This window comes from Paenibacillus sedimenti (assembly GCF_014534655.1).
GTDB lineage: Bacteria > Bacillota > Bacilli > Paenibacillales > NBRC-103111 > Paenibacillus_E > Paenibacillus_E sedimenti.
The window spans coordinates 1095758-1137317 of the sequence record NZ_JACVVD010000001.1 but is presented as its reverse complement, the minus strand read 5'-3'; the positions used below and the strand labels follow the sequence as shown (position 1 = coordinate 1137317).

General features: G+C 47.4%; 46 protein-coding genes and 1 rRNA gene (1 of these 47 only partly in view). 5 read left to right on the top strand and 42 right to left on the bottom strand.

Annotated features, from left to right (window positions below; translation table 11 throughout):
- The 5 genes from ICC18_RS04565 to ICC18_RS04545 all read right to left on the bottom strand — a co-directional run.
- Positions 1-314: ribosomal RNA gene (locus tag ICC18_RS04565) — 16S ribosomal RNA — on the bottom strand; the annotation flags it as partial.
- Positions 315-899: 585 nt separating this feature from the next.
- A complete protein-coding gene (locus tag ICC18_RS04560) occupies positions 900-1070 on the bottom strand; it encodes a hypothetical protein (RefSeq protein WP_188173162.1) in 171 nt (56 codons plus the stop codon).
- A gap of 68 nt (positions 1071-1138) precedes the next feature.
- Positions 1139-1621 (bottom strand): hypothetical protein, encoded by a 483-nt coding sequence (locus ICC18_RS04555; protein ID WP_188173161.1) that lies wholly within the window; start codon positions 1619-1621, stop codon positions 1139-1141.
- A gap of 19 nt (positions 1622-1640) precedes the next feature.
- Positions 1641-2294, bottom strand: coding sequence for a trimeric intracellular cation channel family protein (locus tag ICC18_RS04550; RefSeq protein ID WP_188173160.1), 654 nt, complete (start codon positions 2292-2294; stop codon positions 1641-1643).
- 18 nt (positions 2295-2312) lie between these two features.
- Positions 2313-3386, bottom strand: coding sequence for a Gfo/Idh/MocA family protein (locus ICC18_RS04545; RefSeq protein ID WP_188173159.1), 1074 nt, complete (start codon positions 3384-3386; stop codon positions 2313-2315).
- A 195-nt stretch (positions 3387-3581) separates the two neighbouring features.
- Between ICC18_RS04545 and ICC18_RS04540 the strand changes: the two genes are divergently transcribed.
- Together ICC18_RS04540 and ICC18_RS04535 are read left to right on the top strand one after the other, a co-directional pair.
- Entirely contained in the window at positions 3582-3839 is a 258-nt protein-coding gene (locus ICC18_RS04540; RefSeq protein ID WP_188173158.1) for a hypothetical protein, read from the top strand.
- A 209-nt stretch (positions 3840-4048) separates the two neighbouring features.
- Positions 4049-4270, top strand: a complete 222-nt coding sequence (locus ICC18_RS04535; RefSeq protein WP_188173157.1) for a hypothetical protein — start codon at positions 4049-4051, stop codon at positions 4268-4270.
- On the opposite strand, the gene kapB is transcribed toward ICC18_RS04535, so the two are convergent.
- From kapB to ICC18_RS04520, 3 genes are read right to left on the bottom strand one after another with little or no spacing between them, the layout of a single operon-like run.
- Positions 4267-4662: a kinase-associated lipoprotein KapB gene (gene kapB / locus ICC18_RS04530; protein ID WP_188173156.1), complete on the bottom strand. Its 396-nt coding sequence runs from the start codon at positions 4660-4662 to the stop codon at positions 4267-4269. The two genes, ICC18_RS04535 and kapB, sit on opposite strands and share 4 nt — an antisense overlap.
- A gap of 26 nt (positions 4663-4688) precedes the next feature.
- On the bottom strand, positions 4689-5009 hold the full coding sequence (locus tag ICC18_RS04525) for a thioredoxin family protein (RefSeq protein ID WP_188173155.1): 321 nt from the start codon (positions 5007-5009) through the stop codon (positions 4689-4691).
- A gap of 1 nt (position 5010) precedes the next feature.
- Positions 5011-5532, bottom strand: coding sequence for a hypothetical protein (locus ICC18_RS04520; RefSeq protein ID WP_188173154.1), 522 nt, complete (start codon positions 5530-5532; stop codon positions 5011-5013).
- 78 nt (positions 5533-5610) lie between these two features.
- On the opposite strand from ICC18_RS04520, the gene ICC18_RS04515 reads away from it, so the two are divergent.
- Positions 5611-5823 carry a hypothetical protein gene (locus tag ICC18_RS04515; RefSeq protein WP_188173153.1) on the top strand — a complete coding sequence of 71 codons (213 nt, stop codon included), beginning with the start codon at positions 5611-5613 and terminating at the stop codon, positions 5821-5823.
- Between the two features lie 106 nt (positions 5824-5929).
- Here the strand turns inward: ICC18_RS04515 and ICC18_RS04510 are convergent, their stop codons facing one another.
- The 25 genes from ICC18_RS04510 to ICC18_RS04390 all read right to left on the bottom strand — a co-directional run bounded on the left by ICC18_RS04510 (position 5930) and on the right by ICC18_RS04390 (position 33679).
- On the bottom strand, positions 5930-7543 hold the full coding sequence (locus ICC18_RS04510; RefSeq protein ID WP_188173152.1) for an ABC-F family ATP-binding cassette domain-containing protein: 1614 nt from the start codon (positions 7541-7543) through the stop codon (positions 5930-5932).
- 38 nt (positions 7544-7581) lie between these two features.
- On the bottom strand, positions 7582-9534 hold the full coding sequence (locus ICC18_RS04505; RefSeq protein ID WP_188173151.1) for an ABC-F family ATP-binding cassette domain-containing protein: 1953 nt from the start codon (positions 9532-9534) through the stop codon (positions 7582-7584).
- Entirely contained in the window at positions 9531-10574 is a 1044-nt protein-coding gene (locus ICC18_RS04500) for a M42 family metallopeptidase (RefSeq protein WP_223192344.1), read from the bottom strand. The genes ICC18_RS04505 and ICC18_RS04500 overlap by 4 nt, the downstream gene beginning before the upstream one ends.
- 122 nt (positions 10575-10696) lie before the next feature.
- Positions 10697-10987 (bottom strand): Dabb family protein, encoded by a 291-nt coding sequence (locus ICC18_RS04495; RefSeq protein WP_188173149.1) that lies wholly within the window; start codon positions 10985-10987, stop codon positions 10697-10699.
- Between the two features lie 13 nt (positions 10988-11000).
- Positions 11001-12557 (bottom strand): ABC-F family ATP-binding cassette domain-containing protein, encoded by a 1557-nt coding sequence (locus tag ICC18_RS04490; protein ID WP_188173148.1) that lies wholly within the window; start codon positions 12555-12557, stop codon positions 11001-11003.
- Positions 12558-12642: 85 nt separating this feature from the next.
- The gene (locus tag ICC18_RS04485; RefSeq protein ID WP_223192275.1) at positions 12643-14154 is read right to left on the bottom strand and encodes a DUF6382 domain-containing protein; all 1512 of its coding nucleotides are present in this window, start codon (positions 14152-14154) and stop codon (positions 12643-12645) included.
- Between the two features lie 13 nt (positions 14155-14167).
- Positions 14168-14677, bottom strand: a complete 510-nt coding sequence (locus ICC18_RS04480; protein WP_223192274.1) for an A24 family peptidase — start codon at positions 14675-14677, stop codon at positions 14168-14170.
- Positions 14678-14722: 45 nt separating this feature from the next.
- Positions 14723-15388 (bottom strand): TadE/TadG family type IV pilus assembly protein, encoded by a 666-nt coding sequence (locus ICC18_RS04475; protein ID WP_188173145.1) that lies wholly within the window; start codon positions 15386-15388, stop codon positions 14723-14725.
- 18 nt (positions 15389-15406) lie between these two features.
- Complete coding sequence (locus tag ICC18_RS04470) at positions 15407-17683, bottom strand: TadE/TadG family type IV pilus assembly protein (RefSeq protein ID WP_188173144.1); 2277 nt, start codon at positions 17681-17683, stop codon at positions 15407-15409.
- Between the two features lie 14 nt (positions 17684-17697).
- A complete protein-coding gene (locus ICC18_RS04465) occupies positions 17698-18654 on the bottom strand; it encodes a TadE family protein (RefSeq protein ID WP_188173143.1) in 957 nt (318 codons plus the stop codon).
- A 49-nt stretch (positions 18655-18703) separates the two neighbouring features.
- On the bottom strand, positions 18704-18931 hold the full coding sequence (locus tag ICC18_RS04460) for a Flp1 family type IVb pilin (RefSeq protein ID WP_188173142.1): 228 nt from the start codon (positions 18929-18931) through the stop codon (positions 18704-18706).
- Positions 18932-18966: 35 nt separating this feature from the next.
- Positions 18967-19839 carry a type II secretion system F family protein gene (locus ICC18_RS04455; protein WP_188173141.1) on the bottom strand — a complete coding sequence of 291 codons (873 nt, stop codon included), beginning with the start codon at positions 19837-19839 and terminating at the stop codon, positions 18967-18969.
- Between the two features lies 1 nt (position 19840).
- Positions 19841-20722, bottom strand: a complete 882-nt coding sequence (locus ICC18_RS04450; protein ID WP_188173140.1) for a type II secretion system F family protein — start codon at positions 20720-20722, stop codon at positions 19841-19843.
- Positions 20719-21981, bottom strand: a complete 1263-nt coding sequence (locus ICC18_RS04445) for a TadA family conjugal transfer-associated ATPase (RefSeq protein ID WP_188173139.1) — start codon at positions 21979-21981, stop codon at positions 20719-20721. The genes ICC18_RS04450 and ICC18_RS04445 overlap by 4 nt, the downstream gene beginning before the upstream one ends.
- On the bottom strand, positions 21978-23099 hold the full coding sequence (locus ICC18_RS04440; RefSeq protein ID WP_188173138.1) for a P-loop NTPase family protein: 1122 nt from the start codon (positions 23097-23099) through the stop codon (positions 21978-21980). The genes ICC18_RS04445 and ICC18_RS04440 overlap by 4 nt, the downstream gene beginning before the upstream one ends.
- A 266-nt stretch (positions 23100-23365) precedes the next feature.
- Entirely contained in the window at positions 23366-23878 is a 513-nt protein-coding gene (locus tag ICC18_RS04435; protein WP_188173137.1) for an acyl-CoA thioesterase, read from the bottom strand.
- Positions 23879-23950: 72 nt separating this feature from the next.
- Positions 23951-25582, bottom strand: a complete 1632-nt coding sequence (locus ICC18_RS04430) for a serine/threonine-protein kinase (RefSeq protein WP_188173136.1) — start codon at positions 25580-25582, stop codon at positions 23951-23953.
- Between the two features lie 86 nt (positions 25583-25668).
- Positions 25669-26706 carry an SAM-dependent methyltransferase gene (locus tag ICC18_RS04425; protein WP_188173135.1) on the bottom strand — a complete coding sequence of 346 codons (1038 nt, stop codon included), beginning with the start codon at positions 26704-26706 and terminating at the stop codon, positions 25669-25671.
- A gap of 46 nt (positions 26707-26752) precedes the next feature.
- Positions 26753-27526: an ABC transporter ATP-binding protein gene (locus tag ICC18_RS04420; RefSeq protein ID WP_188173134.1), complete on the bottom strand. Its 774-nt coding sequence runs from the start codon at positions 27524-27526 to the stop codon at positions 26753-26755.
- A 24-nt stretch (positions 27527-27550) separates the two neighbouring features.
- Positions 27551-27901: a cyclic-phosphate processing receiver domain-containing protein gene (locus ICC18_RS04415; RefSeq protein WP_188173133.1), complete on the bottom strand. Its 351-nt coding sequence runs from the start codon at positions 27899-27901 to the stop codon at positions 27551-27553.
- A complete protein-coding gene (locus ICC18_RS04410; protein WP_188173132.1) occupies positions 27898-28740 on the bottom strand; it encodes a deoxyribonuclease IV in 843 nt (280 codons plus the stop codon). Before ICC18_RS04410 ends, ICC18_RS04415 begins: the two co-directional genes overlap by 4 nt.
- A gap of 15 nt (positions 28741-28755) precedes the next feature.
- Positions 28756-29565: a bifunctional DNA-formamidopyrimidine glycosylase/DNA-(apurinic or apyrimidinic site) lyase gene (gene mutM / locus ICC18_RS04405; RefSeq protein WP_188173131.1), complete on the bottom strand. Its 810-nt coding sequence runs from the start codon at positions 29563-29565 to the stop codon at positions 28756-28758.
- An 88-nt stretch (positions 29566-29653) separates the two neighbouring features.
- Complete coding sequence (locus ICC18_RS04400; RefSeq protein ID WP_188173130.1) at positions 29654-31117, bottom strand: ribonuclease H-like domain-containing protein; 1464 nt, start codon at positions 31115-31117, stop codon at positions 29654-29656.
- A complete protein-coding gene (locus tag ICC18_RS04395; protein WP_188173129.1) occupies positions 31114-33402 on the bottom strand; it encodes a DEAD/DEAH box helicase in 2289 nt (762 codons plus the stop codon). Before ICC18_RS04395 ends, ICC18_RS04400 begins: the two co-directional genes overlap by 4 nt.
- A gap of 58 nt (positions 33403-33460) precedes the next feature.
- Complete coding sequence (locus ICC18_RS04390; protein ID WP_188173128.1) at positions 33461-33679, bottom strand: hypothetical protein; 219 nt, start codon at positions 33677-33679, stop codon at positions 33461-33463.
- A 151-nt stretch (positions 33680-33830) separates the two neighbouring features.
- On the opposite strand from ICC18_RS04390, the gene ICC18_RS04385 reads away from it, so the two are divergent.
- A complete protein-coding gene (locus ICC18_RS04385; protein ID WP_188173231.1) occupies positions 33831-34436 on the top strand; it encodes a nitroreductase family protein in 606 nt (201 codons plus the stop codon).
- Between the two features lie 53 nt (positions 34437-34489).
- Here the strand turns inward: ICC18_RS04385 and ICC18_RS04380 are convergent, their stop codons facing one another.
- The 5 genes from ICC18_RS04380 to ICC18_RS04360 all read right to left on the bottom strand — a co-directional run bounded on the left by ICC18_RS04380 (position 34490) and on the right by ICC18_RS04360 (position 38490).
- A complete protein-coding gene (locus tag ICC18_RS04380; protein WP_188173127.1) occupies positions 34490-35482 on the bottom strand; it encodes a metal-dependent hydrolase in 993 nt (330 codons plus the stop codon).
- Between the two features lie 29 nt (positions 35483-35511).
- Positions 35512-36483: a lysophospholipid acyltransferase family protein gene (locus ICC18_RS04375; protein WP_188173126.1), complete on the bottom strand. Its 972-nt coding sequence runs from the start codon at positions 36481-36483 to the stop codon at positions 35512-35514.
- 29 nt (positions 36484-36512) lie between these two features.
- On the bottom strand, positions 36513-37283 hold the full coding sequence (locus tag ICC18_RS04370) for a GNAT family N-acetyltransferase (protein WP_188173125.1): 771 nt from the start codon (positions 37281-37283) through the stop codon (positions 36513-36515).
- Positions 37284-37445: 162 nt separating this feature from the next.
- Entirely contained in the window at positions 37446-38138 is a 693-nt protein-coding gene (locus tag ICC18_RS04365; protein ID WP_188173124.1) for an LrgB family protein, read from the bottom strand.
- On the bottom strand, positions 38128-38490 hold the full coding sequence (locus ICC18_RS04360; RefSeq protein ID WP_188173123.1) for a CidA/LrgA family protein: 363 nt from the start codon (positions 38488-38490) through the stop codon (positions 38128-38130). The genes ICC18_RS04365 and ICC18_RS04360 overlap by 11 nt, the downstream gene beginning before the upstream one ends.
- A gap of 279 nt (positions 38491-38769) precedes the next feature.
- Here ICC18_RS04360 and tlp point away from each other — a divergent pair, with 279 nt between their 5' ends.
- Positions 38770-38988, top strand: a complete 219-nt coding sequence (gene tlp, locus ICC18_RS04355; RefSeq protein WP_188173122.1) for a small acid-soluble spore protein Tlp — start codon at positions 38770-38772, stop codon at positions 38986-38988.
- A gap of 89 nt (positions 38989-39077) precedes the next feature.
- On the opposite strand, the gene ICC18_RS04350 is transcribed toward tlp, so the two are convergent.
- The 4 genes from ICC18_RS04350 to recG form a co-directional block, all read right to left on the bottom strand.
- On the bottom strand, positions 39078-39365 hold the full coding sequence (locus ICC18_RS04350) for a stage VI sporulation protein F (RefSeq protein ID WP_188173121.1): 288 nt from the start codon (positions 39363-39365) through the stop codon (positions 39078-39080).
- Positions 39366-39461: 96 nt separating this feature from the next.
- Positions 39462-39728: a DUF1294 domain-containing protein gene (locus ICC18_RS04345; RefSeq protein ID WP_188173120.1), complete on the bottom strand. Its 267-nt coding sequence runs from the start codon at positions 39726-39728 to the stop codon at positions 39462-39464.
- 82 nt (positions 39729-39810) lie between these two features.
- Positions 39811-40623, bottom strand: coding sequence for a hypothetical protein (locus ICC18_RS04340; protein ID WP_188173119.1), 813 nt, complete (start codon positions 40621-40623; stop codon positions 39811-39813).
- 228 nt (positions 40624-40851) lie between these two features.
- On the bottom strand, positions 40852-41560 hold the end of the coding sequence (gene recG, locus ICC18_RS04335; RefSeq protein WP_188173118.1) for an ATP-dependent DNA helicase RecG. Its footprint extends 1340 nt past the window's final position; only the last 709 of its 2049 coding nucleotides appear in the window; the start codon falls outside the window, past its right edge; it ends in the stop codon at positions 40852-40854.

Below are 41560 nucleotides of genomic sequence, written 5' to 3'. Positions count from 1 at the left end.
GTCCCAGTGTGGCCGTTCACCCTCTCAGGTCGGCTACGCATCGTCGCCTTGGTGAGCCGTTACCTCACCAACTAGCTAATGCGCCGCAGGCCCATCTGTAAGCCACAGGTTGCCCCGTGTTTCATGATTCTCTCATGCGAGAAAACCAGCTATCCGGTCTTAGCTATCGTTTCCGATAGTTATCCCGATCTTACAGGCAGGTTGCCTACGTGTTACTCACCCGTCCGCCGCTATCCCCGAAGGGACCGCTCGACTTGCATGTATTAGGCACGCCGCCAGCGTTCGTCCTGAGCCAGGATCAAACTCTCCAAAAAGGTAAAGGTGAGACTTTGATCTACGATCAAAGATCCCTATAAAGCCTTATTTGAAAGCTGAATAGCTCAATTTCAAAGCTGACCACATTGAAATGTGAATCATCTCGAATCGACTACTCGATTGGCATAAATAACTTCCGCTTAAACGCGGTCGTACATCCATGAATCTTCATCGATCAAGTTATTTCTACGAGATTTTGCAATCTCTTAATTGCGGTCGATTTCTCGACCGTGCTTCTTCACTCGTTGTTCAGTTTTCAAAGAACAATGTTTGCTCGTTTCCGAGACAGGAATAATAATGTACCACATTTTCGTTCTCAATATCAAGTGGTATTTTTCACCATCAATCTCGAAGTTTCTTCTTACTGTTCGTTTCCGAAACAGGAATGATAATGTACCACATTCTCATTCTCAACATCAAGTGGTATCTTTAACCATATCGATCTCACTGTTTCTTTTTCACTGCTCGTATCCGAGGCAGGAACGATAATATAGCATGATCTTATGCTCAACATCAACTTGTATCTCTTCCCAAATGGAATTAGAAAAAGCCTTCATCCGCACGGATGAAGAGCTAAGGTCATACTATTTGTTTTCTTCTTCTTCGGGAAGATCATATTTATTAATATGTGCGGTGATTGCTTCAACAGCTTCATCAACGTCAGTAGTTGCCGGCACTTTTTTCACTATGTCTTCCGTAACATCGTGGAAGTTAAGTCGGTCAGCGTCCTCAGCGGAAAATCGGTTTGTCATCATGAATCCTCCCTCTATTTAAGTTCGTTGCTATCATGTGCTAGGGGGAGGAAACCTATTCATCAACGAAATTAATCTTCTTTATTACGGGATTTGTCCAACTCATCAAGCAGCTTACGGATCGATTCCGGATTGACAGCGCCATTTTCCCGAAACATACGCAATTTCTGCATAATATCAGCTGCAATCGCTTCATCTTTAAAATGCTCATCTTCATGAGCCGGATCAAACCAAATATAGAAGCCCTCTGGCCCATTTCGTAAAAACGGTTTGTTCCAGTTCGCCGGGTACTCGAAAGCCTGCTCACCGAACACAAGGCCAAGCACATCATCGCTATCGATTGGCAGCAAATGGTGAAAAGTTTCCGGTTCCCCTGTATTCGTAAAGTCCCGATGCATATAGGCATAATGGAGGTAGTGCTCGCCAGTTTCCTGGTCTTTGGCTACTTCGTACATCTCCAATTCCGTCTGTCGCAACTCCTTGACGGATATGATTCGAGACTCCAGTGTCTCAGAAGCAATTTTTTGCTGCTGTTGTAAGGATTCTTCCAGCAACTGTAATCCCCCTCTCGTGTTACATATCGGCTCTACGCTTCGAGTTCTCCGCCAACGCATGATTGGAAACTACATTCCTCAAAGAGCGTTTAGGGAGCTTCCATTTATTCACAACGGACAACATTCTTAACACGATAATAAGGACAAAAAGAACCGCCAACTGCCACGTTCCCTGTGCCCAGCCCAGACCAACCAACGCTCCGGCAAGCATACCCCAGACCGCATAAATTTCATCTTTGAGTACAAGAGGCTTGCGCCCTGCCAAAACATCCCGTATCATGCCTCCGCCAATGCCCGTCAGAACAGCGGCCACGATAATTGCGCTTAGCGGGTGGCCCATATTGGTCGCATACAGCGCCCCTTGAATCGAGAACGCAGCCAATCCGATCGCATCAAAAAAGGCTTCCCACGTTTTCCATAACCGGATATAGCGAACGGGCAAGAAAAACACAAGCGTCATGGCAAACAACGCGATTTGGAAGTTCATACCTTGCTCCCAGAGCAGGACGATTGGCTTACCGATTAGCAAATTACGAATAACGCCACCGCCGAAAGCAGTAACAAGACCTAATACATAGACCCCTAGAATATCATATTCCTCTTCCATGGCAACAATAGCTCCACTCACCGCGAAAGCGATCGTTCCGATAATACTAAACAACTCCCAGTTCACTTGCTGCAGCCCCTGTCTCTATATGTCCCAGTTCAGTTGCACTTCTCGTCCAGTTTGCGATGAACGGTAAATCGCGTCCAAGATCAAATTGTTTGTATACCCCGTCATGACCGAAGTAATCGGCTGCGCCCCATCGCGAATGCAAGACAGGAAATGATTTGCCATGCGGATACGCGGCCCTTCGTCTCGATCAGGAATGCTTAACTCGACGTCAGCTTCGCGATCAAATAATTCGGCGAGCAGTTTGCCCTTCGTACCGCGGATGGAAGCTCCCCCCTCGGAGCCGAGAAGCTGAACAAAAGGTTGATTATCGGTATCTACTAACGCTGCCCAGCTTACATCAAGCGATAATGTAGCACCGTTATCCAGCTTAATCAGCGCCGTCGCTAAATCTTCTACATCATAATGACCGTTCCAGTTCGGGGTTCCCCAGGAGCCAATCCCTTTTTTCCTTGGACCGAACTCGGCATATGTTGCTCCATAGACGGATACCGGCTTAGGGTTGCCCATCAAATAAAGCGACAAGTCCAGCATATGAACGCCCAGATCAATAAGCGGGCCACCGCCGGATTTATCCATTTGCGTAAACCAAGTACCCCATCCGGGAATGCCTTTACGCCTTACCCAACCTGCTTTGGCATGATAAATATGCCCGAGAGCGCCTTTTTCTACCTGCTGTTTAACCTGCATCGATAGGGATTCCCAGCGCAGTTGGTGCGGAATCATCAGTACTTTGCCTGCTCTACGCTCGGCTTCCACAATTTGCTTCGCCGATTCCAAGTTTATCGCCATTGGCTTTTCGAGCATAACGTGCTTTCCGGCTTCGAGAGCTTGCACGGCGATAGGCGCATGCCATTCATTTGATACCGCTATGACTACTGCATCTATGGAATCGTCCGCTAGCAGCTTTTCCGTACTCGCGTAAACTTTTTCAATGTTATACTCTTTGGCCCTTGCTTCTGCTAAAGGCAAATAAACATCCGTTACCGCCGCGATTTGCGCTTCCGGAACTTTTTTTAACACTTCCATATGTACATTTCCAATGTTACCGGAACCAATAATTCCAATCCGAACCGGATTATGTGCCGTCATCTAAAATACCCCCACAGCCTGTTAATATTCAATCCTTACTTATTATAAGTCTGGGGTTCCTTCCCCGCAACAGGGAATCGATGATGTTATCTCGGGATCTAGTTAAAATAAGCGATTGTTCCATGTTCCTTGTCCAAACCGCTTCTTTGCTAGTTACATATATTAAATTATCTTAGCTCAAGGAGGTGAACGTCAGTGGAACGCACACTGAAATCGACTAAGAAGGTATCACATACGAATGTAGAATCAATTCGTCGATTAGCCAGAAGACATGTGGGTCGCATCGTCGTCGTCAGAACCGTAGTCGGCACATTCACAGGTTGTTTGCTCAGCGCACATCGTACTTTTCTTAGACTAAGAGTTTTCAACCCTGTAATAGGCCGCTTTGTCATTCTTCGTATCCCTTATGCTCTTATTATTGCAATCGTTCTGTTTCGTTGCAGAAGATCCTAGTCAACAAGGACCATGGAATCAGCCCCTTTGAGGGCTGTTCCTTACATAACCCTCATCGTCCGTTCTTGCAGAATGCGGACAAAATCAATGGAATACATTGATAACACTTATACTTTTTTAATAGCCACCCACAAACATATCTAACATTTGAAATGTATCCTAAAAGCAAGAATCATAAGCGAGTCTATATATTCGAAGGAGGGATGAACATGCAAGCAATATCCATCAAATTCATTAATAAAACGATTCCCGTGCTAAATTATACACATAAGCATTCCCAGATGGATCTGCTGATGAGAAAACTGAAGGAACTTGAGCTTCATTTTGAATTTCGCAAGAAATTAAAAATGATCTCATTAATTGAGATCATTGGCGATGTAGCGATTTTTAAATATAACGACGGCACTAAGCTGTACCTTGAGGTTTCTTAATTTTTGACAGGAAAATATTCTTGTCCAAGAAGTTCAAGCTCCTGCAGAGAGCGTCGGGCCCATGCTTCCATGTCCGACAGCTTACTAATTTGCGCCAAGAGCGCTCTCTTCAGAGATTCTTGATAATCAGGCACAACTCCGGCAAAAGGACGGATGGTCGATATAGGCATTAGTGCAATCTCCTGAAAGGAAAGGGCACGGCGTTGATGAAAGAAGGCAACTGAAGGATCCATCGGATTATGCAAATCCCCTTGCGTCGGGTGCTCTTTCACAGCCAAAATACGGACGGCCGCTTTCATTGAATTGGCAACTTCCACCACTTCCCCATAATAAACCCCAGTTTTATACTCGGCTATAACGTAATCTCCTGCTTGAAATGATCCATTGCTCATTGTATCGAACCTCCGATTTGCAAATATTAGTTTTGTATTAGCGTCAGCAATTGGCGGTAAAGTTCATCCACTGATTGCATCCGGTAAATGAATTGCATGTCTTTCTCGCGCTCTATGATGACTATACACGGTACACTCGTAATTTGCCACGCACGGGCAAGGTTCGGCATGAAATTAATATTACTCTTGAATAGCGGTAAAGTTGGCTGCATCGTTAGAATGATGTCCAGCATGCGCTCGGTCACCTTACATGTTCCACAAAACGGCGTGTACAAAAATACCGCAAATGATTCGGAGTTTTCCAGGTTTAATCTGTCCAGAAGTTCTTGCTTCGACAGCTCCTGCATATTAGCCTCCCCGCTCATCTAACCACGTTAAGCTATCAACCGCGCAATCAATCAACTTCGGAAAATCATCAATATGGCTTTCGTCGATTTTGCGGCCAAACGACAATGTAATTTGATTGTTATAGCAGCTTGGAGACTTCGCGTCAAAAGTAAAAGAAAGCTGTTGTGTTATTTGCGGACGATGATTCCAAATCATTCGCAGCTGCTTCTCGATGACTGGACATTCCAATTCCGGTTGATTGACCTTGGTGAATAGCATTACTTCCAGCGTACAGCCAGGCGAGGCGGCTGGATTTTCCAAAATCTCCGCGGCCAGATCACTCAGATGCACATGCAGGTTTATTTCTGCTTTGCTGGGCCGATACGTTTTTTTGGTGAACTCAATGGCATACGTCCGTGACATCGATGATAGATCGATCAGATCCGCACGCCGGGTAACCAGAATTTCTCCAGCCAGATCCAGGTCATACACAGCACCTTCGAGCACGACCTTCACATTCTCATATATGGTCGGATCAAACACAGGCACACCTTCTTTCATCTTTCCTTTGATTCGATTATACTAAAAGCATATCACGTAAAAAGAAGGTGTTACAATACGATGTCAGACAAGCCTCAAGATCATCTCCCGGAGCAAGAAGGTCCGAAAAAAGTAAGCTTAGCTGATGCGATTAAGCAGAAACTCGCTCAAAAGAAAGCGGACCAAGCCGCTCAAAAAGCGAACCCTAAACACGGTGGACCGGGAAATCAAACGGCTAGAAGCCAAATGACAAAAAAAGTAAACAACCAACGCCGTCGTACCGGCGGCAGTTAGAAAAAGACGAAAAGAGCACCCTGATGAACTTGAGATCAGGGCGCTTTTTTCGTTCATGCTTGCAACTTAGGTACGAACACCCCTAGGCAATTTCGCGCTTGAAAGCTTACGCGTAAAGCGTTTCGCGCTGTTTTTTCACATCATCGCTATCCAGGTACTCGTCGTAAGTAATCATCTTGTCGATGAGACCGTTTGGCGTAATCTCCATTACGCGGTTAGCGATCGTTTGAATGAACTGATGGTCATGGGAGACGAACAGAATTGTACCGTCAAAATCGACCAGACCGTTGTTCAGCGCGGTAATGGACTCCAAGTCCAAGTGGTTAGTCGGCTCATCGAGGATAAGCACGTTGGATCCGCTTAGCATCATTTTAGAGAACATACAGCGTACTTTTTCGCCTCCGGAAAGGACATTTGCTTTTTTCAGAGCCTCTTCACCGGAGAACAGCATACGGCCTAAGAAGCCGCGCAGGAAGGATTCATCCTGATCTTTGGAATACTGACGCAGCCAATCGACCAAGTTCATATCCACGTTGAAGTATTCTTGGCTATCTTTCGGGAAATATGCCTGTGAAGTCGTCACACCCCAAGTGTAGCTGCCTGAGTCCGCTTCCAGCTCGCCCATAATGATTTTGAACAGCGTCGTTTTTGCGATACCGTCTGGGCCGACAAAAGCGACTTTATCTCCTTTATTGATGGTGAAAGTGAGGTTGTTCAGGACTTTCACGCCATCGATTGTTTTTGATAGACCTTCAACAGCGAGCAGTTGCTTACCGGCTTCTCGCTCGGATTTAAAGTTGATGAACGGATATTTGCGGCTCGATGGCTTAATGTCTTCAAGGGTAAGCTTTTCGAGCTGCTTTTTACGGGAAGTCGCTTGTTTCGACTTGGATGCATTCGCGCTGAATCGTGCGATGAACGCTTCCAGCTCTTTACGTTTCTCTTCGGTCTTTTTGTTCGCATCCCGGGCAAGACGAAGCGCCAGTTGACTGGACTCATACCAGAAGTCATAGTTACCGACGTACATTTGGATTTTACCAAAATCGATGTCAGCGATATGCGTACATACTTGGTTCAAGAAGTAGCGATCATGGGATACTACGATAACCGTGCCTTCAAAACGTGCCAAAAAGTTTTCCAACCAACGGATCGATTCCAAGTTCAAATGGTTGGTAGGCTCATCGAGGAGCAGGATATTCGGATTACCGAACAACGCTTGTGCCAGCAATACGCGAACCTTTTCGTTACCGTCTAGATCTTTCATTTTCGTATCATGCAAAGAAGTGGGAATACCAAGACCGATCAAGAGTTCAGCCGCATCGGATTCTGCTTGCCAACCGTCCAAGTCCTGGAACTCGCCTTCCAGTTCAGCCGCTCTCATGCCGTCTTCTTCAGAGAAGTCTGCTTTCGCATAGATCGCATCCTTCTCTTCCATAATTTTATACAAGCGGGCGTGGCCCATGACGACTGTTTTCAGTACTTCAACTTCGTCAAACTCATAATGATTTTGTTTCAAAACCGCCATTCTTTCGCCGGGGGTAATGCTGACTTCGCCTGTGTTCGGCTCGATTTCGCCGGAAAGGATTTTTAGAAAAGTAGATTTCCCTGCGCCGTTCGCGCCGATCAAACCGTAGCAGTTGCCCGGCGTAAATTTAATATTGACGTCTTCGAAAAGCGCTCTTTTGCCGTAACGAAGCGTCACGTTGTTTACATTAATCATTGAGAATACATACCTGCCTTTATATTAGTTTGATTCTATCATAACTTATTTCGTTCTATTTCTTCTACAAGTTCTGATAAATAAGTCCAACGCTCCATCGCTGTTTCCAGCTCGGCAGTCGTCTTCTGCTCTTCTTCGTACAAATCCCGAACGCGGTCAAAATCGCTCCCGGCCGCTTCGATCTGCTGCTTCAAACTCGCTGCTTTATCTTCAAGCGTTGCAATGGTGTTCTCAATTTCGTCCCATTCTTTTTGTTCTTTAAAGGTAAGTTTTTTTGGGCGAGTGCTGCTGCCTGTGGCGGTTGTTGCCGGGCTCGCCGTTTGATCGCTGCCGGATTTGGCAGTCGCAGCATGCTTCATGCTTTCCTTGCGCGCTTGCTCCGCCTCTTCCTCCTGGCGCTTCTCCTCCAAATAATCGGAGTAGTTCCCTATGAACGGTTCAATCCGTCCATTACCTTCAAAGGCAAACAAATGCGTACACGTCCGGTCCAAAAAGTACCGGTCATGCGAAACCGTGATGACTGCGCCTGGGAAATGCTCCAAATAGTCTTCCAGGATCGTTAACGTCTGGATGTCCAAATCGTTCGTCGGCTCGTCAAGAAGGAGCACGTTAGGCTCACCCATAAGTGTGCGCAGCAGGTAAAGTCTGCGCTTCTCACCGCCGGACAGCTTGCCGATCGGCGTCCACTGTAGCGTTGGTGAGAAGAGGAATCGCTCCAGCATCTGCGCAGCCGAGATCGACTCGCCATCGGAAGTGCGGATGACCTCCGCCGCTTCCTTGACGTACTCGATGACGCGCATCTTTTCATCCATCTCGACGTTCTCTTGCGTATAGTAGGCCAGTTTGACGGTCTTGCCGGTCTCGATTGTGCCGCTGTCGGGCTGTATGCGCCCGGCGAGCATGTTTAGCAGCGTCGATTTGCCGCTGCCGTTCGGACCGATGATTCCGAGACGATCGTTCGGCATCACGATATAACTGAAGCCGCTAATGAGCGGCTTCCCGCTCGTGAAGGCTTTGGTGACGGATTCCAACTCCATCACCTTCTTGCCAAGGCGGCTGCCGGCCAGCGCCATGTCGAGCTTATCAGCGGGACCGTCGACCTTGCGGTCCCGCAGCTCCTCGGCGCGCTGCACGCGCGCCTTCTGTTTCGTCGTGCGCGCCTTCGCGCCGCGACGGAGCCAAGCGAGCTCGCGGCGCAGCAGGTTCTGCCGCTTGTCTTCGCTGGCGGCTTCGGATTCCATCCGCTCCGCCTTCTTCTCGAGGTACGCCTCGTAGTTACCCTCGTAGCTATAGATCTTGCCCCGGTCCAGCTCCAGAATGCGGTTCGTCACCCGCTCCAGGAAGTACCGGTCATGGGTAACGAGCAGCAAAGCGCCGCGCCACTTGCTGAGGAACTCCTCGAGCCAGATGGCTGTCTCGTTGTCGATATGGTTCGTCGGCTCATCGAGGATGAGCAGATCGGCGGGCTGGATCAATACGCGTGCCATCGCCACGCGTTTGCGCTGGCCGCCGGACAGCTGGCCGACGGGCTTGTCGAAGTCGCTGATGCCGAGGCGCGTCAGCACGGTTTTAGCAACGGTGCCGGCTTCCCAGGCACCTTGCTCCTCCATGCGCTGCTGGGCTTTGAACAGCCGCGCTTGCTTCTGCTCGCTGGAGGCGTCCAGCTCCAGCTCGGCGAGAGCACGCTCATAGTCGCGAAGCGTCTGCATGAGCGGCGTGTCGCCGTGGAATACCTGCTCAAGGACCGTGGAGTTCGGATCGAACTCCGGGTTCTGCGGCAGGTATTCCACCCGAAAATGGTTCGCGTGCACAAGCTTGCCGCGATCCGCTGTTTCAAGTCCCGCCAGCAGTTTCAGCAGCGTGGACTTGCCTGTTCCGTTCACGCCTATGAGACCGATGCGCTGCTTCTCGTTCACCGTGAACGAAATGTCATCGAACAGCACTTTCTCGCCATATGTTTTCGTTATATTCAGTGCACTTAATATATTCATGCTTGAGCGGGCTCCAAGATATAGGCTGCGAGCAGCGCAGCTGTATTCACTACAGCATCCATATGCGTTCTCTCCATACTGTGTGACGCATGAACGCCCGGTCCCACCAGCGCAGCGCGAATGTCGCGACCGCCTCTTAAAGCAGCCGAAGCGTCTGACCCGTAACGCGGATAAATATCCACCGCGTAGCCGATTTCCAACTTCTGAGCCAATTCAACCATTTTCGAAGTCATGTGATAGTCATATGGACCTGAAGAGTCCTTTGCACAGATGGAAACATCCCGCTCGCTGCCGCTTAGATCGTCGCCGAGCGCGCCCATGTCAACGGCGATCAACTCTGTAATGTCTTCCGGAATGAAAGCAGAGCCATGACCGACCTCTTCGTAATTCGAGAAGAACAGCTTGATTGCGTAAGCTGGCTTCAATCCCTCTTCTTTGATCAATTTCAATAGACCAAACAACGAAGCGACGCTTGCTTTATCATCCAGATGACGCGATTTTACTAATCCATTTTCTTTGATCTGTACACGCGGATCGAAGGAAATGTAATCTCCAACGCGAATGCCCAAAGCTTCGACATCCTTCTTTGTCTTCACAAGCTCATCAATTCTTACTTCCATGTTGGCTTCATCACGCTTAAAATCTCTAGCATCTTCATAAACATGCACAGATGGACGTGATGTCAGAATCGTGCCATCGTAAACGCGTTCATCGCGAGTGTGAATTTGTACATATTCATTTTCGATCGCGCCCATCATGAAACCGCCAAGGTAGGTCATTTTAAGCGTGCCGTTTTCTTTAATAGAGCGAACCATTGCACCTAGGGTATCAACATGTGCAGAAATGCCGATTACCCGATCATCTCGCTCGCCGGGAATTGTCACAATACCGCAACCTTTATTCGTATATGTAAGCTCGTAACCGAGCTTATTAACTTCTGTTTGTACCTTCCGCATAATATGATGCGTATAACCTGTCGGGCTTGGCGTACGCAGCAGCATTTCGAGTATTTCCGTCATATAAGCTTGATTCAGCTTCATTTTCAAACGGGATTCCTCCCTTATCATAGTATAAGTGCTTTTTAAACTTCTTCTTTAACATGCAAAAACAGTGCAGCCTCTTCTAAGGATACTACACTGTTTTCAACCGTTTTTCAAACGGATTAGCTTTCAAAATCAACACAAACCGAGGTTCCGTCCAAAACGGATTTCATATGAAGCTTCACTTCTTCATGAAGCGGATGCGTGTCATACGCCCTTAAGTCTTCCAGTGAATCAAATCTAGTAATTAATGCGATATCATATGAGCGATCCGAATGCAGAACATCGGTGCCAATCTCAATGTGCTTCAGAACCGGAATTTTCCCCTCCATGTTCGTCAAAACTTGCTTGGTGGCTTGTACCGATTCCGGACTCCGATCTTTAAGCTTAAATAACACGACATGCGTCAACATGATTCATATCCCCCTATTTCGCTACTTTAGAAGACCATTCCTCAACATCCCATACCCTTGTTACCCAGCCTTCATAAAACTCCGGTTCATGGCAAACGAGCATTACGGTTCCTTTGTATTCTTTCAAAGCGCGCTGCAGTTCTTCTTTGGCGACCACATCCAGATGGTTTGTCGGCTCGTCAAACAGAAGCCAATTACTTTCTTTCATAAGCAGCTTGCAAAGACGCACCTTGGCTTGCTCTCCCCCGCTGAGCATGTTCATCGGACGAGTGATGTGTTCATTTTTTAGACCGCAGCGCGCCAAAGCCGCTCTTACTTCATGTTGGTTCAAGGAAGAGAATTCATTCCACACGTCATCGATCGGTGTGATGCCCGCCGCTTTTACTTCCTGCTCGAAGTATGCCGGGGATAAGTAATCGCCACGGTACGTTTTACCGCTATAGGGATCGATTTTGCCAAGAATCGTTTTGAGCAAGGTTGATTTGCCTACTCCGTTGCATCCTACAATTGCGATCTTTTCGCCACGTTCAATGGACACGTTCATTGTGGGCAGCAGCGGTCGGTCATAGCCTATCTCCATATTTTCCGCTTCGAAAACGATTCTACCGCTCGCTCTGGATTCCTTGAACACGAAAGTTGGCTTCGCTGCCGTCTCAGGACGGTCAATGCGCTCAATTTTCTCCAGCTGCTTCTGACGGCTCTTCGCGCGACTCGAAGTCGAATATCGGGCTTTATTTCGTTGAATAAAGTCTTCCTGCTGCTTGATGTATTCCTGCTGCTTCTCGTAGGCTTCGATATGCTGGCTCTTATTGAGTTCCGCCATATCGAGGAACTTCTCATAGTTCGCCGTATAACGGTTCAGCTTTGTGAATTCCAAATGATACACAACGTTAACAACTTCATTCATGAATTCAGTGTCATGGGAAATGAGCATGAATGCGAATGGATATTCTTTGAGGTAGTTTTTTAACCACTCGATATGTTCGACATCCAAATAATTCGTCGGCTCGTCCAGAAGCAAAACGGTCGGCTTTTCCAGCAGCAGCTTAGCCAAAAGAACTTTCGTCCGTTGCCCGCCGCTTAACGCGGAAACGTCACGATCAAGTCCGATTGCGTTCAGACCGAGGCCGTTAGCCATCTCTTCGACTTTGACATCCAGCAAATAAAAACCGCTAGCTTCGAGGCGCTCTTGAATTTCACCCATTTCTTCGAGCAAAACTTCAAGCTCTTCCGGTGAGGCATCGCTCATTTTCTCCGTAATGGCCATCATGTCTTTTTCCTGCTCATAAAGTGGCAGGTAAGCATCGCGAAGCACATCGCGAATCGTTTTACCGGGTGTCAAAACAGTATGCTGATCCAAGTAACCGTAATGAACACGCGGCGTCCACTCCACTTTACCCGTATCCTTAAGCAGCTTGCCTGTTAATATATTCATTAACGTGGACTTGCCCACGCCATTCGCTCCAACCAATCCGACACGCTCGCCGGCGAGCAGGCGGAATGAAACATTTTTAAATAAAGTGCGATCCCCAAAACTGTGGCTTAAATCTTCAACTGTCAAAAGACTCATATCGTAAACCCGAACTCCTGTCTGTTACAAGCTGTAACGATTTATTATAACATTGTAAGCAATAGACAGGAAACTTCTTTCTTATTTAACCTACCCGAAAAGTCATTTCCGATCGGATTATTCGAATCACATCACCTTCCTGCAGCGGATAAGCTTGATAAGAAACAAGTGCCTCTCCATTCAAAAAAGTTCCGTTCGTCGAACCTAAGTCTTTAATGCCAAAGTTGTCTCCATCTTTAAATATTTCTGCGTGTAGTCTGGAAATACCCGATTCATCCAGAACGAAATCAACCTTCACCTCGGCATCGCCCCTGCCAATTAGAAAACTATTGTTCTCCAAAGCAAAGGTTTGATTGCCCCCATCCCTCTGTACTACTAGTCTGGCTCCTTGCATCTGTTTCAACTTACTACCTAAGAATACAGTTATATTCGGTTTTGAATTGCCCAGTAAAGTTGTATGCATGTGGAGGTTCTGATAATGTTCTTGTATATTTTGCGGATTGAAACGTTGTGGCTCAACCCATTTATTTTCAACATGCTGTTCTCCAGCAGAATATAACGGGGAGCTTTTTACTGCATGATACCAAAGAACTCCTTTGAACTTCATCACAAACCATATATCTGCGAAAAGGAATGTCAATCCCAAAGTGATACGGAGCGATGCTGTTGAAGGATATGTCAAATAATTTTGCCATAAGAAAGCAGTTGACAGTAAAAAAACAACTAACATAATGATCTGTGTTCGGTGTGAGATCTTAAAAAAAGAAAAAGCGCCGCGTACGGTTAAATTTTTGCCTTCCTCCTCCGAAATTCCACCCCTAAAAAATACGACATCTTCATTTCTACTCCAAAGAGGTTTAGGTAAGCTGCTCTCCTGCTCAGAAAATACTACTTTCTGCATTTCTTTTGGCAAAACTTTTGGCACTTCTGGAACTTCTGACAGCATTTCCAAATTTGATTCAATTGATGGTTCATATCGGCTGTCTGTTAGCTTTGCTGATACAAGTTTGTTAATAGCTATATCATCCATCAAAGTTAGCAGCTTCTGTTTATATTCCGACAAATTCCGATTCTGCGAAAGCGACTCCATCCATGATATGAATGTACGCTTATCATCTTCCTTCACTTTGTCGGCAAGGTGCATCTTTAACGATTCTAATGAATCCAGAACTGATATTTCTTCATACTCGTGATGCAGAGGCACATAAGTCAGATAGACATCAGACCAATCCGTACCGATGAAAATAAAATTATCTTTCAATACATATCCATTCTCATGAAGCATATAATTTCTGCTTTCTTCCAACGTGCAAACAATAGCGTAGAGGATTTTAACAAAATGATGTTTCGAAAAACTCTCCACTTTTAGCACATGGGCGAGCATACGCTTAGAGGATAAGTTGTAAAGCAAGCTGATACGAAAGTCTACCTCCTTAACCTCCAGCGGCAACAGATTGGGTATTGGGTTCGCTTCCAACATGCGCAATTGCAGTCCGGAAAGCTCGTCTTGAGAAATTCCTTCTTCTTTGTATAGCTCCATATAATGACCATGCCGGTATACAAAATCGTAGCGAAGTCCGAAGATTTCCTGGTTCAATGCTCCACCTCTTTCATACAAAAGCTTCATGCCATGCCAACATGACCGCCGGTACCACGGCATACATGAATGGGAACTTCATATTATTTTGCCGCTTCATACTTAGCAGAGTCTCCTTATCTCCAAATGCGACAATAGAAATAACCCAGTTTGCGAGCTTATTCCCGGTTGCCGCCACTTGCTTACGAACAAATAGAAGACATAGACCGATCACTCCGGCAAACAAAATCGCGTAAATCATGCACTGAATGACAAATGTGAACCCCATCAGAGCACCGATCGATGCAAACAGCTTTACATCGCCTGCTCCAAGAGCCCCAAATACATACAACAGTATTAGTCCTACAAATCCTGTTACTGCCCCTAAAGTAGCAAATGCTAAACCATCCCAGCCTTGATTTAAACAATGAAATAACACCCCAACTAACGTTCCAGCTAACGTAAGTACATTAGGAATTACAGACTTACGAGCATCCGTGATAAATGCGATACCGACAAAAACGAAAAAAATCAAATGAATCAATAGAATCCTCCTAGGAATCATTTGCTTGCTTGTTTGTTCTACAGGCTAGGCGCCTACCCATGCTCGTTCAATTGCTTTCTTCTTCAAGATGATCGTTTTGCTGAGAAATGGCAGCGGGAGCTTGTATTCAATTTGAGCTTCGATTCCAAAATAGGCACTTCCACCGGGCTCCATGCTGGGCAGCGTAACTGAAGTTACTTTGAATTGATCCTTCTGAATCAAGGAGCTGTCGCAAAAAGCAAACGCGATGGGTGTGAATGCCGTGTTGATTCGCGGCTTCACCTGTTGAACGTAAATTTGATCCATCTCTTCCTGAGTTTTGCCCTCTCCCTGAACGCGTTTTTCCTTTTCCCATTTGACCAACTCTAATAGCGAATCCGGAATGTAAGCTGCATATTCATCGGCTAAATCTTCAGCACCAATTACCTTGTCTCTGGCTGTCTTGACATGATCAATTGCCGAGTTGATCATTGCAGCCGCCTGACTTTGGTCATAACGGGACTTGGCTTCTTGTACGAGCAATCGTACAGGGTACAGCTGTCCTGCTACCGACTTGGTTGCCTCTGAAACACCAGCTTGCAGTGCCATTTCCATGACGGCAACTTGGATGAACAGGATGAGTCCTACTACAAATGCGAGAAAAAAAGGCAGCAGTAATGAAGCTTCCAAAACTATGCCCCCATGCTGCTCTCTACGAAATTTAATTAGCATGTACCCTCCCCTTTTCGTTTAATAGGATACTGCGGCCGTACTTGCAAATTGACACCGATTTCCCTGCACTTTACAACCAAGCAGCCCTGATCCTTCCATCAGCTTCATCATCTGGGGAATGAACCAAAGTCTCATACTGCTTGCCGCTGATCCTTGAATGTAGGTAGTTTCTTGAATGAGGTCTTTCCCCGTTTGTAACTCAATTAGGGCCTGCATTCGCGCCATTAACTTGGTGTTATTGCTATGCATGAGCAGAAAAATGCGTAAATAATCTTTATACGTCAAGCTCAACGCTGAAGAGGTTATTTTGGCAGACAACTCTACTGACTCCCCTTTGATAAGCTTATTCATATCTTGAAATGCTTCAAATGCTCCTTCTGCGGCAGCTGCCAATAACACGAGCAGCGGAGAACCTATGTTAAGCAGCTCTTTTTTCGGATCGAGCAGCGCTTCCACTGTCCGGATCGCCATTCGAAAAGAAAACATTTCAGCGTAAGCCGATGTAATATTCGCCGCGCATGAGGAAAAGCCATAAAGCAAATATTCGACCTCTTGATTCGCTAAAGCATGCGAGCTAGGATCGACAAGCTCGTTCGAGGTTTTCAGCTGTCCCGATGGATCCTTTTCTAAGCCGTAAGTACGGTAATTAAATTTTGTTAATGCAAATTCATTCACGTAGAGCTCATTACGAAGCGATGCAGCCGCTTGATTAAAAGCATCCAGCATGCTCATGGCATGAAGACTAACTGGCTCCGATTTTTCTAAATCGAAGGCCACCTCGCTGCCAATGACAGATTCCTGAGCATTTGCTTCGCGATACTTTTGATAGTAGCCCTTGTTGCCACCCGTCCGCCCTTCGCCCTGTAATCGAGTATACAACTCATTTTCTCCACTCCGCTCCCCCGTCACGCTGCATGCGCCGATGGATTGCTTTGCCTGATCCAGTACAGTTTGAATTTTATTTTTCTGTTCGCGCTTGTTTGTAGTAATCGCTTCGTTCTTGTCCATTCTCACTTTCTCCAGGGCACTTTGTTTAGCATAAAACTCATTGGATCTAGTCCAGTAAACACCATTCGCACCATTGGCCTTGAGTGTGTTTTCAGCTGTATACAGATAGACGGAATCAACGATTTCTTGAAAAGCGCTGAACAGTGCGGAAATGCTTGCAATGGAGGTCTGGTAATTATAGAAATAATCATCCCCGTAGACGATTACACTTTGAAAAGCATCATTAGCCTTAGACGGATTACTGCCAGAGCTCTGATGAATGCCATTCAGCTTTTCACGAACTTCATTATTTTTCAGCTTCGCATTCCTTAATGCTGATTCGATGGTTTGCTGTAAATCTCGCATAACGTTTCCATTGGCTGATACCTCCAGTTTCGTTGCTGCAATCAGTGCCGCGTACTTGATCAAAAGCTCCAGCAATCTTTCGAGTTCATTTTGCTTTTGCATGAGTTCCTGAGCCTGCGCTTCTAATGCTCGTCTGGACTCCACAATCGATTGAATGCCGGCTGCTCCCTGTGCTCCGGCTTGGCTTAGAGAAGCGATCGTCATATTCAGATTTGTTATCGATTCTCGAACTGATTGCAACTGATTCTTTACATTCGTCAAATTGATTCTTACTTCATCAATTGTATGAATTCCGATTTGCGCCGCTAAATCATCCAATTCAGCAATCCGGGCTGTATAGTACATATGGTAGGCTGAAGTTCTCGTATGCAGCTCCTCGCTGCTTTCCCATGTCTCATCTAACTCATTTTCCCTCTGATCTAACAGTTTATCTAGTTCTGCAGCTTCCTTTGAAAACTGGGATCCCTGTTGGAAGGGAACCGTCGTACCGCTTTTTCGGAACTTGTCCGTTATTTCAAGCGTGAATTCAATAGGCGCCTTAATTTTCATATCCTCTAATACCTGGCGTTCAAAAATTACATGACTGGCCAACGAATAAACAGGTGTTACACGCACGTCTTTATCCACAGGTTTGGTGTCTATGTAATGAAATCCGCCTGATGATACATCGCCGGACAGGTTTTTCGCAAACACCTCACGAAACATACGCTCAGCATCTTCTTGCTTCACACCAAGACCATATAAGCCCATCGCTTGGAGTTCCGGATCGTAGGCTGACATCACAGAACGAGCTGCAGCCTTGACGGCTGATTCATTTTCTCTCTCTGCGAGTTTGACCCTTGCGAAATCAATCAATACGGCTTGGAATAAAAATATGGGTACAATGATCAAAATCAGATACACCGATACCGCGCCTTTTTCAGAGCGAATAAATGATAGCATAAATACCCCGCTGATTAATTATGAATGACAACAACAATTCCTTTCCGTTCAAGCTCCTTGCGAAATTTATCAGAGGGGACCTGCCTGCCCCCCACCTCTTTTTTGAAAAAATGCCATACGACTCCCTTCACCTGAGTACCTTGTTCGAGCAGCTCCGTATCTTTCGGCATCTGTTCCTCACGAAGCTGAGTTTCCGTTACATTGTAAAAAGCTTGATGGGCAACTCTATGTGCGTCGAGAGCGTCAACTGTCCTGCTTTTACCAGAAGTGGTTGATAATACAACCTCACTGCCCCCAACAAGAGATTTTAAGTATGAAGCCGCTTGTCGCTCGGTTTTAATCGTTCTACCAGGACCTGCAAGCTGATCTTGCGTTGGTTCTGCAAGTGCATCTCTTGCCTTTTGAGGCGATATTCTCCCTTTGATCGCTTTGATGTAGGTACGGGTAATGTCCGTGAGACGGATTAGCTCAACCGGTTCCACAACATGGGAAGTTGCCCGACCCTGGGCCCGCTGCGGATCAAACCATTTTCTTATGAAGGGAGGCATTAAGAAAGGCTTGTTAATTTGGATTTCGATTCTGTGATCCAGGATATAGTTCGAGTACTTAGCCGTCCCTGTCATACCCTTAGGTAACGTGGCGGACGAATTAGCAAGCTTTTTCTCTACTTGACCGCTATTTCCAGTATTAGAAGAAGGAATTGCTACTTCCGAAGAATCACGCGAAAACAACTTGCCGAACAGATCAGTCACGCTATTCTGCGTCAGCCGCCAGTATAAACCATCTGTTTCACTGGGATTAAAGTTGCCGGTTACAAGATCCTTGTGACTGTTATCCCACGTGAAAGCGAGTCTCTCCGCGGTTGTTTGCGCCACTTGATGGACAAAAACCTTTTGATACACATACATGCCGACAAACAGCAGCGTAACTGTGCACAGCAGGATTATTGGAAATACAAGGGAAGCTTCCAACGTAAAGCTCCCTTGCTCGCTTTTCCTCAGGTTTTGGAAGCACAAACGATTAAGGTGCACAGCTTGTTGTCGGACCCGGCACGCATGGCGTTACAGTGCTGTTGTCCTTGAGATCCGTATTGGCATCTCCAATTAATTTTTGGAACCATGAGACGATCCACTTTCTGAATATGATCGCTATTGCAACAAGAACGGCCACAATCAATAAAATTTCCAAAGTCCCAAGACCCTCTTCGTCTTTCCAAAATGCTTTCATCCATTCAAGCGTTTTTTTCATTTTATATTCCTCCTTAAAGTTGCTTACTCATAAGTTTATTGTTTCATCATAAGTAAAGCCGGAGCGGCAACGATAACCATCACCACCACGAAAATGAGCACCATTGGGAACACCAGCTTGGACGAAGCTTCTTCGCCAAGTATTCGAGAAACGGATTTTCGTCTTTGCCATAGCTCTAATGAGAGTGCCTGTAAGGCCACTACAAAATCGCTGCCTCCACGCTTGTAGTTCAGCAATAGAGTCGATGTAAACAGCGACACCTCATGCAGCGCACAGCGTTTACTGAAATCTTCCATGACTTTCGTAAATGAAGCATTCATCTCCAGCTCGTGAACCGCTTGGGCCAACTCCTTAAATAATGGTGTCTGGCCTTTGTGCTTTCGTGCTTCGACACAGCGAATCCAAGCACGGTTAACGGTCTCACCGGCGTTCACGAGAAGTACGATCGTATTAAGCACTTCAGGCAGCTCAAGAATCATATGCTGCTGCTTTTTACGTATTTTGGTATCCAGATCCCGCACCATGAGCATTGGTACTAGAAGAGAAGCAATCATACCAAATCCAACTATGGTTCCATCACCTCCTGCAAGAGCTGATAATAATGTAAAGATGAGCACGCAAGCTGTTGAAGCTGAAATGAGTTCTGCGAAGAACATTTTGCTGCCGTGCGAGGCGAAACTTCTCCCATAGAGCGTAAGCAGTTTATGATGTACTTTCGCTGTAAAATCAGGAAATTTCTCCATCAGCTGCAGCTGATCTACGATCAAGTAGCTTGCGGGCAGCAGCCATTTGATCTGAAACGGATACGGATTCTCTCGGAAAAAGCCGCCATTACGTTTACGGCCAAACAGCAGCATGAACAGACAAACAATGATTTCAGCGATGAATATAACCGTGATCCACATCATGCTACACCTTGATATTCATAATTTTTTGAGTGAGCCCATAACACGCAGCCAAAAGCAGCAAACTCGCAGTCATAATGAGTACACCGCTGCCTGTGTAGAGAGGGTCCATGTATTCCGGCGAAGTAAAGGCAAGTATAGCTACAATCACAATAGGTGCGAAAAGCAGTACTCTTGATTCAAATCGTTTCTGTGCAATCATGACAGCAATATCCTGTGTGATTTCAAGCTTTTCCCCTATAACGCCGGCGGTTCGCTTCATCACTTCAACCAAATTGCCGCCAGTACGCTTACATGTAAGGAAAACATCCGTAAAGCTGCTGACGTCTTCCAAATGACTGCGGTCGGCAAAGTTTTTCAACGCTGCCTCAATCGGCTCGCCGTTCTCCACCCTTCTGCAAATGATGCCGAACTCAACGACGATCAAGCAGTTCGGGTCTGGATAGAGCATCTTCATATCCTCCAATGCTTCGCGGAATGCAGTTTCGATCGATTTCCCTGCTATCATGGATGAAGATAAACAGCTAAGCGCTTGCTTGAACTGCACATGAAGCTTGTTCTTACGCAATAGAATCAATTGTTTTCTTCGGATACGCGGGAAAAGTAAGCCTACAGCCCCAAAAGCCAGTGCCAGGAAGATACTTTTATAGAACACATAACCTACACCAACAGCTGGTAAAGCAAGCATTACAATAGCCGTAATCCTTTCTTTGGTTGTAAGCCGATAATCATCGTAGTCCACAAGTGTATGCGATTGCGCAAACGTTTGTTCTCCACCCTCTGGCCCCGATACCTGATTTCCCCCTGTACCTCTTCTCCGCTCCAGTTGCAAAAGAAGAAACCAACTGCAAACGCCAACTAAGAGTACAATCAGCACAAGAGTCATTTGCTTGCACCTTCCTCCTCAGCGATTCTAAACCAAGCCGGAAGTTGCTTACCGGCCATCCGTATTTTGTGCATGTTACGCAGCCTATTGCCTGTATGAACAAGATTCCCGATTACTTTCCGATCATCCGTTTCACCTGCTTCCTCGAACATGAAAAGCGGATTCAGCTGTACCTCTCCATTCACAACACCCAGCACTTCATGAATTTCCGTGACTTTGCGAGTACGGTCGCGAATTCTACTGAGATGGATCATAATATCAAGCGCTGAAGCAATTTGTTTACGGATAACTTCTACAGGAAGGGCAGCTCCGCTAAGAACCATAGTTTCAAGCCGACTGAGCATATCAGCGGATGAGTTGGCGTGCCCGGTGCTAAGCGAACCGTCGTGGCCCGTATTCATAGCCTGCAGCATATCAAGCGCTTCCGCCCCACGAACTTCACCAACAATGATGCGATTTGGCCGCATGCGCAGCGAAGTACGTATGAGATCGCGAATCGTGATCTCGCCTTTGCCTTCCGTATTAGCATTTCGGGTTTCCATCCGGACTATATTCGGTACGGTCTGGATCTGCAGCTCGGCTGAATCTTCAATCGTAATGATTCTTTCGTCAGAAGGGATGCAAGTACTTAAAGCATTCAAAAATGTCGTCTTTCCTGAGCCGGTTCCTCCGCCAATGAATACATTAAAGCCGGATTCAACCATCGTTTGCAGCAACTCTGCAACTTCCTCCGAGATGCTGCCCATTCGGATTAAATCCTTCATGAGCAGCGGCTTCTCCGGAAATTTACGAATCGTAATTGTCGGACCGCTGAGCGACGCTGGAGGGAGTACGACGTTAACCCGTGAGCCATCTTTGAGCCGCGCATCGACGATGGGCGAGCCCTGGTTCACAATACGGTTGACTTTAGCAACAATCGTCTGAATCAGGTCTTCCAGCTTCTCCTCGCTTTCAAATGAATATGGATATCGCTCCACAGCCCCTTTTTGCTCAATAAAAATATGTTCGTACCCGTTCACCATAATCTCCGTTACCGACGGATCATCCAACAACGGCTGAAGCACATCGAGCCCTCGGAATGAGTTGAATAATCGCTTCACGCCTTCATACATCTCACACGACGTCCATGTTTGATCCGCAGAAATGGAAAATACAACTTCTTCGATCAGCTCCATCAACTGCGCATCACTCACAGCGTTCGATAAGTCCAGCCTCTCCTTGATTTGCTGCTTCAAATCGAGAAACAAGGCCTGGTTCATGAAGCTGCAGCTCCTTTTTCATTCAAATCAAAGGTCAAGGGTCCTGAAATGCAAGCGTGAAACATGTCATAAACCTGTTCGGAAAACAAAGCAGATTGCCATACTTGCTCGGGTGTATGTAAACTTTTCCACTCAGGAATGTAGGGAAGATGACCTTTCACAATGTTATTTCCTAGGACAGATAAATCATTCAAATGCTTGCCTGTATATCTATTAATTACAAAATGCAATTGCTGTAGTGAACCTATTTGCTTGTACAACGCTTGTGTTTTAAACATATCACTCAAATCATCCAGTAAGAGCCATAGGATATGATCACTTAACTCTAGCGCTTTAAGGATTCTTGGATGAACAGACGCCTCTAAATCCACAATGATAAAGTCATACTGATCCAGTGCAGTGAGCGCCTCAATTAAAAGGCGAACAGCATCGCCGGTCATCTCCTGCATTTCCCGAATTTGATCTTTCGGTGCCATGTAATCGATCCGAAGGCGTTGATCGCAAGATTTGAGAAGCTCCAGCTTAGGTCCGAGCAGTTCCGGTGTACTTTTCAAATAATATAAAATGTGCGAAAAACGAGCTAAATCTCCCTGCAGCCACAATGAAGCCGAGCTAACTGTCTCCAGACTTAAGTAAAAAACGCGTTCGCCCCGGAATGATAGCTGCTTCGCCAAATGAATAGCGGTTATGGACTTACCGCTGTTTCCGGCACTGCTGTAGATAGATAGCACCTGCGTACTTCTCGATCCGTGAGCCGTACCTGTTTTCTGCTTCTCCCAATAAAAAGCCACTAATCGGGAAAGCAGTTGATGCAGAGACTGGTAACGGTACAAGAATGGAACTTTCGCCTCCGCATCGCTGGAGCTGGCAATTGTTTCGCTTAATATAATTTTGATTAATGAAGTACAACGGTTCATTAGCTGCGGGAAATAAGCTTCCGACATTAACAAAATCCCTTCGCATTGCGGCCTATCAAGCAGCTCCATCACGAATTCCAGCTTCGTAAAAAGCTTCACATGAAGTTTCTCTGCGAACTCCGAGTTGCGAATGAAAGCAGCCAACCGTTCCACATATACGGAGTCATCGTCCAGCACAAAAAGCTGAATTTTACCCATCATATCCTCCTTCGCTAGTAAAGAAAATTCAAAAGATCATCTCATACAATCCGCTGCCGATCAGCACAAAACTGATAATCGCAAGCACGATTGCAATTCGAGTCGTGGTTGCAGAATTCATGCATCACTCTCCTAAGATCAGGTACGGTCAAAAACAAAAAAGCACTCGCTGATTGAAGAGATAGAATCTCAACCATCAGCGGTGCTTCCGCTTTTGTCGTATTAAATTACCCAAATTATACCACAATCCATCGAGAAATCAATCCCTTTTATTCCCAAGGGTATTTCATAGTGAAAAAGCCTGCTAGCTTCTTACTTTCTTCTCTACGAATTCGACGCATTTCCGCTCGATGGGGTGCAGACTCATGCAGCTTGATCTCTTCTTCGGTTTCAGGCACAACATGCGGGACTTCCACCGGCCTTTTGTTATCGTCCAGTGCTACGAATGTGAGAAAAGAGGTCGCCGCAATTCTGCGCGCTCCAGTCTTCAAGTCCTCAGTCACTACCTTTACAAATACTTCCATCGAGCTTTTGCCTGTCCACGTCACGAACGATTCCAGGCATACGGAATCCGAAGTATGAATCGGGTACAGAAAATCGACGGAATCCGTGGAAGCCGTCACAACGGACCTACGGCAATGTTTATGGGCAGCAATGGAAGCAATGTCATCGATGTACGACATCAGCTTGCCGCCAAATAACGTATTGTGATTATTCACATCGGTCGGGAAAATTCTAGACGTTTTGAAGCATCTGGATTCTCTGGCGTATCTTTGTTCCAAGTCAATTAGCCCCTCTTCATTTTATCTCTATGAATATAATAACATACTTAATTCCGCCTGGCTGCTAATCCCCTACTTGAATCGGGAAAACATCGTATTCCTAGATGGATAGCGTCTTTGCCGGATGATGGCATCAGGCAAAAACTGCTGTAAAAGAGGAGTTAACGAAGTTTCCAGCTTTTCCAACACCTGATCTTCATCCTGAATGCATGCACCTTTCCAAACTGCCCGCATCACTACCTCATATGGAAATTCAGGGATGGTACATATCGGAGCGGCAGGCAGTGAGTCTACCCACTCTCTATGTAAACGCCCCACAGCCGCTGCACGATTAGCTACAAAATGTATCTTCTTGCCACGTTTACGGTACAAGTCAAGCAAGGCCAAATGTGCATGTGTACTCGGTCGGTTGCACTTACCTGGAGAGGCATCGAGTACTACAATTATTTCGTCCGCACTGTGGCATAACTCTTGAACCGTGCTGTCTCCCCAGTGAGTGGACACGTCCATCAGCACGATCGGCTTTTTGATGGTGTGCAAAAGTCGATATGAATCTGCCGGATGCCAAGCACCCTGGAAACCCTCCGGGTGCAAGGGCACCCATGTCGTAAAACCGCTTGTCCACGGGGTAGTTTCATTTGCGGTATGACCGGTTAATGCCGTGGATGCGAAAATATAATCTTTGGGTGCTCTTTGATCGCCGTATAGAAGCATGTACAGATCAGGCTCATTGGCAGGATGCTCAATAACCGCGTTAGGAATCTGCTTGGCATGTAAAATTCGGGCTAGCGAAATCGCTGCAAACGTCGACCCCACACCGGCAAATAAACCTCCTACCACAATGAGCTTATCCGGGATTGTAGCAGCGGTCAAACTTGAATCTTGCCGGATTCGAACTTCCGTCATCTCGGAATGAAGAGAACGAAGTCGGTGTTTGACTTCTAATGCAGATTGGCAGCGGTTCTGAGGCTGCTCTTGAAGAAGCATTTGGATGGTCGACGTTAAAGCATCCGGGAGCCCTTTTCGAATTTGTTCTATAGGCTTCTGAGTGATATAAGCATAATGACCTCCTGAAAGAAGATAATATAGCATTGCGCCAAGCGTAAATAAATCAGAGCGAGGATCTGTCTGCAGCCCGAGAAATTGTTCGGGTGCCGCAAAGCCAAGCGTGCCGATTTGCATCGTGTCCGACTGCTTCTCTTGCGAATAATGCCTGGCCACACCAAAATCAATGAGCCTCACCTGGTCTAGTTCCCCCAACATCACATTCGCCGGTTTCAAATCGCGGTAGATGATCGGACGAGGCTTGAAGGTATGCAGATAGTGAAACAAATCGCATAACTGAAGCGCAATGCCCACGATCTGCACAACGGGCATCTGACGACCTTTTTCCTCGAACAAATCTTGTAACGTCGGGCCTTGTATATAGTCCATGACCAGGAAACAACTACCATCATCCGTCGTAAAATAATCCACCAACTGCGGGAGCTGTGGATGCCCAAGCCTTGCAAGCATTTCCGCTTCATCCAAAAAACTCTCTGGATCAGTCGTGCCCAGTAAGATTTCCTTAACCGCCCATTTCTTACCTTTAAGCTTCAAATCCTCAGCTAAATAAACATGCCCCATTCCACCTTGTCCGAGCAAGGAGTGGATCCGATATCTTCCCCCAATACTTGTACCAATTAATTGTTGCTTGTTCTGCACAATAAAAAATCGCCCCCTTATCAGGTAAGAATTACCTTGATTATAAGAGGGCTCTGAATAAAAATCTACACAATATTTCCAAATTTCTACATCTTTTGCAGGTAAAGTGTTAGCTCCTCGCGATTGTGGAACAATTGCTTGGCTTTGATCAGGAAGAGTGACGGCTCGAACATTTGCATGAGCTCGCGAATCGTTTGAAATGGCTTTTTGTGCATCAGCTTTACCGTAATGATCGCAGTTCCGCCGCTCTGAAGAGCGTAAAGTAAATCAGCGACAAGGCGGCCCATTTGACGCGGACTCCAGCTCATATCACAAACAAGCAAATCAAATTCATCCTGTCGCAGCTTCACGTCTCCTGCATTTTTCTTATGGATGGTGAGCATCGGATTGCCGTACAAGCTCGGATGCATGGCAGCAGGATCAATGGCCGTCACACGTAAACCGCGTTCCAGCAAGAAGGACGTCCAACCTCCAGGAGCCGCACCAATGTCAAGTGCCGATCGCGCATAACTAAAATCAAGACCAAACCGCTGCTCAGCTTCCAAAAGCTTAAACTTTGCCCGTGAAATTTGGTCTTCTTCCTTATGAAATCGAATCGCTCCGCCTGACCAGTCGGACAAATTATCCGCAGGTTTGGATATGCCGGCAAACAGCTTGTTCGCGCTTATATACACGGATACAATCCGGTCCGACTGCCGTACGACAGGCTCCGAGCGCAACTCGGACACAATCACTTCATCCAGAGCAGCCTTAACGGCAAACGGAGCGTAAGGAACGTCAGCACGTTCTTCTTTTCGGACTTGAACCGCTATTTTTTCACCGTGGCCGATCAGCCCTAATGATACAACTTGTCCAAGCCAGGTTTTAAGCTGATCCAAATCCGTGTCGGAACGGCTTAAATCCCACTCGTGATGTACAGGCTGCACGTGTCTGAGAAAAATAGGCTCTTGCTCTTTAATTGCCGTTAAAACTTCTTGAACTTCCATTGGTACTTCGAACATGAAGACTTCCGTCGGCACCAGCAACGTAAACTTAGCCGCAGGAAACAACCTGCGAATTTCTTCTTGAGCATACTGGGCAAACCCGTGATTAGAAGTTCCGATACATTTTGCTAATATTGTCATAGCCGCATCCTTTAAAGGTAGTTAAACACTTAATTTATGTAGTCTGCTATTTTGATTCAATGACTCTGATCCAGGGGCGTTCCTGGAACCACTCCAATGTGATGTTAACACCGAAGGCTCGATGCACATTTTCTGGCGTCAATACCTCTTCCTTGCGTCCAGCAGCAATCAGCTTACCTTGTTCAATGAGAGCGACATGCGTGAATAAGGGAATAATTTCTTCGATATGATGAGTCACATAGACGACCATGATATCCTGCCGGCTGAGATCATTAATATCTGTCAGCAAACGCTCTCTTTCGTACAAATCCAAGCCTGCAGCCGGCTCATCCATAATAAGAATGGAAGGCTTCATCATCAGCGAGCGGGCGAGCATGACTTTCTTTCGTTCTCCTTGCGAAAGCGTGCCGAGCGGTTGATCAGCCAAATGTGGAATACGAACCTGCTCCAGCTTAAGAAGCGCACGCTCTTTGACTTCTTGCGGTATTTCCTGATAAAAACGCAGGTAGGCATATTCTCCAGTCGCGACAACTTCCCACACGGGATCGGTGAGGTTAAGCTTTTCGAAGAGCGATTGAGAGATGTACCCAATATTCTTGCGTACTTCCCTCACATCACACTGCCCATAACGGTTACCCAAAACCTCTACTGTACCTCTGCTCGGAAACTCATAGCCGTTCATCAATTCCAGTAAAGTAGTCTTACCTGAGCCGTTGCGTCCTAACAAAACCCAGTGCTCACCGGGGTTCATATGCAAATTCACATCCTCCAGGATGTGCCGTTCTTGACGAATAAAATGTATGCCGGATAAATGGATCATAATTGCATCAATTCCTTTCGCTGACTAACCGTTTTTATGCGTTCCCGTGGCAATTTGCCAGAGCACATCGTCCGGAATGCGTCCCGGATAAAGCTTCACCGTTTCGGGCTTGACCGAGTAGAGCATTTGATACATATTTGTACATGCTGACGGGCTTGAGGTATGAATGTAAATGCTTCTCGGAAAAATTCTCTTTTGAATCATCCAAAGCACAACATCCATACCCGTTTGCTGCGTCCCCCAGCCAAGATCATGATCTAATGACAGAATATCCACTTCACATGTGTCCAGCATCATGATGCACTCTTCTGCGTTTTTAGCTAATGCGAAGCCTTGCGGACAAGGCCGCAGATCGTCTAAATAAATATGAATCATCGCGGATCTCCCTTTCCTGCCAATGATTTTACATGCAATATTTCTTCGCGGTGGGTTCCATCCCGGCCTGTTCCTGTTTCTAATACGATAGGTAGATGCTGCAAATGTCTGGAAGTTAACAGTTGCCGCATGTGATCGTTTCCAATATAGCCGGCTCCGATATTCGCATGACGATCTCGACGGGAACCGCAGGGATGAACAGAGTCGTTAAGGTGGACAGCTTTCAAGTGCGGGAGGTAATCCAGTCTCTCGCCCCTCGTCTCCATCTCTTTCCAATCATCGCCACGCCACATTCCACTAGCAAAAGCATGGCACGTATCTAAACAAAAACCAATTTTCTCCGGGTGTTCACAGAGCTTACGCACCTGTACCATCTCTTCCAGCGTCAGCCCCATTTGAGCGCCTTCTCCGGCTTGATTTTCAAGTAAAATCAATGACGATCCGCGATACGCCCGCGTTGCGCTATTCAAACATTGTATTATATTTTTGTAGCCTTGTAACGGGTCTTTTCCAACATATTTTCCAAAATGCACCACAAGACCTACAGACCCGCAAGCCCCGGTAATTTCCAATCCGTTGATCAAAAGCCGTACCATCAAACTTCTCTCATCGTCTCCGGCTGCAGGATTCAAAGGATAAGGTGCATGACCAATTGACAACATTCTCTGCTCTTGGCAAAATTGCGCGCATGCTTCAGCATCACGGAGACTAAAAACTTTGGTGGCCAGACTTCGGGGGTTCATCGGAAAATACTGAAAGGCATTAGCACCTATGGATAAAGCTGTCTTGGCGGCGCCTATATAGCCGCCTCGCGTACTCACATGAGAGCCAATAAACATGCATGCTCAGCCCCCTCATATCTGACAATTCGCACAGTAAAAACATTTGCGGCTTGATACCTCAACCTTAATAAGAGGATGCCTGCACCGCATACAGGGCTCCCCTTCCCTATCGTAAACCCGGCAACGCGCATCAAACCCTCCGGTTAATCGATCACCGGCAAATAAAGGAGAATCCATATACCCGCCGTAGCCAATAGCTTCGTGCAGAACGGTCCGCATCGCCTGGTACAGGCGGTTCAGCTCCTCAATGTTGAAGGATGGAACCTTGCGAATCGGCAGCAGTCCTGCATAAAAACAAATCTCATCCGAATAACAGTTTCCGATGCCTGATAAGACAGTCTGATCAACCAACGTTACTTTGAGGCTGCCTTTCTTGCCTTTGAGGACTTGCTGGAATTCGTCAAAAGTGAAGTCGGATTCAAGCGGCTCCGGGCCAAGCTTGCTTAACAGCGACTCCAAATCTGCGAGCTTGTGTAAATGCAAATAACCAAGGCGCAGCCCGATAAAATATAAATTTTTCGTTCCGAAATCGATCACAACCTGTGCCGTCCGATCCGGTTTCTCTTCCGCCGAGCCATAGAACAAGGAACCCCCAAGCATGAGATGCAGAAGCAGCACCTCTCCGGTTGCTAATAGAAATATCAAGTGTTTCGCTCTGCGATCTATACGTACAATACGGCTGCCTGTCAGCGCTTGAGCAAATCGCTCAGGCTCCACATTCAATGATTTAGGACGGGTAACTTCGACCCCGGTTATGGTCATCCCTTGAATCAAAGGGGTCAATTGCAGGCGGTACGTTTCCATTTCCGGAAGTTCAGGCATGCTGCTTGCTCCTTGCCGTTTTCTTCCTTGTATGTCCAAAAAGAACGGCTAATAAACGGACCAAATCCCTGAAGAAAAAAACTCGAAGTCAAATCAAGCCTTCACTAACGTACACTGGTTTCAAACGGCGCGGTTTCGCCGCTTTGGCTTGCGACGTTTTGGAGAGGTTAAGCCGGGATTCCGGGCTTTCCATCTTTTGCAGCTTTTCTTTCAGCCGCCGAATACGCCGCTCCAATGCCTCTTCAGCTTCCGCATGCTTGCTGTCGCTGCGCTGCAAGGAACGCCTGCGCCACAGCTTAGCCCATGCTTCTTCAGCATAAAAGAGCGCTTGACGAACATTTTTCTCACGGTGCTCATAGTACATCGCCAATTCCAAGTAGGGCTCCAACTGGAGCGCAATACTGGCATGTTTGGCTTCGATCCATCGCTTCCACAACTCGACGGATCGCGGGTATTTCCCTTTTTTCTTATAAAACGAAGCTAAGAGCAAGAGCGTTGACTCCTGATCAGAATGAGTGAATGCTCCTGATGGTTGCATAGTACCGGTTTGCGATGCTGAGGAATGAGCCTCATGTAGAAGTATTGCGAAGAGCTTATCAAGCACTTGCTCCGCAAGTGCAGATCGCCCCATCTTCTCTAGCCATAGTCCCGTCCGATAGCGTTCTTCTAAGTCTATATAATCACCCATACCTGATTCCGGATCAGAATCCAAACTTATACCGGAATCCTTATCTGCGTTGACTTCCATGCAATCCGAACCTCCCAGCAGCTTGCCGAAATGAATCGACAGCGCCGCCAAAGTCACAATATCGTGCTCATTATGGACGAATACGCCCTGAAGCACAGAAGGATCTTTTTCAGCCAGGTATTGAAAATAGAGCGTCGGCGCCATAGAACCGGGCACATCATCGACACGTTCGAAACCGAGGCGGCTTTCCTCGACTTTGCTGAGCCGGCATGAGGGTAATGAGTTCCGCCACAAGCTGCGAGACGGATAGAGAAGATCAAGTTGAAGCAGCTCGGAGTCGTCCAGCTTTAGTCGGTTGAGCACATAGCGGTTCTTCAAAATCGGCCAATCAAACGTGCGGCCGTTATAAGAAACAATATGTGTAAAGCGCGGGAGCAACGCTTGCAGATAGGCGAGCATCGCGTGCTCTTCTGCAGGGTTGCGAATCAAGAGCTGTTCAATAATGAACAGCTCTCCACTGTAATAGCCGATGCCGACGAGGAACGGCACGTTGCCCGCTCCGACGCCGAGTCCGGTCGTCTCCGTATCGAAGAAGAGCAGCTCTTCGATACGGACGACGGCATCGCGGTCGTGAAAGCAGGACAGCTGCTGCACATGTTCGGCGAGCTCGCTCAGCCGATACTTGCCGTGCACGCTGTCTGCGCCGTACGTCCGGCGCCGCATCACGAACGAGCCTGCCGGGCTCGTTTCGACATGGGCGCCGAGCTGCGCCCATTCGCCGCCCGCTTCCGGCGCAGGCGGCGGAGCCGCAGGTGCCGCCTCGGTTCCCCGGAGGCGGCTGAGTCTCTCGCGGAGCCCGCTCATCGGGCACCGCCTTCGAGCTGCGACAGCAGCTCCAGGGCGAGCTGCTTGCCGAGCAAGCCGACCTCTTCGATCGGCCCGACGCAGGCCGGGCAGCCGCTTAGGCAGCCGCAGCCGGTGATGAGGCTGCGCGCCTGATCCATGAGCTGGCCGTGCACTTCGTACAGCCGCTCGCTCAGACCTACGCCGCCCGGATAGCGGTCATAGAAAAACACCGTCGGCAGCTTGTTATGCACGGCGCGCACCTGTGGCACGACCCGAATATCCATCGGGTCGCACATCAAATAGAGCGGCGCGATATGAGCCAGCACGTTCGCGATGCCGAGCAGCGCGTGCTGCATATCGTTCGCGCTGCGGCCTGCCGACATCGACTCATCGAATGTAAACCAGTATGAGCTCGTATGCAGCTCTTCTTCCGGAAGCCGTATAGGACCGGAACCTATGTTCTCATGTGTCTTCAAACGAATTTTTTTGAAAATCGTAGGCTGCGCATTAACGGTGACTTCCCCAAGTTGTCGGAGCAGTCCGCCTGAGTTACCTTCCCGGTTCACATGCAGCACTTTAAGCTGAACCGCTAAACTAGCGTCAGTGAAATAATCCACGTTCACTTGACGAACGTACGCCTTCTTCTCTTCATAATCCAACTTCTCAACTTGGAATTGGATGCCTTCATGGATATAGATCGCCTCTTCATGAATAAGCGTCGGAGCGCTGAAGCGATCGCATTCTCCAATCACGCGATGTCCGTTCGTCATATCGATGATGATGAAGTTCTCCTGCGCCGCCGAGCGCAAAGAGATGTTATGCGCCGGAAAAGACTGCTCCATCCAATACCAGCGGTCCTTCACCTGATGAAGCACCTGCTCCTCGGTCAAAAACTCCAAAATATCCGTAAGCTGCTCACCTCCGAAGCTTTCATTCGCTTCAAATGGAAGCTCATAAGCCGCACATTTTACATGATCCACGAGAATGATCAGGTTGTCTGGGTGTATGAGCGCCTGCTCCGGCGGCCGCTCGAAGAAATACCGCGGATTCTGGATCAAATATTGATCCAGCGGGTTGCTGCTCGCGACGAGAATCGTCAGCGAGGTCTCCTGCCGCCGTCCGGCACGCCCGGACTGCTGCCAAGTGCTGGCTATCGTGCCCGGATAGCCGTTGAGCACGCACGCTTGCAGCTGGCCGATGTCGATGCCCAGCTCAAGCGCGTTCGTGCTGACGACGCCGCGGATTTCTCCGCTGCGTAAGCCTCTCTCGATCTCCCGGCGCAGCTTCGGGAGATAGCCGCCGCGGTAGCCGCGGATCGATTTGCTGCCCAGTTCATGCGCGATAAGCTCCTGTAGATAGGTCAGCAATATCTCCACGCGCACGCGGCTCCGGGCAAAAACAATCGTCTGGATCCCGCTCCGCAGCAGCGTTCCCGCCAGCTTGCGCGTCTCCAGCACCGAGCTCTTGCGAATGCCGAGCTGCTGATTCACGACCGGCGGATTATAGAACACAAAGTGCTTCTCGCCTGCCGGCGCTCCATTATTGTCGATTAGCGACACGCTCTCCCCAATCAGCCGCTCCGCATGCTCCTTCGGATTATCGATTGTCGCCGAAGCGCAAATAAACCGCGGATTCGAGCCGTAAAATCGACAAATCCGCTTCAATCTGCGAATGACATTCGCAACATGTGAACCAAATACCCCGCGATATGAATGTACCTCATCAATCACAATATAGTTCAAATTCTCAAACAGCTTCACCCACTTCGTATGGTGCGGCAGGATGGCTGAATGCAGCATATCGGGGTTCGTCACCACGATATGCCCGGCATTGCGAATCGCTTGCCTTACCGTTGGGGGTGTATCACCGTCATACGTGTGCGTCTTAATATCGACCTCCATGAAGTCGACCATTTCCTGCAACTCCGCCACCTGATCTTGCGCGAGCGCTTTGGTTGGAAACAAATACAACGCGCGCGATGCGTCGTTTTCAAGAATTTTTTGCAGCACAGGCAGATTGTAACAAAGGGTTTTGCCCGATGCCGTCGGCGTCACCGTAACCACGTGATTGCCGGCAGTCGCCTCTCGAAACGAATCTGATTGATGCGTATATAATCGGTTAATATTTTTATGCTTTAGCGCAGAACGAATACCCTCGTGCAGTCCTTCTGGAAATTCAGCCAGCTTCGGATCGCGCGGGGGTATCGTATGCCAATATGTAACCTGAGACATGATCTCAGGCGATTTGCGAATCCAGTCTATCATTTCTGCGATGGAAGAAACCTTGCCAGTTAAAGGATTCATAAGTCGAATCTCCTTACCAAATAGTTTCTTCTATTTTACAGAATATACGTTCGTATGTCTACATAAGATCCGAAGAGTCATCATAATCGTAACGAATCCCGTCATGATCTTCAAGCGTCGTCCTGGCATTCAATTTCAGCGCTTGCTCAGCGCTTTCCTGCAGCTTCAACAGCACTTCCCGATAATCCCGGGATCTGTTCTCCTCTTGCTCATGTTTCATGGCCGTTCTCAGTGCTCTTTCAATAATCGTAATATCTTGACTCGTAAAATTCACCATCAACTCGCACCTCTTCTCGGTACATTATATCATACCAACTAGTTTTACCTAATTATTGGGAAACATACAACTCTTGCCTATTCGGCGAATTCGTATTATATGGAAAAATCAGTTAAAATGATGGGGAGTTGAAAAAAAGGAGGAATCCATGATGACCCAAGTTCTACCTTCAGAAGTTGAAACCCACCGCCAGCCTGACCATGAGATTAACCCGCAGTTTCTGACACGTTGGTCCCCGCGCTCCTTCAAAGATCAAGAAGTGCCCGAGGACGTTTTACTAAGCCTCTTCGAGGCGGCACGCTGGGCTCCGTCTGGCGGTAATTTGCAACCTTGGCGTTACATTATCGCACGTACGGCTGAAGAAAGAGCCTCATTCCATACCTTTATCGCACCCGGAAATCGTGAATGGTGCGAGAAAGTTCCTGTACTTGCGGTTGTTATCTCAAACACACAAACTTTGAATGGCAATCCGAACACGTCGCACGCTTTTGACGCCGGAGCCTCCTGGGGCTACCTTGCACTGGAAGCTGCCAATCAAGGTCTTGTCACCCACGCGATGGGCGGTTTTGACAGACAGCAGGCTCGCGAAGCGCTTGGCGTTCCTACTGACTACGACATTCACGCGGTTATTGCCATCGGCTATCGCGGACCCGTTGATGCGTTAGCTGAGAAATTTCAAGAACGTGAAGTGCCTTCCTCAAGGCGCCCGGTGATTGAGCTGCTTTTTGAAGGTACGTTCAATCAACCCGTTAAATAAATAAAACAAAAGTAAAGAAAACCTTGCTCAAGAGAGGCAAGGTTTTTCAATTTTCAAACATAAGGCGGATCCCACGCCTTCTTATCCCAACCGAGCGTATCGCTGATCACGTTCATGTCGCGATCCAGCTGCACATTCACGCCGAAAGGCAGCTTGTGCTTATGCCAGAACCGCACATCGCGCCACTGTACTTCGTAGCCGTCGTGCTTCTCTTTCCAGCACACATGGATGCGCTGTGCGAAGTGCAGGAATGCGCGAACGCCGTCCGTGGTCAGGGTCGCTTGAACGATCGGGTGAGAATCCCCTTGCGTATAGTTCGTTCGGGTATATTCCTCTTGAATCTGAACGTTGCCGAAGCAGATGACGCCAAGGAAGAAGCTTCCTTCGCTCTCCAGCACGAATTGCCAATGAAACCAGCTCAATCCGGGAATCAGATGGCAGATCCCATCGCGACCTAGTTCGCTTTTCACCCGATTAATCAAATAATAACGCTGCCAGGAACGGATGGCGATGTAAGCAAAGGTTGCCCCATAGATCCAGGCGAAAATCATTCCAATAGAGCTATTACTGTTTCCTTGCCATACCAATAACCACAACAGCACACCTACAGTATGGATACCGAACAAGAAAGGTTCATAGAGACACAAAGTATCGAGGTGGAACCATTTTTTCGAAAAAGGCCGAAAGCACTGAACACCGTATACGTTAAATAAATCAAGGAACACGTGAAACACAACGGCAGCGAATGTCCATAGATAAAGGCTGATCAGATGGTCCCAGACACCGAATATGGCTGCAATTGGCAAGCTGAGGATTATGGGCCAGAGAAATAAGGCAGGTAACGAATGTGTGATTCCCCGGTGTATTCGAACGTAGCTCGAATAGCCTCGCAAGCGAGCGACCGTATCAAAATCAGGTGCATGCGAGCCGATTAAGGTGCCGGCGAGTATAGCATGGGCAAGTGCAGGTTCCCCGGCAACGGCTGGTTCCAAACACGAAAGTCCTGCTAATGTGACTCCAAACAATAAGTGGCTTCCTGTATCCATGGGTCATTCACCTATCCTTTTCGTCGTTGTTATCCTGCTGCTTCTGAAGCGCGCACGCTGTTTCCCGTCTCATCCATCCGTTCTGCGGCGCCCGTCACCCGTGCTTTTTCCCAGTGTTCATGCACGTTAAACCAGTAAAACCATTCTGAAGGCCGATCCCTAATAACCCGCTCCATGAAGAGATTTAGCACCTGATTCGCTTCCGTACGTTGAGAACGTGAAAACTGTTCAAACAAATACATAGGCTGTTCAAAAACAAGACGATGCCGAAATCCTTTTACTCTATAACCGTAAAAAGGCACGATAGGTACTCGAATCTCCAACGCAAGCATCGCCGCCCCTTCAGGCGTCCGGGTGAGTCTACCGAAAAGCCGCGAGATTGGAAAGGTAGGACGCCAGAAATCGCCCAGGATAAAGAGCACGCCACCACCTGACAAATGCTTTTTCAACGTGCGGTACATTTCCAGCGGCGGTGTGCTGTCATAATCGAGACCTTTGCAGCCCATCGCTTGGAATTTCAAATAGAGAGGTCGGAGCTCCGGGCTTCCGGCTGAGGCAATCGTCAAACAATCATACTTGCGAGTCAAATACCAATAGTAGTAGAAAAAGTTACCCATGTGCGGCGTATACACGATGAACCCTTTTCCCTGCGCCCGTACCTGAGCTTCATGCAGGTTCGCCTCCCCACGAACATCAAATGAGGAAATGGCATACTTCTCCATGCGATGCGATCGGAACAAAATTTCATATAGTGTGAACACCAAATTTCGAAAATAGTTCAAACTATTCCGCTTTAAAATGCTTAGAGGTAACGGGGCAAGCAAATCCCCCATATTCCGTTCAATCCGTCTGCGAACGCCTTTTCTTGCTCCCCAAAACAGTACACGTGCCATAATAGCGCATACACCATTCATCAGCCAGCTGGGAAAGAAGCTGAAACCATTCGATAAACGGCGCAGCAACGTATCATTCGTTGTCAATTTCGCGATCCAATCGTACAAAACTACCCCTCCCGTGTCTTATGAACTATTCAAGCGTTCAAGAAGTGGCGCTTGTATCTACGGGTCACACGATCCTTCTGAAGGATAATAAAGAAATCTACGGTTTCAAAGAGTTCATCATACGCCGGATCCCCGCCAATTTCCGCGCCGAGCCATTGATAACCTTTCATCAGCGGCGGCAGCTTGCGGAAAACTTCTTTTTCATTGCATTCCGTCTCCAGAACCGTTAGACCGGGGATACGGTGCGTCGCGAGAGGACGAATCCCGAAACGATCGGTCAACACTTGTTTTTGTCGCAGCATCGTATAAATCAAGTTCAATTCATCAAGATTGTTCATGTGCACACTTGCACAACCAATCAAATGCGTACAATTTCGCTCACTAATATAAGAAGCTATTCCCTCCCAAAGCAGCTGGATAGCTTTACCTCCACGGTATTCGGGCGCGATACAGCTGCGTCCCAGCTCTAAGGTTTGAGTTTTGAATGGGGCGTACGCTGACAAATCAAATTCAGTTTCGGAATAAAATCCGATATTGTTGACCGCCCGGTCTCCAGGGAGCAGTCGGTACGTTCCGACTACACGATCCGTTTCCAGATCTTTGACAATCAAGTGATCGCAGAACGCATCGTAGGCGTCTTTCTCCAATCCTTCCTCATTCAGCATCCGCATGTTTTTCTCTTCTTCCACGAAAACTTCATACCTTAAACGCATAGCATGTTCAATTTCTTGTGCGCTTGTCGCAAGCATGACAGACAGCTTGGAATGCTGCGGCGCCGTATTTAGAAGGACTTGACTCATCTTCCACACGCCTTTCTACTGAATCTAATAATTTAAGGTTAGCAAAGGTTTATTAAGCGGCCGTTTTCGTGTTGTTAAGCTTTTGTAATGTTTTTACAGGCGACTACAAAAAACAAAAAACAGAACTCCATCAGGAGTTCTGCTTTCAATGACGATTTCTATTTAATGATGCAGCAGCAAATAAATCGGAATGAAAAGAATCGAGGTCAGAATGCCGCATATTCCCATCGACAGGCCGCTAAAGCTCCCCTGCACCTCGGAGTCCTTCAGCACTTTGGCCGTTCCGATTCCGTGAGCGGCGGTTCCGATCGCGATGCCGATAGAGATGTCGTCACGAATATGAAGCCAGCGTAAGATTTGCGTGCCAAACATACTGCCGAAAAGACCGGTTAATGTCGTTAATACAGCCGTCAACTCAGGGATAGCCCCCAAGTGCTGAGCGATTTCGATGGCTATTGGCGAACTAACGGATTTAGGCATCATGCTCAGAATGATCGATTGACTCCCGCCAAAAAGCCCGACAATCAAAGCACTGATCGAAATCCCTGTCACAGACCCGGCTAGGACACTGAATAAAACACGTTTAAAATTTTTACGTATCAAAGGCGCATATTTGTAAAGCTGAACGCCGAGTGCCACGGTTGCTGGCCCCAATATTAGTGTCAACAGATCGGCGCCCCGCTTGTAATCTTCATAAGGGATTTGAAAGCTGAGCAGCAATATGATAATAAATCCTGTGCATACAAAAAGCGGATGAAGAAACCGCCATCGCTGATAAAGTAAATTGGCCGCAGAATAAGCGATAACACTCATCGAAAGTCCGAATAACGGATGCTGGACGAAACTATTTTCCATCCGCTGCACCTTCTTCCGGCGCTTCCTTGTTAAGCATCGAGGAAACCCAACCCGTCACAATCAATACCGCCAACGTCCCTAGGGCGATGCCACTGCAGATGGATAACCAATTCGCGCCAAGCATTGGCGTGAATGCGATTACACCCACAGTAAACGGAAGAAAAAAAAGCATCATATGCTTCGTCAAGAACGACGCGGCGCCCTCCACCCATTCCAATTTAATAAGCCCCGCGAATAGTGCGGCGGTAAATAGAATAAGCCCGATAATATTGCCTGGAAGCGGCACGTTTAGGCTTATTTGAATGCCATATCCTATGAAATTAAATGCAAGTAATATAGCAAATCCCAGCATTACTTACCTTCTCCATTCCAGCTGCAAATCGGCACTACCCAGAGTCTTTGCAAGCGTTTCTGATTTCTCTCAACATAACATAAAAAATCGAGGACATGAAGATCGACAGTAAAAATTCTGCAAGTGTAATTGCCATACCATTCACCTCTATATATACTCTTTTGGGATAATGTATGAAGAGAATGATAGAAACTTGACTATTTTTTCCGTATATTCTTCACAACTCTGTGGAACTGTAATGAAGGGTTAAATTCAGTGCATAAAGGAGGGAACCACGAAATGGCTAAACCAGACAACCGCGAAAATAATCCGGCTCGTTTGCAAAACGCGATCGATCATACCGTTGCCAACTTACGTGAAGCTGAAGATTATTTGGACGAACATGCCGATGAAATTTCCGCCCAAGATAAGCAAGACATTGAAGCTAAGAATGATCGCCGCAAAGAAAGTATCAGCGGTTTCATTGCAGAGAAGCGTGACGAACAAAACAGCCAGTGAACAAAGAAACCTATCATTTACATGAAAGCGCATTGTGAAAATCCCCTGTTTTGTTGCTTTATTGCAACGGGACAGGGGATTTATTCGCGTTAATGAAATATAGCCCATAACTTAAGTAAATGGAATGCGTTGGACGGATCAATTTTCTGCGCGATGACAAAATCCACAATTTGATTCGCCTGATTGCCGGCAAGCTTCTCTCCAAAGATGCCGGCAGCAAGCCCGAGCAAGCGAGTCACTTTGGAACGATTTTGCAAATCGGCCTTCGTGACGCCCTGCAGCAGCATTTTGATACGTTCTTTCGTCTCAGGATTTTTCAGTTTAAACTTCACGCGTTCCACCAAGGCTGGATCAATCCCATACTGTTGATAGCTCATGAGCTTACCTCCGATCAGCGTCATGTTCCTATCTTATGAGCGAAATACCGCAAACTTGACTTGCAACCCTATCCATTGGACGATTCCACTTTGCATCTACATATTCAACGCGATCACAATAACGCAAATGGCATTGAGCGCAATGAGCAATGGCATCCCGACGACAAACGAGGTATGTTTCGTCTTGTGTCGCCACGCCCTCATACCGAGCCAACCGCCAATTCCGCCGCCTAGGGCAGCGAGTATAAACAGACGCTTCTCCGGCACCCGGCGCCCGCCTTTCTTAGCTTGTCCTTTGTCGTGTCCCATTTCTATAAACGTAACAATATTCATCAGCATCAAATAACATAAGAAATAAGTCAATGTCCGTACACCTTCGTTTCTAATAAAATAGTAAGCTTACTATCATATTAAAATCGAATCTGAATACGGTCAAATATTTCCCTTATAGCTCCAACCTTTGAATCCCTTGAAACAATGTAGCCATATATAAGTTATCCGCATTGCAATCTATGTCCGTTACAGGACAACCCAATCTTACAGATATGAGTGTTATTTGATCTCGGATGCAGCTAATACGGAATAAACCGCGATCCGAGCAAGCATAGACTTCCGAACCCTTTGTCACGATGGAGAACAGAAACAGATGCGGGAACCGAATTTGCTCAAAGCCTCCCTGCTTATCGCCATGCAATAAAGTGCCATTTTCGGTAACACCCAGAATATGTCCCTCAAAAACTGCAAGGCCTGTAACCGCCTCATTAAAGGGAAATTCCATCCATACGCCCACCAGCCGATCATAAACGGCGATACCAAACTCAAGCGCGAGAATGATAAATTCAGGATAAAATAGAAAGTCATAGACCCTAACATGCGAGTAGGCTATTTTGTGCCATCCGGTGCCGGTTCGGCTCCAAAGACCGTATGGAGTTGCAGCCCATAGCTGACCTCCGGCTTCTCTCAACTGATAACAGCCAATAACCAGCCCCGTATCGCGCCACAGCTCGCAGATCATATCGAATTCAAACAATCCCTTATTCGTACAAGCAAAGAGCTTCCCGGTTTGAATGATGAGCCGGTTCACATGTACATCTTCCGGCATCCCTTGACGAAGTCCCTCCCAGTCGCCCTCCTTATGTCTAACATATACACCAGAACCCATTGGAGCGGCCACCAGAGTATGCTCATTGTAAATTTTAATGGAAGAAAAGTGAAACAAAAAATCACCCGTATCATCTTTGGGGGAACGTTGCAACACAATCTCAGCTCCTTCTTATCCGAATTCAACATATCCAGCCAAATCTAGGGAGTGTTAGTTCTAGTTTAAGTTCAGTTTCAGTTTATTTGATAATGATTATCATTGTCAAATATTTAACGATTCCACCGTCGGAATATCGTGCGAATGTACGAGGCTAATGAATGAGAAAAACGCTAGAATGAACTGTTATTGATCAGTCCATTCTAGCGTTTTTATAAGATTTAGCTGTTAGTCTAAAACTTCACTGTCAAATACCTGCGCGCGCTGCAAGTAAGCCCGTAGCGGCACAAATGACGCTCCCGTCCAGAAGGTCGAATCGCCTACGAGCTCAGCTGCGTCGTCGCGAGCCTGTTCCATGATTTCGAAGTCGACCATCATGTCGGCAATGCGAAAATCCGGCAGGCCGCTTTGCTTGGTGCCGAAGAAGTCGCCAGGTCCTCGCAGCTCCAGATCACGCCGCGCGATCTCGAAGCCGTCAGCCGTGTCCGTCATCGCTTTCATGCGCTCCTTGCCGACCTCGGTCTTCGGGTCGGCGATGAGCACGCAGTAAGACTGGTGCTCGCCGCGGCCAACCCGCCCGCGAAGCTGGTGCAGCTGTGACAGGCCGAAGCGGTCGGCGTCGTAGATAACCATGAGCGTGGCATTTGGCACGTCCACGCCGACCTCAATGACCGTGGTCGAGACCAGTGCAGCCACGTTGCCTTCCTTGAATTCACGCATGATGGCTTCCTTCTCCTGCGCGCTCATCCTGCCGTGCAGCAAGCCGATCCGCATTTGCGGAAAATGCTGCTGCAGCTGAATGTGGACGTCGATGGCGTTCTGTACGTCCAGCTTGTCCGACTCCTCGATTAGCGGACAAATGACGTACGCCTGACGCCCCGCCGCGACTTCACGCTGAATGAAGCCAAGCACGCGCTCCAGCATCGAATGCTGGACG

Bases quoted from the DNA above. Each gene is read 5' to 3' on its own strand.
- ICC18_RS04395 (WP_188173129.1), bottom strand. From the start codon at position 33,402: ATGAATCCTTTAACTGGCAAGGTTTCTTCCATCGCAGAAATGATAGAC.
- ICC18_RS04470 (WP_188173144.1), bottom strand. From the start codon at position 17,683: ATGCTATCATTTATTCGCTCTGAAAAAGGCGCGGTATCGGTGTATCTG.
- ICC18_RS04445 (WP_188173139.1), bottom strand. From the start codon at position 21,981: ATGAACCAGGCCTTGTTTCTCGATTTGAAGCAGCAAATCAAGGAGAGG.
- ICC18_RS04410 (WP_188173132.1), bottom strand. From the start codon at position 28,740: ATGTTTATTGGCTCTCATGTGAGTACGCGAGGCGGCTATATAGGCGCC.
- ICC18_RS04385 (WP_188173231.1), top strand. From the start codon at position 33,831: ATGACCCAAGTTCTACCTTCAGAAGTTGAAACCCACCGCCAGCCTGAC.
- ICC18_RS04460 (WP_188173142.1), bottom strand. From the start codon at position 18,931: ATGAAAAAAACGCTTGAATGGATGAAAGCATTTTGGAAAGACGAAGAG.
- ICC18_RS04475 (WP_188173145.1), bottom strand. From the start codon at position 15,388: ATGCTAATTAAATTTCGTAGAGAGCAGCATGGGGGCATAGTTTTGGAA.
- ICC18_RS04350 (WP_188173121.1), bottom strand. From the start codon at position 39,365: ATGAGCTATCAACAGTATGGGATTGATCCAGCCTTGGTGGAACGCGTG.
- ICC18_RS04365 (WP_188173124.1), bottom strand. From the start codon at position 38,138: ATGGAAAATAGTTTCGTCCAGCATCCGTTATTCGGACTTTCGATGAGT.
- tlp (WP_188173122.1), top strand. From the start codon at position 38,770: ATGGCTAAACCAGACAACCGCGAAAATAATCCGGCTCGTTTGCAAAAC.
- ICC18_RS04360 (WP_188173123.1), bottom strand. From the start codon at position 38,490: ATGCTGGGATTTGCTATATTACTTGCATTTAATTTCATAGGATATGGC.
- ICC18_RS04535 (WP_188173157.1), top strand. From the start codon at position 4,049: ATGCAAGCAATATCCATCAAATTCATTAATAAAACGATTCCCGTGCTA.
- ICC18_RS04390 (WP_188173128.1), bottom strand. From the start codon at position 33,679: ATGGTGAATTTTACGAGTCAAGATATTACGATTATTGAAAGAGCACTG.
- ICC18_RS04415 (WP_188173133.1), bottom strand. From the start codon at position 27,901: ATGATTCATATTTATTTAGACGATCTGCGGCCTTGTCCGCAAGGCTTC.
- mutM (WP_188173131.1), bottom strand. From the start codon at position 29,565: ATGCCTGAACTTCCGGAAATGGAAACGTACCGCCTGCAATTGACCCCT.
- ICC18_RS04450 (WP_188173140.1), bottom strand. From the start codon at position 20,722: ATGACTCTTGTGCTGATTGTACTCTTAGTTGGCGTTTGCAGTTGGTTT.
- ICC18_RS04505 (WP_188173151.1), bottom strand. From the start codon at position 9,534: ATGAATATATTAAGTGCACTGAATATAACGAAAACATATGGCGAGAAA.
- ICC18_RS04455 (WP_188173141.1), bottom strand. From the start codon at position 19,839: ATGATGTGGATCACGGTTATATTCATCGCTGAAATCATTGTTTGTCTG.
- kapB (WP_188173156.1), bottom strand. From the start codon at position 4,662: ATGAGCAATGGATCATTTCAAGCAGGAGATTACGTTATAGCCGAGTAT.
- ICC18_RS04560 (WP_188173162.1), bottom strand. From the start codon at position 1,070: ATGATGACAAACCGATTTTCCGCTGAGGACGCTGACCGACTTAACTTC.
- ICC18_RS04515 (WP_188173153.1), top strand. From the start codon at position 5,611: ATGTCAGACAAGCCTCAAGATCATCTCCCGGAGCAAGAAGGTCCGAAA.
- ICC18_RS04370 (WP_188173125.1), bottom strand. From the start codon at position 37,283: ATGAGTCAAGTCCTTCTAAATACGGCGCCGCAGCATTCCAAGCTGTCT.
- ICC18_RS04510 (WP_188173152.1), bottom strand. From the start codon at position 7,543: ATGATTAATGTAAACAACGTGACGCTTCGTTACGGCAAAAGAGCGCTT.
- ICC18_RS04420 (WP_188173134.1), bottom strand. From the start codon at position 27,526: ATGATCCATTTATCCGGCATACATTTTATTCGTCAAGAACGGCACATC.
- ICC18_RS04490 (WP_188173148.1), bottom strand. From the start codon at position 12,557: ATGAGTCTTTTGACAGTTGAAGATTTAAGCCACAGTTTTGGGGATCGC.
- ICC18_RS04380 (WP_188173127.1), bottom strand. From the start codon at position 35,482: ATGGATACAGGAAGCCACTTATTGTTTGGAGTCACATTAGCAGGACTT.
- ICC18_RS04545 (WP_188173159.1), bottom strand. From the start codon at position 3,386: ATGACGGCACATAATCCGGTTCGGATTGGAATTATTGGTTCCGGTAAC.
- ICC18_RS04425 (WP_188173135.1), bottom strand. From the start codon at position 26,706: ATGACAATATTAGCAAAATGTATCGGAACTTCTAATCACGGGTTTGCC.
- ICC18_RS04500 (WP_223192344.1), bottom strand. From the start codon at position 10,574: ATGAAGCTGAATCAAGCTTATATGACGGAAATACTCGAAATGCTGCTG.
- ICC18_RS04495 (WP_188173149.1), bottom strand. From the start codon at position 10,987: ATGTTGACGCATGTCGTGTTATTTAAGCTTAAAGATCGGAGTCCGGAA.
- ICC18_RS04400 (WP_188173130.1), bottom strand. From the start codon at position 31,117: ATGAGCGGGCTCCGCGAGAGACTCAGCCGCCTCCGGGGAACCGAGGCG.
- ICC18_RS04525 (WP_188173155.1), bottom strand. From the start codon at position 5,009: ATGCAGGAGCTGTCGAAGCAAGAACTTCTGGACAGATTAAACCTGGAA.
- ICC18_RS04440 (WP_188173138.1), bottom strand. From the start codon at position 23,099: ATGATGGGTAAAATTCAGCTTTTTGTGCTGGACGATGACTCCGTATAT.